Origin of the sequence: Streptococcus sp. Marseille-Q5855, assembly GCF_946901985.1 — a bacterium.
Taxonomy (GTDB): domain Bacteria; phylum Bacillota; class Bacilli; order Lactobacillales; family Streptococcaceae; genus Streptococcus.
In genome coordinates, this window is the sequence record NZ_CAMPPR010000001.1 from 1 (window position 1) to 57,671 (window position 57,671).

At 40.4% G+C, this 57,671-nt stretch carries 59 protein-coding genes and 5 pseudogenes (1 of these 64 running past the window's edge); 36 read left to right on the forward strand and 28 right to left on the reverse strand.

The window, feature by feature from the left end:
* Positions 1 to 289: 289 nt before the first annotated feature.
* Positions 290 to 1,864, reverse strand: coding sequence for a DEAD/DEAH box helicase (locus tag OC529_RS00005; protein WP_173234677.1), 1,575 nt, complete (start codon positions 1,862 to 1,864; stop codon positions 290 to 292).
* Between the two features lie 197 nt (positions 1,865 to 2,061).
* Entirely contained in the window at positions 2,062 to 3,288 is a 1,227-nt protein-coding gene (locus OC529_RS00010; RefSeq protein WP_000841581.1) for an OFA family MFS transporter, read from the reverse strand.
* A gap of 193 nt (positions 3,289 to 3,481) precedes the next feature.
* Here OC529_RS00010 and OC529_RS00015 point away from each other — a divergent pair, with 193 nt between their 5' ends.
* The 5 genes from OC529_RS00015 (at position 3,482) to OC529_RS00035 (ending at position 8,456) form a co-directional block, all read left to right on the forward strand.
* Positions 3,482 to 4,798, forward strand: a complete 1,317-nt coding sequence (locus tag OC529_RS00015) for an FAD-containing oxidoreductase (RefSeq protein WP_000958960.1) — start codon at positions 3,482 to 3,484, stop codon at positions 4,796 to 4,798.
* 98 nt (positions 4,799 to 4,896) lie between these two features.
* Positions 4,897 to 6,240: a lipid II isoglutaminyl synthase subunit MurT gene (murT, locus tag OC529_RS00020; protein WP_262081222.1), complete on the forward strand. Its 1,344-nt coding sequence runs from the start codon at positions 4,897 to 4,899 to the stop codon at positions 6,238 to 6,240.
* Positions 6,240 to 7,022, forward strand: coding sequence for a lipid II isoglutaminyl synthase subunit GatD (gene gatD / locus OC529_RS00025; protein WP_262081223.1), 783 nt, complete (start codon positions 6,240 to 6,242; stop codon positions 7,020 to 7,022). Before murT ends, gatD begins: the two co-directional genes overlap by 1 nt.
* A gap of 127 nt (positions 7,023 to 7,149) precedes the next feature.
* Positions 7,150 to 8,232 (forward strand): M24 family metallopeptidase, encoded by a 1,083-nt coding sequence (locus OC529_RS00030; RefSeq protein WP_262081224.1) that lies wholly within the window; start codon positions 7,150 to 7,152, stop codon positions 8,230 to 8,232.
* Between the two features lie 17 nt (positions 8,233 to 8,249).
* Entirely contained in the window at positions 8,250 to 8,456 is a 207-nt protein-coding gene (locus OC529_RS00035; RefSeq protein ID WP_112443985.1) for a hypothetical protein, read from the forward strand.
* 75 nt (positions 8,457 to 8,531) lie between these two features.
* Here the strand turns inward: OC529_RS00035 and OC529_RS00040 are convergent, their stop codons facing one another.
* The 8 genes from OC529_RS00040 to OC529_RS00075 form a co-directional block, all read right to left on the reverse strand.
* Positions 8,532 to 8,993, reverse strand: coding sequence for an ECF transporter S component (locus OC529_RS00040; protein ID WP_173270201.1), 462 nt, complete (start codon positions 8,991 to 8,993; stop codon positions 8,532 to 8,534).
* Positions 8,971 to 9,744, reverse strand: coding sequence for a bifunctional hydroxymethylpyrimidine kinase/phosphomethylpyrimidine kinase (locus OC529_RS00045; protein ID WP_173270203.1), 774 nt, complete (start codon positions 9,742 to 9,744; stop codon positions 8,971 to 8,973). Before OC529_RS00045 ends, OC529_RS00040 begins: the two co-directional genes overlap by 23 nt.
* Entirely contained in the window at positions 9,734 to 10,483 is a 750-nt protein-coding gene (truA, locus tag OC529_RS00050) for a tRNA pseudouridine(38-40) synthase TruA (RefSeq protein ID WP_173270206.1), read from the reverse strand. Before truA ends, OC529_RS00045 begins: the two co-directional genes overlap by 11 nt.
* A 99-nt stretch (positions 10,484 to 10,582) precedes the next feature.
* Complete coding sequence (locus tag OC529_RS00055) at positions 10,583 to 11,734, reverse strand: MFS transporter (protein WP_261061101.1); 1,152 nt, start codon at positions 11,732 to 11,734, stop codon at positions 10,583 to 10,585.
* 125 nt (positions 11,735 to 11,859) lie between these two features.
* Complete coding sequence (locus tag OC529_RS00060; RefSeq protein WP_262081225.1) at positions 11,860 to 12,489, reverse strand: Pr6Pr family membrane protein; 630 nt, start codon at positions 12,487 to 12,489, stop codon at positions 11,860 to 11,862.
* A 2-nt stretch (positions 12,490 to 12,491) separates the two neighbouring features.
* On the reverse strand, positions 12,492 to 12,830 hold the full coding sequence (locus OC529_RS00065) for a zinc ribbon domain-containing protein YjdM (RefSeq protein ID WP_262081226.1): 339 nt from the start codon (positions 12,828 to 12,830) through the stop codon (positions 12,492 to 12,494).
* A 130-nt stretch (positions 12,831 to 12,960) separates the two neighbouring features.
* Complete coding sequence (cmk, locus tag OC529_RS00070; RefSeq protein ID WP_262081227.1) at positions 12,961 to 13,632, reverse strand: (d)CMP kinase; 672 nt, start codon at positions 13,630 to 13,632, stop codon at positions 12,961 to 12,963.
* Between the two features lie 8 nt (positions 13,633 to 13,640).
* Positions 13,641 to 14,117: an SAG1386/EF1546 family surface-associated protein gene (locus OC529_RS00075; RefSeq protein WP_262081228.1), complete on the reverse strand. Its 477-nt coding sequence runs from the start codon at positions 14,115 to 14,117 to the stop codon at positions 13,641 to 13,643.
* 51 nt (positions 14,118 to 14,168) lie between these two features.
* Here OC529_RS00075 and OC529_RS00080 point away from each other — a divergent pair, with 51 nt between their 5' ends.
* Complete coding sequence (locus OC529_RS00080) at positions 14,169 to 14,375, forward strand: ferredoxin (RefSeq protein WP_000705155.1); 207 nt, start codon at positions 14,169 to 14,171, stop codon at positions 14,373 to 14,375.
* A 50-nt stretch (positions 14,376 to 14,425) separates the two neighbouring features.
* Here the strand turns inward: OC529_RS00080 and OC529_RS00085 are convergent, their stop codons facing one another.
* The 6 genes from OC529_RS00085 to OC529_RS00110 all read right to left on the reverse strand — a co-directional run bounded on the left by OC529_RS00085 (position 14,426) and on the right by OC529_RS00110 (position 21,532).
* Positions 14,426 to 15,391: a glycosyltransferase family 2 protein gene (locus tag OC529_RS00085; protein WP_262081229.1), complete on the reverse strand. Its 966-nt coding sequence runs from the start codon at positions 15,389 to 15,391 to the stop codon at positions 14,426 to 14,428.
* Between the two features lies 1 nt (position 15,392).
* Complete coding sequence (gene galE, locus OC529_RS00090) at positions 15,393 to 16,412, reverse strand: UDP-glucose 4-epimerase GalE (RefSeq protein WP_112443967.1); 1,020 nt, start codon at positions 16,410 to 16,412, stop codon at positions 15,393 to 15,395.
* 101 nt (positions 16,413 to 16,513) lie between these two features.
* Positions 16,514 to 17,617 (reverse strand): NAD(P)/FAD-dependent oxidoreductase, encoded by a 1,104-nt coding sequence (locus OC529_RS00095; protein WP_173234660.1) that lies wholly within the window; start codon positions 17,615 to 17,617, stop codon positions 16,514 to 16,516.
* 16 nt (positions 17,618 to 17,633) lie between these two features.
* The gene (locus OC529_RS00100; RefSeq protein WP_173270224.1) at positions 17,634 to 18,431 is read right to left on the reverse strand and encodes a Nif3-like dinuclear metal center hexameric protein; all 798 of its coding nucleotides are present in this window, start codon (positions 18,429 to 18,431) and stop codon (positions 17,634 to 17,636) included.
* On the reverse strand, positions 18,418 to 19,095 hold the full coding sequence (locus OC529_RS00105) for a tRNA (adenine(22)-N(1))-methyltransferase (protein ID WP_262081230.1): 678 nt from the start codon (positions 19,093 to 19,095) through the stop codon (positions 18,418 to 18,420). Before OC529_RS00105 ends, OC529_RS00100 begins: the two co-directional genes overlap by 14 nt.
* Positions 19,096 to 19,195: 100 nt before the next feature.
* Positions 19,196 to 21,532 carry a cation-translocating P-type ATPase gene (locus OC529_RS00110; RefSeq protein WP_262081374.1) on the reverse strand — a complete coding sequence of 779 codons (2,337 nt, stop codon included), beginning with the start codon at positions 21,530 to 21,532 and terminating at the stop codon, positions 19,196 to 19,198.
* A gap of 132 nt (positions 21,533 to 21,664) precedes the next feature.
* On the opposite strand from OC529_RS00110, the gene OC529_RS00115 reads away from it, so the two are divergent.
* Entirely contained in the window at positions 21,665 to 22,414 is a 750-nt protein-coding gene (locus OC529_RS00115; protein WP_262081231.1) for a lysophospholipid acyltransferase family protein, read from the forward strand.
* A gap of 184 nt (positions 22,415 to 22,598) precedes the next feature.
* Here OC529_RS00115 and OC529_RS00120 read toward each other — a convergent pair whose 3' ends face one another.
* The 3 genes and pseudogenes from OC529_RS00120 to OC529_RS00130 form a co-directional block, all read right to left on the reverse strand.
* The gene (locus OC529_RS00120) at positions 22,599 to 23,219 is read right to left on the reverse strand and encodes a CadD family cadmium resistance transporter (RefSeq protein WP_000531713.1); all 621 of its coding nucleotides are present in this window, start codon (positions 23,217 to 23,219) and stop codon (positions 22,599 to 22,601) included.
* Positions 23,220 to 24,034: 815 nt separating this feature from the next.
* Positions 24,035 to 24,304 (reverse strand): 30S ribosomal protein S15, encoded by a 270-nt coding sequence (gene rpsO, locus OC529_RS00125; protein ID WP_001018251.1) that lies wholly within the window; start codon positions 24,302 to 24,304, stop codon positions 24,035 to 24,037.
* A gap of 140 nt (positions 24,305 to 24,444) precedes the next feature.
* Positions 24,445 to 24,585, reverse strand: a pseudogene (locus tag OC529_RS00130) (NAD(P)-dependent oxidoreductase); the annotation flags it as partial.
* Positions 24,586 to 25,079: 494 nt separating this feature from the next.
* Between OC529_RS00130 and OC529_RS00135 the strand changes: the two are divergent.
* On the forward strand, positions 25,080 to 25,403 hold the full coding sequence (locus OC529_RS00135) for a MazG-like protein (protein ID WP_262081232.1): 324 nt from the start codon (positions 25,080 to 25,082) through the stop codon (positions 25,401 to 25,403).
* Positions 25,404 to 25,457: 54 nt separating this feature from the next.
* Positions 25,458 to 27,401, forward strand: coding sequence for a threonine--tRNA ligase (gene thrS / locus OC529_RS00140; RefSeq protein ID WP_262081233.1), 1,944 nt, complete (start codon positions 25,458 to 25,460; stop codon positions 27,399 to 27,401).
* Positions 27,402 to 27,446: 45 nt separating this feature from the next.
* Here the strand turns inward: thrS and OC529_RS00145 are convergent, their stop codons facing one another.
* Positions 27,447 to 28,421, reverse strand: a complete 975-nt coding sequence (locus tag OC529_RS00145; protein ID WP_262081234.1) for a sensor histidine kinase — start codon at positions 28,419 to 28,421, stop codon at positions 27,447 to 27,449.
* On the reverse strand, positions 28,414 to 29,091 hold the full coding sequence (locus tag OC529_RS00150; RefSeq protein ID WP_000548991.1) for a response regulator transcription factor: 678 nt from the start codon (positions 29,089 to 29,091) through the stop codon (positions 28,414 to 28,416). Before OC529_RS00150 ends, OC529_RS00145 begins: the two co-directional genes overlap by 8 nt.
* A 154-nt stretch (positions 29,092 to 29,245) precedes the next feature.
* On the opposite strand from OC529_RS00150, the gene OC529_RS00155 reads away from it, so the two are divergent.
* Complete coding sequence (locus tag OC529_RS00155; RefSeq protein WP_262081235.1) at positions 29,246 to 30,319, forward strand: DUF2974 domain-containing protein; 1,074 nt, start codon at positions 29,246 to 29,248, stop codon at positions 30,317 to 30,319.
* 170 nt (positions 30,320 to 30,489) lie between these two features.
* Here OC529_RS00155 and OC529_RS00160 read toward each other — a convergent pair whose 3' ends face one another.
* Positions 30,490 to 30,927 (reverse strand): Rrf2 family transcriptional regulator, encoded by a 438-nt coding sequence (locus tag OC529_RS00160; protein WP_001166796.1) that lies wholly within the window; start codon positions 30,925 to 30,927, stop codon positions 30,490 to 30,492.
* Between the two features lie 75 nt (positions 30,928 to 31,002).
* On the reverse strand, positions 31,003 to 31,845 hold the full coding sequence (locus OC529_RS00165; protein ID WP_262081236.1) for a metallophosphoesterase family protein: 843 nt from the start codon (positions 31,843 to 31,845) through the stop codon (positions 31,003 to 31,005).
* A 111-nt stretch (positions 31,846 to 31,956) separates the two neighbouring features.
* Between OC529_RS00165 and OC529_RS00170 the strand changes: the two genes are divergently transcribed.
* The 16 genes and pseudogenes from OC529_RS00170 to OC529_RS00245 all read left to right on the forward strand — a co-directional run bounded on the left by OC529_RS00170 (position 31,957) and on the right by OC529_RS00245 (position 47,002).
* Positions 31,957 to 32,607: a metal-dependent transcriptional regulator gene (locus OC529_RS00170; RefSeq protein ID WP_173212451.1), complete on the forward strand. Its 651-nt coding sequence runs from the start codon at positions 31,957 to 31,959 to the stop codon at positions 32,605 to 32,607.
* A 402-nt stretch (positions 32,608 to 33,009) separates the two neighbouring features.
* Complete coding sequence (locus OC529_RS00175) at positions 33,010 to 33,324, forward strand: YdcP family protein (protein ID WP_000420682.1); 315 nt, start codon at positions 33,010 to 33,012, stop codon at positions 33,322 to 33,324.
* 15 nt (positions 33,325 to 33,339) lie between these two features.
* A complete protein-coding gene (locus OC529_RS00180; protein WP_000985015.1) occupies positions 33,340 to 33,726 on the forward strand; it encodes a YdcP family protein in 387 nt (128 codons plus the stop codon).
* A 28-nt stretch (positions 33,727 to 33,754) separates the two neighbouring features.
* Positions 33,755 to 35,140: an FtsK/SpoIIIE domain-containing protein gene (locus tag OC529_RS00185; RefSeq protein ID WP_000813488.1), complete on the forward strand. Its 1,386-nt coding sequence runs from the start codon at positions 33,755 to 33,757 to the stop codon at positions 35,138 to 35,140.
* 2 nt (positions 35,141 to 35,142) lie between these two features.
* Entirely contained in the window at positions 35,143 to 35,295 is a 153-nt protein-coding gene (locus OC529_RS00190; protein ID WP_000879507.1) for a hypothetical protein, read from the forward strand.
* Between the two features lie 22 nt (positions 35,296 to 35,317).
* Positions 35,318 to 36,523: a MobT family relaxase gene (gene mobT / locus OC529_RS00195; protein WP_000398284.1), complete on the forward strand. Its 1,206-nt coding sequence runs from the start codon at positions 35,318 to 35,320 to the stop codon at positions 36,521 to 36,523.
* Between the two features lie 42 nt (positions 36,524 to 36,565).
* Positions 36,566 to 36,787: a hypothetical protein gene (locus tag OC529_RS00200; RefSeq protein ID WP_001009056.1), complete on the forward strand. Its 222-nt coding sequence runs from the start codon at positions 36,566 to 36,568 to the stop codon at positions 36,785 to 36,787.
* Between the two features lie 116 nt (positions 36,788 to 36,903).
* Positions 36,904 to 37,401, forward strand: a complete 498-nt coding sequence (locus OC529_RS00205) for an antirestriction protein ArdA (protein ID WP_000342539.1) — start codon at positions 36,904 to 36,906, stop codon at positions 37,399 to 37,401.
* 88 nt (positions 37,402 to 37,489) lie between these two features.
* A complete protein-coding gene (locus OC529_RS00210; RefSeq protein ID WP_000723888.1) occupies positions 37,490 to 37,882 on the forward strand; it encodes a conjugal transfer protein in 393 nt (130 codons plus the stop codon).
* Entirely contained in the window at positions 37,866 to 40,313 is a 2,448-nt protein-coding gene (locus OC529_RS00215) for an ATP-binding protein (protein ID WP_000331160.1), read from the forward strand. Before OC529_RS00210 ends, OC529_RS00215 begins: the two co-directional genes overlap by 17 nt.
* Positions 40,314 to 40,315: 2 nt before the next feature.
* Entirely contained in the window at positions 40,316 to 42,493 is a 2,178-nt protein-coding gene (locus OC529_RS00220; RefSeq protein WP_262081237.1) for a CD3337/EF1877 family mobilome membrane protein, read from the forward strand.
* Positions 42,490 to 43,491 carry a lysozyme family protein gene (locus OC529_RS00225; RefSeq protein ID WP_000769868.1) on the forward strand — a complete coding sequence of 334 codons (1,002 nt, stop codon included), beginning with the start codon at positions 42,490 to 42,492 and terminating at the stop codon, positions 43,489 to 43,491. Before OC529_RS00220 ends, OC529_RS00225 begins: the two co-directional genes overlap by 4 nt.
* Entirely contained in the window at positions 43,488 to 44,420 is a 933-nt protein-coding gene (locus OC529_RS00230; protein WP_001224318.1) for a conjugal transfer protein, read from the forward strand. The genes OC529_RS00225 and OC529_RS00230 overlap by 4 nt, the downstream gene beginning before the upstream one ends.
* 313 nt (positions 44,421 to 44,733) lie before the next feature.
* A pseudogene (locus OC529_RS11815) lies at positions 44,734 to 44,781 on the forward strand (hypothetical protein); the annotation flags it as partial.
* A 15-nt stretch (positions 44,782 to 44,796) separates the two neighbouring features.
* A complete protein-coding gene (tet(M), locus tag OC529_RS00240) occupies positions 44,797 to 46,716 on the forward strand; it encodes a tetracycline resistance ribosomal protection protein Tet(M) (RefSeq protein ID WP_000691741.1) in 1,920 nt (639 codons plus the stop codon).
* 118 nt (positions 46,717 to 46,834) lie between these two features.
* Complete coding sequence (locus OC529_RS00245) at positions 46,835 to 47,002, forward strand: cysteine-rich KTR domain-containing protein (protein ID WP_000336323.1); 168 nt, start codon at positions 46,835 to 46,837, stop codon at positions 47,000 to 47,002.
* Between the two features lie 59 nt (positions 47,003 to 47,061).
* Here the strand turns inward: OC529_RS00245 and OC529_RS00250 are convergent.
* A pseudogene (locus tag OC529_RS00250) lies at positions 47,062 to 47,199 on the reverse strand (XRE family transcriptional regulator); the annotation flags it as partial.
* 283 nt (positions 47,200 to 47,482) lie between these two features.
* On the opposite strand from OC529_RS00250, the pseudogene OC529_RS11730 reads away from it, so the two are divergent.
* The 5 genes and pseudogenes from OC529_RS11730 to OC529_RS00270 all read left to right on the forward strand — a co-directional run.
* Positions 47,483 to 47,568: pseudogene (locus tag OC529_RS11730) on the forward strand (MLS leader peptide); the annotation flags it as partial.
* Between the two features lie 48 nt (positions 47,569 to 47,616).
* A complete protein-coding gene (locus OC529_RS00255) occupies positions 47,617 to 47,700 on the forward strand; it encodes a 23S rRNA methyltransferase attenuation leader peptide (RefSeq protein ID WP_001865637.1) in 84 nt (27 codons plus the stop codon).
* Positions 47,701 to 47,824: 124 nt separating this feature from the next.
* Positions 47,825 to 48,562 carry a 23S rRNA (adenine(2058)-N(6))-methyltransferase Erm(B) gene (gene erm(B) / locus OC529_RS00260; protein ID WP_001038790.1) on the forward strand — a complete coding sequence of 246 codons (738 nt, stop codon included), beginning with the start codon at positions 47,825 to 47,827 and terminating at the stop codon, positions 48,560 to 48,562.
* A gap of 354 nt (positions 48,563 to 48,916) precedes the next feature.
* Positions 48,917 to 49,471 carry a recombinase family protein gene (locus OC529_RS00265; protein WP_000576156.1) on the forward strand — a complete coding sequence of 185 codons (555 nt, stop codon included), beginning with the start codon at positions 48,917 to 48,919 and terminating at the stop codon, positions 49,469 to 49,471.
* Positions 49,472 to 49,474: 3 nt separating this feature from the next.
* Positions 49,475 to 52,393 (forward strand): Tn3 family transposase, encoded by a 2,919-nt coding sequence (locus OC529_RS00270; protein ID WP_218764190.1) that lies wholly within the window; start codon positions 49,475 to 49,477, stop codon positions 52,391 to 52,393.
* Between the two features lie 73 nt (positions 52,394 to 52,466).
* Here OC529_RS00270 and OC529_RS00275 read toward each other — a convergent pair.
* Positions 52,467 to 52,688: pseudogene (locus tag OC529_RS00275) on the reverse strand (helix-turn-helix domain-containing protein); the annotation flags it as partial.
* Between the two features lie 504 nt (positions 52,689 to 53,192).
* Here OC529_RS00275 and OC529_RS00280 point away from each other — a divergent pair.
* The gene (locus OC529_RS00280; RefSeq protein WP_000804885.1) at positions 53,193 to 53,615 is read left to right on the forward strand and encodes a sigma-70 family RNA polymerase sigma factor; all 423 of its coding nucleotides are present in this window, start codon (positions 53,193 to 53,195) and stop codon (positions 53,613 to 53,615) included.
* Positions 53,612 to 53,842, forward strand: coding sequence for a helix-turn-helix domain-containing protein (locus tag OC529_RS00285; protein WP_000857133.1), 231 nt, complete (start codon positions 53,612 to 53,614; stop codon positions 53,840 to 53,842). The genes OC529_RS00280 and OC529_RS00285 overlap by 4 nt, the downstream gene beginning before the upstream one ends.
* Positions 53,843 to 54,067: 225 nt before the next feature.
* Here OC529_RS00285 and OC529_RS00290 read toward each other — a convergent pair whose 3' ends face one another.
* Positions 54,068 to 54,319, reverse strand: a complete 252-nt coding sequence (locus OC529_RS00290; protein ID WP_001845478.1) for a hypothetical protein — start codon at positions 54,317 to 54,319, stop codon at positions 54,068 to 54,070.
* On the opposite strand from OC529_RS00290, the gene OC529_RS00295 reads away from it, so the two are divergent.
* The 3 genes from OC529_RS00295 to OC529_RS00305 all read left to right on the forward strand — a co-directional run bounded on the left by OC529_RS00295 (position 54,303) and on the right by OC529_RS00305 (position 56,495).
* Positions 54,303 to 54,506, forward strand: a complete 204-nt coding sequence (locus OC529_RS00295; protein ID WP_000814511.1) for an excisionase — start codon at positions 54,303 to 54,305, stop codon at positions 54,504 to 54,506. The two genes, OC529_RS00290 and OC529_RS00295, sit on opposite strands and share 17 nt — an antisense overlap.
* Positions 54,507 to 54,587: 81 nt before the next feature.
* Positions 54,588 to 55,805 carry a tyrosine-type recombinase/integrase gene (locus OC529_RS00300; RefSeq protein WP_001291561.1) on the forward strand — a complete coding sequence of 406 codons (1,218 nt, stop codon included), beginning with the start codon at positions 54,588 to 54,590 and terminating at the stop codon, positions 55,803 to 55,805.
* A 276-nt stretch (positions 55,806 to 56,081) separates the two neighbouring features.
* Positions 56,082 to 56,495 carry a hypothetical protein gene (locus OC529_RS00305; RefSeq protein WP_078465556.1) on the forward strand — a complete coding sequence of 138 codons (414 nt, stop codon included), beginning with the start codon at positions 56,082 to 56,084 and terminating at the stop codon, positions 56,493 to 56,495.
* Positions 56,496 to 56,533: 38 nt separating this feature from the next.
* Here OC529_RS00305 and dtd read toward each other — a convergent pair whose 3' ends face one another.
* Both dtd and OC529_RS00315 read right to left on the reverse strand, forming a co-directional pair.
* On the reverse strand, positions 56,534 to 56,977 hold the full coding sequence (gene dtd / locus OC529_RS00310; RefSeq protein WP_000691419.1) for a D-aminoacyl-tRNA deacylase: 444 nt from the start codon (positions 56,975 to 56,977) through the stop codon (positions 56,534 to 56,536).
* 29 nt (positions 56,978 to 57,006) lie between these two features.
* On the reverse strand, positions 57,007 to 57,671 hold the 3' portion of the coding sequence (locus OC529_RS00315; RefSeq protein ID WP_262081238.1) for a RelA/SpoT family protein. The gene runs 1,558 nt beyond the window's last position; the window shows 665 of its 2,223 coding nt (coding positions 1,559–2,223); the start codon falls outside the window, past its right edge — the gene reads right to left on this strand; the stop codon is at positions 57,007 to 57,009.

The window sequence follows — 57,671 nt, forward strand, 5'->3', positions numbered from 1 at the left end:
AAATCAAGCATTAGTAAAACCAGTGGAACTTACCCTGACATGGATTTCCACTGGTTTTTACAATTTTTATCAGATTAACTTCCACTTCTACTAGCGGTGGAACTTAGTTTGGGAATTTACCATTTTTAAAAACCAGAATATTTTTAATTAAATTGTTCCTTTTCTATTGACAAGTTGCCTGTTTTTGTGTATCATAACATTATAAAAAGATAATACAACAATTTTATTTATCTTTTTTCACATTCGGTCTCCTTATATAAAAAAGCGATTCATTTTGAACCGCTTTTTCCTATTTATCGCCCTTGTTACGAATAACAAAGCCTGTTTGCTTTTCGCTTGAAGTAGTGCGTGGTTTTTTATTATCCTTACGGTAACGTTTTTCCTTATCAAAACGATCGTTGCCACGACTTCCTTTTTTGAAATCATCACGGCGGCCACCACGACGGTTGTCTCCACGGCGATTATCACGACGGTCATCTCCACGACGACCTCCCTTAGCTTTACCACCGAAGCCATTACCGGATGGTTTAAATGGCAGTGGTTTTTCACGCGCAATCTCCACTTCTGGAAGGCTATCTGGGTCTTGAACAGTCAGACTCAAAATATACATTGCCAATTCTTCTGGAGTAAATTCGGCAGCTAGTTTACGAGCATCCTTGCCAAATTTCTCAAAGTTGGCACGAATGGTTTCATCTGCAAAATCACGTTCGATTTTCTTAAGAGCTACTTGCTTTTTAGCTTGGAAGGCTTCTTCTGCACTTGCAGGTTTGAGACCTTTCATGCGTTTCTTAGTCAAGTTTTCAATGATTTGGAGGTAACCCATTTCATTTGGTGATACGAAAGTAATAGACTGACCTGACTTACCAGCACGACCTGTACGACCAATACGGTGAACATAACTTTCAGGATCTTGTGGAATATCGTAGTTATAGACATGAGTCACACCTGAAATATCCAAACCACGCGCAGCAACGTCTGTCGCAACCAAAACATCAAGATTGCCATTTTTAAAGTCACGAAGGACACGCAGACGTTTGTTTTGGTCCAGGTCACCATGAATTCCTTCGGCACGGAAACCACGGATTTTAAGACCACGAGTCAATTCATCTACACGGCGTTTAGTACGACCAAATACGATAGCAAGTTCTGGTTGTTCCACATCCATAAGACGAGTCATGGTATCAAATTTTTCTTGTTCCTTAACTCGGATATAGTACTGGTCAACCAATTCTGTTGTCAATTCCTTAGCCGCAATCTTCACATGCTCAGGTTCTTTCATAAACTGAACACCGATACGTTTGATAGCATCTGGCATAGTTGCTGAGAAAAGTAAGGTTTGACGGTTTTCAGGAACACGAGAAATGATGGCTTCGATATCTTCAAGGAAGCCCATGTTGAGCATTTCATCTGCTTCGTCAAGGATGAGAGTTTCAATATCTTGTAATTTCAAGGCCTTGCGTTTAATCAAGTCCAAGAGACGACCAGGTGTTCCCACCACGATATGGGCACCAGATTTAAGAGCCTTAATTTGTTTTTCAATGCTTGATCCGCCATATACTGAGCGAACTTTGACTCCCTTACTACGACCAAAGCGGAATAGTTCTTCTTGACTTTGGACAGCGAGTTCACGAGTTGGAGCGATGACCAAGGCTTGGATGGTCGCTTCTTCTGTACGGATTTTTTCAAGAGTAGGCAAGCCAAAAGCTGCAGTTTTTCCTGTACCAGTCTGAGCTTGACCGATAACGTCCTTGCCTTCAAGGGCCAAAGGAATGGTTTGTTCTTGGATCGGACTGGCTTCTACAAAACCAGCTTTTTCAATCTCTGCTAGCAAATCAGCAGACAAGTTTAATTCATTAAATTTCACGTTATTCTTCTTTCTAAAGGTGGTGCGAAGCCACCCTATAGGGCTTAGTGTATACTTTTCTTTTTATGACGTATTTTCATATACTGGATACAAAATCGTGTTGCTTCTTTTCCACAAAAGAAAAGTACTGTTTTCTTTGCAACCCATCTAGTATAACACAAGACCAGAGCAAAAGATAGCCTAATTTCTCTAGAAAATCATGTAAGCGGTTTTTGGCTTTCCTTTTTGATGGAACGACCTAGATAATAAGACAAAGCCAAGGCGATACTATATAAAATGATAAAAACGAACAAGGTTTGTGTGTAAGAATGAGCCATTTTATAAGTCTCTGCTAATAAAATAGGTCCTGCTAAACCAGCCATTGCCCAAGCTGTTAAAATATAACCATGCAGAGCGGCCAATTCCTTGGTTCCAAAAATATCACTGAGATAAGCTGGAATCAATGAAAAACCAGCTCCATAGCAAGTCATCAAAATAGACATAGCGACTACAAATAAAACGGAATCTGTAAAGAGCCAAAGTGAGAGAGAAAAGAAAAGATTGACAAGCAGTAATATACTAAAGGTTAGGGGGCGACCGATATAGTCAGATAAGCTCGCCCAGAGCAAGCGACCAAATCCATTGAAAATCCCTAAAACGCCCACCATTACTGCTGCATGACTTGTAGACAAGCCAGCCATCTCCTGTGCCATTGGCGATGCCGCTGAAATTAAGCCTAAACCACAAGCTATGTTGATAAAGAAAATAATCCAAAGTATATAAAACCGATTGCTTTTCAGAGCCTGATTTGCAGCCATTCCTTGCGTCAAAGAGGCTGTTTTTTCTTTCCCTGAAGCAGATAAAATTGCAAGCTCTTGCTCATTTGGACGCTTAATGAATTGTGAAGCTAGGAGCATGATAATAAAGTAACTTGCACCTAAAATATAAAAAGTTTCTACAAGCCCTATCCCTGCGATGAGATGTTGCGCTATGGGACTAGTCAATAAAGAAGCAAAACCAAACCCCATAATCGCTAAACCTGTTGCGAGACCACGTTTATCAGGAAACCATTTTATAATCGTTGACACAGGGGTAATATAGCCTGCTCCCAAACCAAGCCCACCTAAAATGCCGTAAGCCAGATACAACAACCACAGTTCCTGACGGTCTATTGCAAATCCTGTTAAGATATTTCCACCTGCGTATAGAAAAGCAGATAGACTCCCCATGACTCTCGGACCAAATTTTTCTACCAAACGCCCCATAAATGCAGCCGATAAGCCTAAACAAAAGATTGCTAGACTAAAGGCAAAGGCAACAGAAGCCTGATCCCATCCCGTTTTTTCAATAATAGGGTTACGATAAACACTCCAAGCATAAGTCGAACCCAGCATTAAGTGTAAAATGACCCCAGCAAAGGCAATAATATAACGATTCGATTTCATAAAACCTCCTATTTTCGAACATTTATTCTATCTTATATAAAAATAGATAGGATTTTAGTTTATCAAGCTTGTCAAAAAATTACTAGCTTTTTGTCTGGAAAGCGTTTTTATTTTTTTCTGTCTTTTTCGTAGCAGAATTGTGCAAAAGTTTTTTTCTTGTGCTAGAATGTAATTCGAATAGGAGGAACTCTAAATGTTAACTTATGATTTAATCGTTATCGGATTTGGTAAGGCTGGTAAAACACTAGCTGGTAAATTGGCTTCAGCTGGCAAAAAAGTTGCCCTCGTTGAACGTAGCAAAGCTATGTACGGTGGAACTTGTATCAACATCGGTTGTATCCCAACTAAGACTTTGCTAGTTGCTGCTGAGAAGGGCTTGTCTTTTGAAGAAGTCATTGCTACCAAAAATACTATCACTGGTCGCCTCAACGGTAAAAACTATGCGACTGTTGCTGGTACAGGCGTGGATATCTTTGATGCGGAAGCTCACTTCCTTTCAAATAAAGTCATCGAAATCCAAGCTGGTGATGAAAAGAAAGAACTGACTGCTGAAACAATCGTCATCAACACTGGTGCTGTTTCAAACGTCTTGCCAATCCCTGGACTTGCTACAAGCAAAAACGTCTTTGACTCAACAGGGATCCAAAACTTGGACAAGTTGCCTGAAAAACTTGGAGTCCTTGGTGGCGGAAATATCGGTCTTGAATTTGCTGGCCTTTACAACAAACTTGGAAGCAAGGTCACAGTCCTAGATGCCTTGGATACTTTCCTACCTCGTGCAGAACCTTCCATCGCAGCTCTTGCTAAACAATATATGGAAGAAGACGGTATTGAATTGCTTCAAAATATCCATACTACTGAAATCAAAAACGACGGTGACCAAGTCCTTGTCGTGACTGAAAACGAAACTTACCGTTTCGATGCCCTTCTCTACGCAACTGGACGCAAACCAAATGTAGAACCACTTCAACTTGAAAATACAGATATTGAACTAACTGAACGTGGCGCTATTAAAGTAGACAAACACTGTCAAACAAACGTTCCTGGTGTCTTTGCAGTTGGAGATGTCAACGGTGGCCTTCAATTTACTTACATTTCACTTGATGACTTCCGTGTTGTCTACAGCTACCTTGCTGGAGATGGCAGCTACACTCTTGAAGACCGTCTCAATGTACCAAACACCATGTTTATCACACCTGCCCTTTCACAAGTTGGTTTAACTGAAAGCCAAGCAGCTGATTTGAAACTTCCATACGCAGTGAAAGAAATCCCTGTTGCAGCCATGCCTCGTGGTCACGTAAATGGAGACCTTCGCGGAGCTTTCAAAGCTGTTGTGAATACTGAAACAAAAGAAATTCTTGGAGCAAGCATCTTCTCAGAAGGTTCTCAAGAAATCATCAACATCATTACTGTTGCTATGGACAACAAGATTCCTTATACTTACTTCACAAAACAAATCTTCACTCACCCAACCTTGGCTGAGAACTTGAATGACTTGTTTGCGATTTAAGTTGAGATTTGATCGTATCGAACAGCCCTCTTTGGGCTGTTTTTGCTTCTGCGAAACACCAAATCTGTCTTTTCACTCTTTTGTGATATAATAGAAACATGAACTTAAAAACTACTTTGGGCCTTATTGCTGGGCGCTCTTCCCACTTCGTTTTAAGCCGTCTTGGCCGTGGAAGTACGCTCCCAGGAAAACTTGCCCTTCAATTTGATAAAGATATTTTACAAAACCTAGCTAAGAACTACGAGATTGTCGTGGTCACTGGAACAAATGGAAAAACCCTGACAACTGCCCTCACTGTTGGCATTTTAAAAGAAGTTTATGGTCAAGTTCTGACCAACCCAAGCGGTGCCAATATGATTACAGGGATTGCAACAACTTTCCTGACTGCCAAATCGTCTAAAACTGGAAAAAATATTGCCGTCTTAGAAATTGATGAAGCCAGCCTATCTCGTATCTGTGACTACATCCAGCCAAGTCTCTTCGTCATCACTAATATCTTCCGTGACCAGATGGATCGCTATGGTGAGATTTACACAACTTACAAGATGATTTTGGACGCTATTCGTAAGGTGCCTACGGCTACTGTTCTCCTTAATGGAGACAGTCCACTTTTCTACAAACCAGCTATTCCAAATCCTGTAGAGTATTTTGGTTTTGACTTGGAGAAAGGTCCAGCCCAGCTGGCTCACTACAATACCGAAGGGATTCTCTGTCCTGACTGCCAAGGAATCCTCAAATATGAGCATAATACCTATGCAAATTTGGGTGCCTATATCTGTGAAGGCTGTGGATGTAAACGTCCTGATCTGGACTATCGCTTGACAGACTTGGTTGAGTTGACCAACAATCGCTCACGCTTTGTCATTGACGGTCAAGAATACGGTATTCAAATCGGTGGTCTTTACAATATCTACAACGCCCTAGCTGCGGTTGCTATCGCCCGTTTCCTTGGTGCAGATTCACAACTCATCAAGCAGGGATTTGATAAGAGCCGTGCAGTCTTTGGACGCCAAGAAACCTTCCATATCGGTGACAAGGAATGTACCCTCGTCTTGATTAAAAATCCAGTCGGTGCAACCCAAGCTATCGAGATGATTAAACTAGCACCTTATCCATTTAGCCTATCTGTCTTCCTAAATGCCAACTATGCAGATGGAATTGATACTAGCTGGATCTGGGATGCTGATTTTGAACAAATCACTGAGATGGACATTCCCGAAATCAACGCTGGTGGTGTTCGCCATTCTGAAATCGCACGTCGACTCCGAGTGACAGGCTATCCAGCTGATAAAATCACTGAAACAAGTAGTCTGGAGCAAGTTCTTAAAACAATTGAAAACCAAGACTGCAAGCATGCCTATATCCTAGCTACCTATACTGCTATGCTGGAATTTCGCGAACTGCTGGCTAGTCGTCAGATTGTTAGAAAGGAGATGAACTAATGGTTTATACTTCACTTTCCTCAAAAGCTGGCAATTACCCCTATCAGCTCAACATTGCCCACCTCTACGGTAACCTCATGAATACCTACGGGGACAATGGAAACATCCTCATGCTCAAGTATGTGGCTGAAAAGCTGGGAGCCCATGTGACGGTTGACATCGTTTCTCTCCATGATGACTTTGATGAAAATCACTACGACATTGCCTTTTTCGGTGGCGGTCAAGACTTTGAACAAAGTATTATTGCAGACGACCTACCTGCCAAAAAAGAAAGCATTGACAACTACATCCAAAACGACGGTGTAGTTCTGGCTATCTGTGGTGGTTTCCAACTATTGGGGCAATATTATGTTGAAGCTTCAGGCAAACGCATCGAAGGGCTAGGGGTCATGGGCCACTACACGCTCAACCAGACCAATAACCGTTTTATCGGTGACATCAAGATTCACAATGAAGATTTCAATGAAACCTACTATGGCTTTGAAAATCACCAGGGTCGTACCTTCCTCTCAAATGACCAAAAACCACTGGGACAGGTTGTCTATGGAAATGGAAATAACGAAGAAAAAGTCGGCGAAGGGGTTCATTATAAGAATGTCTTTGGTTCCTACTTCCACGGGCCTATCCTCTCTCGTAATGCCAATCTAGCTTATCGCCTAGTCACTACTGCCCTCAAGAAGAAATATGGTCAGGACATCCAACTCCCTGCCTATGAGGACATTCTCAGCCAAGAAATCGCTGAAGAATACAGCGACGTCAAAAGCAAAGCTGACTTTTCTTAAACAAAGGAAAATGATATCAAAGAACTCCGTTATCTTGTCGGAGTTCTTTTTGTCTTTTCTTTTACCCTTCTCCCTTGCATTTTCTCTCTTTTTTTGCCAAAATAGAGGGGTAGAAAGAAGGTAGCATATGTCTAAATTACAACAAATCGTAACATATCTTGAATCAGAAAAACTAGACGTCGCTGTCGTATCTGACCCCGTCACAATCAATTACCTCACTGGCTTTTACAGTGATCCCCATGAACGTCAAATGTTCCTTTTTGTCCTAGCGGATCAGGAACCCCTCCTCTTTGTCCCAGCCCTTGAGGTTGAGCGTGCAAGTAGCACTGTCTCTTTCCCAGTTGTAGGCTATGTGGATTCTGAAAATCCATGGCAAAAAATGAAACATGCTCTTCCACAGCTTGGTTTCAAACGTGTAGCTGTTGAGTTTGACAATCTCATCTTGACCAAATACCATGGCTTGAAAACAGTTTTTGAAACTGCTGAGTTTGACAATCTCACTCCTCGTATCCAACGCATGCGCCTCATCAAATCAGCTGACGAAGTGCAAAAAATGATGGTTGCAGGTCTCTATGCGGACAAGGCTGTTAAGGTTGGTTTTGATAATATTTCTCTTGATAAAACTGAGACAGATATTATTGCCCAAATTGACTTTGCCATGAAACGTGAAGGCTATGAAATGAGCTTTGACACCATGGTCTTGACAGGTGATAATGCTGCAAATCCACACGGTATTCCAGCAGCAAACAAGGTTGAAAATGATGCTCTTCTCCTCTTTGACCTGGGTGTTCTGGTCAACGGCTATGCGTCAGATATGACTCGTACAGTCGCAGTCGGCAAACCTGACCAATTCAAGAAAGACATTTACAACTTGACTCTTGAAGCCCAACAAGCTGCTCTTAACTTTATCAAGCCAGGGGTGACTGCCCATGAAGTGGATCGCGCTGCCCGTGAGGTCATCGAAAAAGCTGGTTACGGCGAGTACTTCAACCACCGTCTCGGTCACGGTATCGGTATGGATGTCCACGAATTCCCTTCTATCATGGAAGGAAATGACTTGGTTATCGAAGAAGGCATGTGCTTCTCTGTTGAACCAGGTATCTATATCCCTGGTAAAGTCGGTGTCCGTATCGAAGACTGCGGTGTTGTTACCAAGGATGGCTTTGACCTCTTTACAAGCACCAGCAAAGACTTGCTTTATTTTGATTAATATTCATCTAATACTCAATGAAAATCAAAGAGCAAACTAGGAAACTAGCCGCAGGTTGCTCAAAACACTGTTTTGAGGTTGTAGATAAGACTGATGAAGTCAGCTCAAAACACTGTTTTGAGGTTGTGGATAGAACTGACGAAGTCAGTAACCATATCTACGACAAGGCGACGTTGACGCGGTTTGAAGAGATTTTTGAAGAGTATAAAATCTTCCCACAATAAAACGCATAGTATCAAGGTTTCAACACCTGATACTATGCGTTTTTTCTGATTTTTAGGACTTTCTCCACATCCTCTTTACTTAATCTTCTTAATACTTTGACTAAGGATAAATCCTACAATCATCCCTACCATATTTTGCATGAAATTTGGTAGGATCTCTGGTAGGGCTGCTGCCCAGCCATTCATCAAAGTAGAACCCAAGGCGTAACCCCCAACCATAACAATAGTTGCCAAAACGAGGCCTAACCACTGAGTTTTTCCTTTAAATCCTGCAAAAAATCCCTGCAAGCCATGGTTGACCAAGCTAAAGAACATCCACTGAGGGTAGCCTGATAAGAGGTCAATCAAGAAACCTGCTAGTCCTCCGACTACAGCCCCTTCACGACTACCAAAGTAAAAGGCCGCAAAGAAGACACCCGCATCTAAAAGAGTTAGAATGCCTGTCGGTGTCGGGATTTTTAAGAAATAACCTAGAACCACAGAGAGGGCGGTTAATAGGGATACAAGGGCGATTTTAGTTGTTTTGGTTTGCTTCATATTGTCTTACTCCATACTGATCTGCTTGTGCAATAGCACGATAAACGAAAGCCTTAGAGCTTTCTACTGCTGGCAAAAGTTCATCACCTTTAACCAAGTGACTTGCAATGCTTGAGGCAAAGGTACAACCTGCGCCAGCATTTTGCCCTTGAATAACGGGATTTTCTAGGACTGTAAAGGTTTGTCCATCATAAAAGACATCTACAGCCTTGTCCTGACTAAGGCGACTGCCCCCCTTGATAATGACTGCTGGCGCTCCTAAGTCATGTAATTTCTGCGCTGCAGTTTTCATGTCTTCAAGGGTTTTAATCTCTTGATCTGCTAGTAATTCTGCTTCAGGAAGATTAGGCGTAATCACTCTGACATGAGGGAAAAAGCGAATCAATTCTTGACAGAGTTCACTAACTGCTACGTCGTGCGTTTCCTTGCAGACCAAGACAGGATCCAGAACCACAGGCACTCCTGGGCGTTGCTTGATAAAGTCCAAGGTCTTCTCAGCCACACTGACAGTTGGTAGAAGACCAATCTTAATCCCTGCAAATTCCACATCACGCAAGCTATCTAATTCATGTTGAAAAATGGTATCATCAGTTGGAAAGACTTCAAATCCTTTTTCTGTCAAGGCTGTCAAACAAGTCACTGCTACAAAGCCATGCAAGCCGTTCAAGGTATAGGTAGCCAAATCCGCGGACAAACCACCACCACTAAAAATATCATTTCCAGAAAGTGCTAAAATACGATTATTCTTCATAACGAATCTCCTTTAAATATAAACCATTTGGTGCTGCAGTGGGACCTGCAAGCTGCCTGTCCTTCTTCTCCAAGATGAGATCAATCCGCTCTACTGGCATACGGTTGTTGCCGATTTTGAGCAGTGTCCCCACCATATTGCGAATCTGCTTATACAAGAAACCATTTCCTGAAAAGGTAAAGGTCAAAAACTGGCCTGTCTCATCAACCCTGAGACTAGCTTCTGTGATGGTGCGAACCTTATCCTCTACACTAGTCCCAGAGGCTGTAAAACCGGTAAAATCATGGGTTCCTTCTAGCTTTTTGATTGCAATCTGCATGCGTTCCACATCGAGTGGGTAGGGAAAGTGAGTGGCATAGTGACGGCGCATGGGATTTTTGGGACGGCCCCTATCCACGATAAACTCATAGGTCTTACTGTGCTTGGCATAACGGCAATGAAAATCATCTGCCACAAGCTCAATTGAAATCACATCGATATCTTCAGGAGACTGGGTGTCCAAAGCAAAACGGAGCTTCTCCTCATCCATCTGATAAGGTAGGTCAAAATGAAGCACCTGTCCCAAAGCATGAACCCCACTATCAGTCCTACCAGCACCGTGAACAGTAATGGCTTGCCCTTTATTGAGTCTCGTCAAGGTTTTTTCAATTTCTTCCTGAACGCTCCGAGCATGAGGCTGGCGCTGAAAACCAGCAAAGGCGTAACCATCATAGGAAATAGTTGCTTTATATCTCGTCATAACTTCTATTTTATCAAGAAATTAGTCTAGTAACAAGGTATAAAATCTATAATTGTCTGGGTACAAAATTCACAAAAAGAAAAACTTAGGAAACCAATCCTAAGCTCTCTTTTGAAGTAGGTACATGACAAAGATAGAGGTTACAATCAACCATGAGCCTAAAATGGCAAAGACCAACATACCATTGTGAGTTAGTAACCCAATTGCACCTAGAACAAATGGGGTCGTAAAGGCTCCGAAACTACAGCCTAAAACTGCAAATGAAGTTGCTTGATTGAGGAGTTTAGCTGGAATTCGTTCAGAGACAAGTTGAAAGACCGTCGTCAAGGCTACACTGTAAGCAAAACCAGCCAGAATACTTCCTGCCACTACCACCCACAAGGATGGAGACAAAGCAATTACAATTTGACCTAAGCCGAAGGTAATACCAGACCAGAGGAGCAGTTTCTCTTTAAAGATAGAAATCAAGAAAGAAAAACTCACACCAGCCACAATCCCGATTAACTGCATGACACTAAGAACAAAACTAGATAACTGGGCATCTCCAAGTCCTCTTTCCACCATCAAACTTGGAATACGGATAGTAATAGCCGTGTTGGTACAAACTACAACTGCCGCTTCAATAGCTAGGGTAAAAATCAAGCCTTTCATTTCTCGAGTTAAGCGACTTGCTTCCTTCGCTTTTTTCTTGACTTCTTTCTTTTCTTTTCCATAAGGGACAAAGAGCAGATAAAGGGTCAGCACCAAAAATCCAGCACTATAAGCTAGGAAGGTAGCTGTCCAACCGAAGGCCAACAACTGACCGACTGCCAAGGTAATGAGAGAAGCTCCAACGACCTCTGCAGAACCGCGTAACCCTAGCATCTGAATTCGTGTTTTTCCTTGATAACGTTCACTGATAATGGAAATGGCCTTGGCATTGATCATCCCGAGACCCAAACCAAAAAGAATCCGAGTTCCAAAGACAAAGGGATAGGCTTGATACCAAAAGGGTGCTGTTCCACTCAGTGATAAAATCAACAATCCCAAACTAATCTGTAATCGCTCAGGAAATATTTTTTCTAAGAAACCATTTAGTAGTAACATCATCATGATCCCAAAGGAAGGCAAGCTCGCCAAGAGCTCAATTTGTTCCTTAGGATAACCTTGATAATAGTCAAACATGGCTGGCAGGGCACTCGAGATGGAAAAGGATGTAATCAAAACGAGTGAGAGAGCCAAAATACTGGCCCGTTCTAAAAATTGTTTCATGAAATCTCTTTCTATATTTCTCTTAATCTTCTGTCTCTTTTGATAGTTGTCAAAAAAGCAAGAAAAGAAGAAGCCTCTTTAGTGTATAGACTCCTTCTTAAACTCGAAAATGAATCCCTTGTGTCTTAGGATGACTTTTTCTTGATTTGCTTAATAAAGTAGAAGATAAATCCTGCCACCATATAGGCAACAAAGATAATCAGACACCACTTGAATACGACATCCCAACCCTTGTTCACATTCAAAAAGAAGTAAGGGAAAGGATTATCCTTGGCATTTGGAATATTGAGTTTTAAAACCAAGCCATTAAAAAGAGCAAAAATCATATACAGCAAGGGTAAAATCGTCCACACAACTGGATCCCAAATCTTGTATTGACCCTGTTTATCAAAAAAGAGGGTATCTGCTAAAAACCAAAGGGGAACGATATAGTGGCAAAGGAAATTTTCCAGAGTATAGAAATTAGTCGCAATAGGCGCTAATAGGAAATGGTAAATCACACAGGTAATCATGATACTCATGGTGACCCCACCTTTTAAGCGTAAGAGACTTGGTCTTTGCCAGTTTTCACCTACACGGCTCATAACCTTTAGAAGATAGAGGGTAAAAATAGTTACCAAGAGGTTGGACAAAACCGTGTAATAGAGAAGCATCCCAAAACCACCATGCTTGGTAATTTCAAGGTAAACTCCCGTAAAAGCCGCTAGAAACAAGAAGATACGGCTATAAAATACAAATTTATAGTGTTTTGACATACTTAAATCTTCTTCACAAACTCTGATTTGAGTTTCATGGCACCGAAGCCATCAATCTTACAGTCGATATTGTGGTCGCCTTCTACGATGCGGATATTTTTCACGCGCGTCCCTTGTTTCAAATCTTTTGGCGCACCTTTTACTTTCAAGTCCTTGATGAGGGTAACAGTATCACCGTCAGCCAATTTATTTCCGTTGGCATCGATAGCGACAAGACCTTCTTCTACTTCTGCAACTTCAGCAGGATTCCACTCATGAGCACACTCTGGGCAAACCAGTAGGGTACCGTCTTCGTAGACATACTCTGAGTTACATTGTGGGCAATTTGGTAGGTTGTTCATGGTTTCTCCTTATCATCATTCACTATTCTTTGAAAATCAAAATTTCTCGAACAGCAACTATTATACCCTAAAATCAGCATTTTGACAAATTTAGAAAAAAACCGATATCCATCTATCGGCTTTTCTACATTTACATTCTTTTTTCAGCTTCTGCTTTGATTTTTTCAACTACTTCTTGAATGTTCAAACCTGTTGTATCAAGGTAGACAGCATCCTCTGCTTGTTTGAGAGGTGAAGTCTCACGATGACTATCCTTGTAGTCACGCGCAGCAATTTCCTCTTTTAGGGTTTCAAGGTCTGTTTCAATTCCCTTGGCAATATTTTCCTTGTAACGACGCTCTGCTCTCTCATCAACAGAAGCTACTAGGAAAATTTTTAATTCTGCTTGTGGCAATACAACAGTCCCAATATCGCGACCATCCATGACAATCCCGCCTTGTTGGGCAATTTCTTGTTGGAGGGAAACTAGTTTCTCACGTACTTGAGGAATTGCTGCAATAGCAGAAACATGATTGGTTACTTCATTTTCACGGATAGGATGGGTAATATCCACATCTCCTACAAAAACAAGCTGGTCTCCAGTTTCTGAACGTCCAAAGCTGATTGGATGCTGGTCCAACAAGGATAGAAGTGCTTCAACCTCTTCTACTCCTAACTGGTTTTGGAGAGCCATATAGGTCGCCGCACGATACATGGCACCTGTATCTAGGTAAGTATAACCAAAATCCTTAGCAATAATCTTTGCGACCGTACTCTTACCACTGGAAGCAGGACCGTCAATAGCAATTTGAATTGTTTTCATATCGGCTCCTATTTTATTTTTATAACATCACCTGGATTAGCAAACCAAGACCCTGTAGCCATGTGCCCAGGATTCAAGGCCTCTAACTGAGCAATCGAGATTCCTGCACGAGCGGCAATAGCTGCTTCCCCTTCTCCTGCGAGAACTTTAATCGTTCCTTCAGGATTAGCAGCTTCTTCTGAACTACTAGAAGTAGATTCTGGCTCTGAACTCTGCTCAGGCTGGGAACTGCTTGAAGATGAGACTTGTACTACACTTGCATCTGAATCATGAAAATCTTTCAAGGCTGCCGTGCGATTACTCCCACCCGATGATAGATAGATAAGAACGATGACCATCACCACCACAATTACAAAGAAAATACTAGCTAAGATCGTCAAAATACGATTAGCCATCCTATCAGCCCCTCCGTGGTTTCGATGCCGACGCTCTGCTCTTGATTCTTCTTGATCATAGATATCTTCTTGCCACGGTTCTTTTGCCATACCTTACTCCTTGTTTTTTTTTACTTTTCTTATTACAATATAAATATGAACATGAAAATCACACTTATACCTGAACGATGTATCGCCTGTGGGCTTTGCCAAACTTATTCTGATTTATTTGATTATCACGATAATGGAATCGTGCGTTTTTACGATGACCCTGACCAACTAGAAAAAGAAATTTCTCCTAGTCAGGATGTCTTAGAGGCTGTTAAAAATTGCCCAACTCGCGCCCTGATTGGAAACCAGGAAGCCTAAATCAATGGCGATAATCCACTCCCTCTAGTTTAGCACATTTCCATGTAAAATTATAGTCTTTTCACTTTATTTTTTTCTGTAAAATCAGGAAGGTCACTTTTTTCTTTGATAAGATAAAGTGGTCTTTTTTTAGTCTCTAAATAAATCTTACTGATATACTTGCCGAGAATCCCAATGGTCAAGAGTTGAATGCCTCCAAGAAAGAGAATGACAGCCATCAGAGAGGTCCAACCCGATGTCGGATTGCCCAAAATGAGGGTCCGAACCACAACAAAAAAGGTCATCAGCAGAGAAATGAAACAAGATAGGAGACCAGCCGCAAAGGCGATAATCAAGGGAAAATCTGAAAAGTTAACAATCCCTTCAATAGAGTAGAAAAAGAGTTGCCTAAAACTCCAACTGGTCTTGCCAGCCTTCCTTTCGACATTTGGATAGTCCAGATAGTGGGTTTTAAAGCCGACCCAGGCAAAAAGTCCTTTAGAAAAACGATTGGACTCGGTCAAGCTTAAAATGGCATCGACTACAGACCTTCTCATCATGCGAAAATCACGAACACCTGAGGGCAAGGCTACTGGGCTAATTTTTTGCATAAGGCGGTAAAAGAGATCTGCACAGAAACTGCGAAAGAAGGGTTCTCCCTCTCGACTGGTTCTTCGTGTTCCTACGCAGTCCAAGTCTGCATTCTGGTCTAGTAAATTTTTCATCTCAAGCAACATACTCGGAGGATCCTGGAGGTCTGCATCCATTACCACCACCAGATCTCCTGTCGCATATTGTAAGCCTGCATACAGAGCTGCTTCTTTGCCAAAATTTCGCGAGAAAGAAAGATAATGCACTGCCGGATTTTGTTCCCGATAGGCCTTTAAGAGTTCCAAGGTTCCATCGCTTGAGCCATCATCGACAAAGACATACTCGATTTCTGTTTCCAAATCTGGAAGTAAAGCTTCCAAAGCCTGATAAAAAAGAGGAAGTACTTCCTCTTCGTTTAAACAGGGGACAATGATTGACATCACCATCTTAGTCTTCAAATCCATTTGGATGCTTGCTTTGCCAACGCCATGCGTCTTCACACATTTGGGTGATGCCTAATTCTGCTTCCCAGCCCAGTTCTGCTTTGGCTTTTGCAGGATCTGAATAACAGGCTGCGATATCACCTGGGCGACGGTCTACAATACGGTAAGGAATTGGACGTCCCACTGCTTTTTCCATGTTTTGGATAATTTCAAGAACTGAGTAGCCTTTCCCTGTTCCAAGGTTATAAACGTTTAGACCTGAGCCTTTTTGGATTTTTTTCAGAGCTGCGACGTGACCTTTAGCCAAATCGACAACGTGGATATAGTCACGAACACCAGTTCCGTCTTCCGTATCGTAATCGTCTCCAAATACTTGCACTTGCTCTAATTTTCCAACGGCTACCTGAGTCACATATGGCAAGAGGTTGTTTGGAATACCGTTTGGATTTTCTCCCAAATCACCACTCTCATGGGCTCCGATTGGGTTAAAGTAACGAAGCAAGACCACATTCCATTCTGAATCTGCCTTGTAGATATCTGTCAAAATTTCCTCTAGCATGAGCTTGGTACGACCGTATGGATTGGTCACTGAAAGTGGGAAATCTTCCAAGATGGGCACTGTATGCGGATCTCCGTACACTGTCGCAGAAGAACTGAAAATGATGTTTTTACAGTTGTTTTCTTCCATAGCTTTCAAAAGGCTAACAGTTCCAGCGATATTATTGTCATAGTAGGCAAGAGGGATACGGGTAGATTCACCGACAGCCTTCAAGCCAGCAAAGTGAATGACCCCTGTTGGTTCTTCTTGCATGAAAATATCTCTGAGGGTATCTGTGTCACGGATATCTGCCTCATAGAAAGGCACTTCAACTCCTGTAATTCTCTCAACAACTTCTAAACTTTTTCTGTTACTATTCACAAGGTTATCCACCACAACAACCTGATGACCTGCTTGGATTAACTCAATAACAGTGTGGGTTCCGATAAAACCTGCTCCACCCGTTACCAAAATCTTTTCTTGCATCTTCTTTCCTCGATTCTCGGATTATTTTTTCTTATTTTACCATTTTTGATAGGGAATGTCATTTGCCATCCTAGAGGGTAGGATAAAATTTCAGTAAAATTTTATTCGTTTTTTAGTCGCTTGACATAGTTTTCAATTGGGTAGTTTGCTGGGTCTAAGGTCAACTCCTTGTCTTGGATCAGTTGAGCTAGATGGTAACCGATAATAGGCCCCGTTGTGAGGCCTGATGAACCTAGTCCACTAGCAGCATAGACACCTGCTAAGCCAGGTACTTGCCCAAAGAAAGGTGAGAAATCACTGGTATAGGCACGGATTCCCACACGCTCAGCTCTTGAAGTCGCTCTAGCTAAAACTGGATAGTGAGGTAAGGCTGCCTCCTTCATTTGTTGGAGCAAGGTTTCATCTACCGTCAAATCAAATCCCATATCATTTTCATGGGTAGCGCCTAGAGATAATTTCCCACCTGCAAAAGGAATCAAATCCCACTCCCCTTCTGGCATAACAACAGGGTAAGCTTCCATATCTTGGGCAAGTTGATAATCTCGGAGTTGCCCCTTTTGGGGACGAACATCTACTTCATAACCTAAAGGCTCTAACAGGTGTCCCAACCAAGCTCCCGTCGCCAAAATAACCTGATCAAACACCTCTTCGCCAATCTGGTAACCTGATGCTAAAGGTGTCAGAGTCACTTTTTCTTTGACCAGCTTGACCTGACCGGCTTCCAGCAAACGAGTCACTAAGAGTTGACCATCTACTCTCGCTCCACCAGAAGCATAGAGCAGGTGGTCAAATCCCTGCAAGTCAGGGAATAATTCATTGGCTGATGCTTGGTTCAGAATGGCTAACTGGCCTATCAAGGGAGATTCTTCTCTACGCTGGAGGGCTAGTTGATAGAGTTCTTCCAACTTGGATTCATCCTTTTTCAAGAGAAAGACTCCCGAACGCTGGTAAAAGTCAATTTCCTGCCCTGATTTCTCTAAATCAGCTAATAAATCCACATAAAAATCAGCCCCCAAGCGCGCCATTTTGTACCAGACCTTATTGCGTCGTTTGGAAAACCAGGGGCTGATAATTCCTGCTGCAGCCTTGGTAGCCTGACCTTGTCCATGGTCAAAGACGGTTACTTCTAGGTCACTTTCTTTCGAGAGGTAGTAGGCAGCTGTTGCACCCACAATTCCTGCTCCGATAATGGCAACTTTTTTCATTGTTTTCACTTTCTAACTAGATATGGTGGAAAGGATTGGTTGATGCTTGACTAGGTAAAATCTCTAGTTCCCAACCTTTTTCCTCTTTCCATTGATTAAGAAGCTCTGCGATTTTTTCCACAAACAGCACTTCGATATAGTGTCCTGGATCCAATGCTAGCAAGCCATCAGACAGCATATCCTGGGCAGTGTGGTAGTAGATGTCACCAGTGATATAGACTTCCGCTCCTTTAGCTAAAGCATCCTTATAGAAAGACTGCCCGCTTCCACCACAAATAGCCACTCTTGAAATAGACTTCTGCAAGTCATTCTCTTGATAATGCACCATTCGAAGGCTATCTAGGCCAAAGACTTGCTTGACATGTTGGGCTAATTCTCCAAAGGTCTGAGGCTGAATATTCCCAATACGACCAATTCCACGTTCAGGACCTGTCTCCTGCAGATAGGTCGTTTCCTCGATACCTAGCATCTGACAGAACCAATCATTGAGACCATTTTCAACAATATCAATATTGGTATGGCTGACATAAACTGCAATGTCATGCTTGATAAGATCAATGTAAATCTGATTTTGCGGACGGCTAGCTACCAAATCCTTGATGGGACGGAAAATCGGCGCGTGCTTGGCAATAATCAAGTCCACACCCTTTTCAATGGCTTCAGCCACCGTTTCTTCACGAATATCCAGAGCCACCATGACACTTTGGATATCCTTGTCCAAAGTTCCAATTTGCAGACCACGACTGTCTCCCTCCATGGAAAATTCCTGAGGACAATAAGCTTCATATCGGTTAATGACTTCACTTGCTAGCATGGAGAACCTCCTTGATGGCTTGAATTTTATCTACTAGAACTTGACGTTCTTCCAAATTTTTTTCAGGGATTTGTCCGAGGGCAAACTCTAGCTTAACAGATTCTTTTTGCCATTTTTGGACAAATACTGGACTGACTTCTTTGGACAAAAAAGGACCAAAGCGAACATCGCTGGCTGATAACTTCATTTGTCCTGCTTCCACCACCAAAATCTCATAAAACTTACCAGCTTCTTCTAGAATGCTTTCTGCCACAATCTGAAAGCCATTGTCTTGCAACCAAATACGCAAATCGTCTTCACGATTATTGGGCTGGAGGATCAATCGTTCTACATTAGCTAGCTTGTCCAAGCCTTCTTCTAATATCCTAGCAATCAAACGACCACCCATACCAGCAATGGTAATGACCGATACCTTATCTGCCTCTTCAAAGGCTGCCAAACCATTGGCTAAACGAACCTGGATTTTCTCCTTTAGTCCGTGAGCCTCAACATTTTTGACCGCAGACTGATAGGGGCCTTCCACCACCTCACCTGCAATAGCACTTTTGATTTGTCCTCTTTCGACCAACTCGATAGGCAGATAAGCATGGTCACTTCCCACATCTAGCAAAATGGCTCCCTGTGGCACAAAGGAAGCCACTAATTCCAATCTCTTTGAAATCATTTTCTCTCACTTTCCAAACTCTATTACCTCTTATTATACCACATTTCAGCTGGCAATCTTGTACCTAAAAAGACCGCAATCCACAGATTGCAGCCTTTCTTTATTTTCTGGCTTGATAGCGACTAGTCAGGATGAAAATCACGGTAAAGACCAACATCATGACACCATAAACAGGTAATGTTTGTCCTGTCAAGGTTGAAATTTCAAGCAGTTTTTGAATTCTTGGGAAGAGAGCTGTGGCTAGGAAGCCTCCTACTGACCAAACAATCAAGAGGACCCGCCATAGGGTAAATGGCATGCAGGCTCTAAATACGGATAAGAAACCAATTGACCCCAATAGATAATAGAGTAGAGTTGAGATTTCTAACTCAGACCAACCTTGGCTACTTCCAAATATTTTCACAAAAAGAACGCTGAACACGACCATGAGAGCGCTTGGTAGGGCACGAAGCATGGATCTTCTGAGGAAGTTTGGTTCGACAGGTTTGATATTTCCCTCAAAAGTCAGAACGAATGGTGGGAAACCTTCCACGAATTGGTCAATCATGGTAATCTGGATTGGAATAAAAGGGAAAATCAAGATCCATTCAGACCGTCCCAGAAGAGCACTGGCAATACAGATAACTGCGAGCAAGAATGAGTAGATGGTCTTTATCAAGAAAATCGGTGCGATGTGGGCAATGTTATTGACCACACGACGACCTTCAAAGAGAATCTCAGGAACATCATTAAAGTCAGAGTTCAAGAGAACCAGATTGGCAATCTGACGAGTCGCTGGATCTCCCTCAGCCATTACGATGGAACAATCCGCCTCACGAAGAGCCAGGATATCATTAACTCCATCCCCAGTCATAGCTGTTGTATGCCCTGCTTTTTTCAGAGTTTGGATGATGAGTTTCTTTTGATGAGGGGAAACACGTCCGAAAATAGCAGTCTCCTCCGCCATAGCAACCAATTCCTCATCCGTAATTTTCGAGCAATCTACATAGCTGTCATAGTCCGCAAAACCAGCCTTCTGGGCAATGCTGGATACCGTAACTGGATTGTCACCAGAGATAATCTTGAGGCCCACTTCCTGAGAACGGAGATAGTCCAGCGTCTCTGCTGCTCCCTCTCGAATCGGGTCCAAGATTTCCAGCAAGGCTAGAGCCTGAATATCAGATGGTTTTTGTGGTTTGTGATGGTCTAATTTCTCCTGACTGAGAGCTAAGACCAAGACACGTGAACCTCTCTCCAAGGCCTCTCTGGCTTCTGGGACCTCAGAATCTAGCAACATCTCAGGTGTACCTAAGAAAACTGTTCCCAAACCTTCCAATTCCATTGCTCCCCACTTGCGGTCGCTAGAGAAGGGGAGATTGGAAAGCATAGGATAGGCTACTTGGCCTTGGAAACGCTTTCGAATAGCTTGGGCAGTTGGATTTTTATCCTCACTATGGGCCATATAGCTGGCCAAAATGCTGGCAATAGCCTCTTCACCGTAAGTTTCCGTCAGTGGAAGAACAGCCTCCACCTGCATCTTTCCTTGGGTGATGGTACCCGTCTTGTCCAGACAGAGCATATCCACACGCGCCAAGGTCTCAACAGAGTACATTTCCTGAACCAAGACCTTTTTCAAGCCCAACTTAATCACCGCTGTCAAGAGCAAAGTGATGGTCAAAAGGGCAATTCCCTTGGGCAACATTCCCAGTAGGGCTGTCGACGAATTTACAACGGACGACTTAAGAGGCAAGCCTTTTAAAAGCAAGGCTTCTAGCAAGAGAGCCAGACCAAAAGGAATGATAATTTTTCCAGTAAAACCTGCTAGCTTGTCCAGTGATTTCATGATACGAGAGTTGATTGGTTTAACGGTCTTGGCTTCCAGCATGAGTTTGGCAGCATAGTTGTCTGCACCGACATGGTGAACTTGAGCTAAAACCGACCCACTAGCTAGGAAACTTCCTGACAACAGCAAGGCATCAACTTCCTTTTGCACCAAATCACTTTCCCCCGTCAACATGGCTTCATTGACTTCCGCAAAGCCTTCCAAAACCAAGGCATCACTGGGAATCTGCTCTCCAGCAGACAAACGAATGACATCTCCTAACACCAATTCTTCAGGATTCAGAGCCACTTCTTGACCATCACGAATGGTTTTGACCTTTTCCTTGGTCATAAGATTGAGCTTGTCCACCATGTGTTTGGCTCGTAGCTCAGTCACAATTCCAGAAAAAGCGTTAAAGCAGATAACAGCAAAGAAGACCAAATTGCTCCAAGCCTGCACAAAGACTAGTGCCAAAGCAATGGCAAAGTTCAAAGCGTTAAAAAGAGTAAAGACATTTCGTTTGATGATTTGCCAAGTGCTGGTACTGGCCGAAGCAGTAAAATCATTGACCAAGCCCTTAGCCTGTCTTTCCTTGACTTCTCTTTGGGTTAATCCCATAATCTTATTTTTATCCATAAATTCTATCATATCATTTTTTCTAAAAGAATTCTAATCTCATCCCAAATCTGCACCTAGTTAAGGGAAAAGTTTGCCAGCCCTCCTTTGATAAGGTATAATAATAACAAGAAAATAATCGAAGGAGATCGCATGTTTTATACTTATTTACGTGGATTGGTTGTCTTGCTCCTATGGTCCATCAATGGCAATGCCCACTATCATAATACAAATAAAATTCCTAATCAAGATGAAAATTATATTCTGGTTGCACCTCACCGCACTTGGTGGGATCCAGTTTACATGGCCTTTGCGACCAAGCCAAAACAGTTCATCTTTATGGCAAAAAAAGAACTCTTTACCAACCGTATTTTTGGTTGGTGGATTCGTATGTGTGGCGCCTTTCCTATCGACCGTGAAAATCCTAGCGCCTCAGCCATCAAATACCCTATCAATGTTCTCAAAAAAAGTGACCGCTCCCTTATCATGTTTCCAAGTGGGAGCCGTCACTCAAACGATGTCAAGGGTGGAGTTGCCCTGATTGCCAAAATGGCCAAGGTCCGTATCATGCCGGTTACCTACACAGGTCCCATGACTTTGAAGGGCTTGGTTAGCCGTGAGCGTGTTGATATGAACTTTGGAAATCCAATCGATATCTCAGATATCAAGAAAATGAATGATGAAGGCATTGAAACAGTCGCCAATCGTATTCAAACAGAATTCCAACGTCTGGACCAAGAAACCAAACAATGGCACAATGATAAAAAACCAAATCCACTCTGGTGGTTTATCCGCATACCTGCTCTCATCCTTGCCATTATCCTCGCTATCCTAACCATCATCTTTAGCTTTATCGCAAGCTTCATCTGGAATCCAGATAAGAAAAAAGAAAAACTTGGTTAAATAAATACAACAATCCCTTGGAAAAAGCCAAGGTTTTTCATTTATATTTATAAGAATCTCCTAATCAAAAGCCACTCTACAATAGAGTAACGTTAAGATTGTCCATTTATACTCAATGAAAAAGCCCTCTGAAGTCAGAGAGCTGATTTGAGCCCGGGCTAAAATCCTAGTGAAACAAAAAAATCTACACGGTCAGAAAAGTCTCTATCGTGCCATTTTCATACATGATGTATAGTCCAAGTAGAATGAATACTAAGGGCACAATGATTCGCTCGTATTTTTCAATTGTCTCGAATATTAACGGAATAGAGGATAACACCCGACTAATCTCGCATAAGATAATTATGCCGATTACAAACACAAGCAAGGCCACGAGGGTCTGTGACCAATCTAACGAAGCAAAATAAGGTATATAGATACCTAAATTATCTCCGCCAGACGCAATTGTCAGCAATGTAACTGTCCAAAACAGTTGATTTGCCTTGCTTTGTTCTAATCTTTCAATAATTTCTTCCTCTTCTTCCTCTTCTTCCTCACCTTCTCCAACAATTGCAAAGCGAATCCCTAAATAGATAGGGATTAAACCAAGCAATCCAACCATCCATTCTTCAGGCACGAAATTAACGACATAAGCAGCAACTAAACTCGCCCCTACAAGTAAGCCTGTGCCTAGATATTGCCCCGCATAAATATGCCATTTTTGTTTATTCTGTGATAGCTGTGCAAATAAAATAAATAAAATAATTAAATAATCGATACTGGTGGAAATATAAACACCAATAGCAGATATGATTGTCTGTCCCATAAAAAACCTCCTGTATTGGTCAGTAATAAATCAGCAGATTTTAGGAGAGCACAGACACATTAATTTAGCTATCGCTAGTGGGTAATTTCGAACATAGGAAAGCATTTTACTCCTCCTCAAAACGTAGTTACAAAGTAATTTCTAACTGGAATTCGGTGACTACTTCCATGTAAAGTATAACATACTATACTTTACTTCGTAAAGTGTGGGCTCTCCGAAGGGGCTTGCAGACAGCTACTCGGCTTTTCAAGCCGAGTAGCTACGCACCTTTATGGTGTAATTAGCTGATACCATTTGAGGTTTTTGTAGTCTCCAAAATTGTGACCGATAAAACCTCAATAAAAAAGCCCTCTGAAAATTAGAGAGCTGATTTGAGCTCGGGCTGAAATCCTAGTGAAAAATATGAAACTCCTTGTGTTCATCGAACACTGTGTCCTTTCCCTATTTTCATACGGATTTTTGACGCCCTTAGCATCATAATTCTTGCTGGATAAATCGTTTATAGACTAGGCTACGAGGCGAAGATCGTACGAAACTTTCAGTGAAACAAAAAAAATCTCCCCTAAGGGAGAAGATCTGGTTTATTTTACCTTACAGTGCTAGGAACTGTAACCGAAGATTATACTTGAGTATATCGAGGTAAAGTGACAAAAGTAAAAAAGCTACCCAATTTAGAGTAGCTTCATTATCAAGATATGCTCAATTGAACACGACCTAAGCACAAAGCAAAAAAGATAAAATCTCCTAGAAACTGAAGTTTCTTCGTCAATTTTCCCATTTTTGCTTTGTGCTTTTGACGGTCTTTGTATCTTGAATTAGCGACGAAGTCCTAGAGAGTTGATCAACTCACGGTAACGGTTAACGTCGTTTTTACGCAAGTATGCAAGCAAGTTACGACGGCGACCGATTTTCTTCATCAATCCACGGTAAGTAGCGTGGTCTTTTTTGTGTTGTTTGATGTGTTCGTTAAGGTGGTTGATTTCCCAAGTAAGGACAGCAACTTGAACCTCTACTGAACCTGTATCACCTTCGTGACGTGCATATTGTGCGATGATTTCATTTTTTTTCTCTTTTGAGATTGCCATGATGTTTCTCCTTTTTATTTGGCTTCATCCGAGTGACAGGTTGGCATGCCTGTAACCAAGAAGAAGTTATTTGTCTTTACGACAATCCCTATTTTACCAAGATTTAAATTTTCTGTCAAACATTAATACTCTCATAGTTATTATTTTTCAAGTAAAGAGATACGTTCTTTTATATGATGACCTTTTTCAAGTTCATCTACCAATCCAATAGCATAATCTGCATAACTAATCTGGCTCATTCCTTTTCCATTAGTAGTAAAAATTTCTCCTGCTAGAAGGAAGAGACTTCTTTGTCAACTAATTTACTATCCTTCCTATAGCTACCATTTCCGTTTCTCACTTTGGTGGTTAATTGGTAACGGACTGCTCTTTTGCTTTACTATCATAACCTTTGGTGAATTTATCTGGTTTTACTTTTTAGCCTATGAAACCTTGGCTCTGATGGGTCTGGCTTCTGGTATTGGCATCAAGCATATTCTACAAAAATGAAAAACAAAAAACTTTCACAAAATCCTTGAAAAATCTCACAATCATGCTATAATAATCCATAGAGACAAATCACTTAGTCCCTTTCTACTAGAGAGTGCGTGGTTGCTGGAAACGCATAGGAGGCCTAAACTGATACTACTCTTGAGTTTTTTATGAAAACATAAAACGGTGGCCACGTTAGAGCCAATCAGAGGTGTCCCTCTCTTTTTGAGGTACATAAATGAAGGTGGAACCACGTTGCGACGTCCTTTCGAGGATGTCGCAATTTTTTATGAGGAGACTAACTATGGAGTTGCAAGAATTAGTGGAGCACTGTTGGGCAATCCGACAAGCTTATCACGAGCTGGAAGTTAAGCATCATGATTCCAAGTGGACGGTAGAAGAAGATCTCTTAGCTTTATCTAATGATATTGGAAATTTCCAACGACTGGTAATGACAAAGCAAGGGCGCTACTATGATGAAACACCCTACACACTGGAACAAAAACTTTCAGAAAATATCTGGTGGCTAGTAGAACTTTCTCAACGTCTGGATATAGACATTCTGACAGAAATGGAAAACTTCCTCTCTGATAAAGAAAAGCAATTGAACATTAAGACTAGGAAGTAGTCTGCAAAAAAAGTCAATGCTTAGAAACTATGAAATAATAAAAAGGAGAAAATCATGATTAACATTACTTTCCCAGATGGCGCTGTTCGTGAATTCGAATCTGGCGTTACTACTTTTGAAATTGCCCAATCTATCAGCAATTCTCTAGCTAAAAAGGCCTTGGCTGGTAAATTCAACGGCAAACTCATCGACACTACTCGTGCTATCATTGAAGATGGAAGCATTGAAATCGTGACACCTGATCACGAAGATGCCCTTCCAATCTTGCGTCACTCAGCAGCTCACTTGTTCGCCCAAGCAGCTCGTCGTCTGTTCCCAGACATTCACTTGGGAGTTGGTCCAGCCATCGAAGATGGTTTCTACTATGATACTGACAACACAGCTGGTCAAATCTCTAACGAAGACCTTCCTCGTATCGAAGAAGAAATGCAAAAAATTGTCAAAGAAAACTTCCCATCAATCCGTGAAGAAGTTACTAAAGACGAGGCACGTGAAATCTTCAAAAATGACCCTTACAAATTAGAATTGATTGAAGAACACTCAGAAGACGAAGGTGGTTTGACCATCTACCGTCAGGGTGAATATGTAGACCTTTGCCGTGGCCCACACGTCCCTTCAACAGGCCGTATCCAAATCTTCCACCTTCTCCATGTAGCAGGTGCCTACTGGCGTGGAAATAGCGACAACGCTATGATGCAACGTATCTACGGTACAGCTTGGTTTGACAAGAAAGACTTGAAAAACTACCTTCAAATGCGTGAAGAAGCTAAGGAACGTGACCACCGTAAACTTGGTAAAGAGCTTGACCTCTTCATGATTTCTCAAGAGGTTGGTCAAGGGCTTCCATTCTGGTTGCCAAATGGTGCGACTATTCGTCGTGAATTGGAACGCTACATCGTAGACAAAGAGTTGGCTTCTGGCTACCAACATGTTTACACTCCACCACTTGCTTCTGTTGAACTTTACAAGACTTCTGGTCACTGGGATCATTACCAAGAAGACATGTTCCCAACTATGGACATGGGTGACGGGGAAGAATTTGTCCTTCGTCCAATGAACTGCCCGCACCACATCCAAGTCTTCAAACACCATGTTCACTCTTACCGTGAGTTGCCAATCCGTATCGCTGAAATCGGTATGATGCACCGTTATGAAAAATCTGGTGCCCTCACTGGTCTTCAACGTGTACGTGAAATGTCACTCAACGACGGTCACCTCTTTGTCACCCCAGAACAAATCCAAGAAGAATTCCAACGTGCCCTTCAGTTGATTATTGATGTTTATGAAGATTTCAACTTGACTGAATACCGCTTCCGCCTATCTCTTCGTGACCCTCAAGATACTCATAAGTACTTTGATAATGATGAGATGTGGGAAAATGCTCAAACTATGCTTCGTGCAGCCCTTGACGAAATGGGTGTTGACTACTTTGAAGCCGAAGGTGAAGCAGCCTTCTACGGTCCAAAATTGGATATCCAGGTTAAGACAGCTCTTGGAAAAGAAGAAACTCTTTCTACTATCCAACTTGACTTCTTGCTTCCAGAACGCTTCGACCTTAAATACATCGGAGCTGATGGCGAAGAGCACCGTCCAGTTATGATCCACCGTGGAGTTATCTCAACTATGGAACGCTTCACAGCTATCTTGATTGAGAACTACAAGGGTGCCTTCCCAACATGGCTTGCACCACACCAAGTAACCCTCATCCCAGTATCTAACGAAAAACACGTGGACTACGCTTGGGAAGTGGCTAAGAAACTCCGTGACCGCGGTGTCCGTGCAGATGTAGATGAGCGCAATGAAAAAATGCAGTTCAAGATCCGTGCTTCACAAACAAGCAAGATTCCTTACCAATTGATCGTTGGGGACAAGGAAATGGAAGACGGAACAGTCAACGTTCGTCGCTACGGCCAAAAAGAAACACAAACTGTCTCAGTAGATGATTTTGTTCAAGCTATTCTAGCTGATATCGCCAACAAATCACGCGTTGAGAAATAAGAGCCTAGCATAAAAGCCTCCGATTGGAGGCTTTTTCGTCTATTTTTACTCAATAACGAGCTTCACTTCAGCGAATTTGATCCGCACTATCGTTCCTTCTCCGACCTCAGACTCGATGCGAATCTGGTGACCTAGTTCTTCAGAAATTTTCTTAGATAGGTAGAGGCCAAGTCCAGATGACTGCTGGGTTAGGCGTCCATTGTAGCCTGAAAAGCCACGTTCAAAGACTCGGAGGACATCACTGTTTTTTATCCCGATTCCCGTATCCTTGATACAAAGCTCTTGCCCATCCATATAAATCTCCAGACCACCTTCCTTGGTGTACTTGAGACTATTTGAGATGATTTGTTCAATAACGACTAGCAACCACTTTTTATCCGTCACGATTTCTTTATCAAGATCATGTAGATTGACATTTAAGCCTTTTTGAATAAAGAAAAGAGCATATTTACGAAGTGTTTCCTTGACCAAGTCCTCGATTTGAACCTGCTTTAAGACCAAATCATCATGGAAACTTTCTAAACGCAGGTACTGTAAAACTAGATTGGTATAGGAATCAATCTTGAAAATTTCCTGTTCTAATTGCTGCTTCAGTTGGCGATCGACCACTTCTGCAACTAAGAGTTGACTGGCTGCAATGGGGGTCTTAATCTGATGGACCCACAAGGTATAGTAATCCAGCAAATCAGTCAGTTTTCTTTCTGAATCTGACCTCTGCTGATAGAGTTCCATCTCACGCGCTTCTAATTTTTCAGCCAAGGCTCTTTCCAAAGGAGACTGAGCTTCCCTCTCCCCATAGAGAATTTCCTGACGATAGACCTGCGTTTCCACCAATATGTCCCAAGTGAAAAATAAGATGGTTACAAAGCAACACAAGAGGAAAAAGTAGAGAAAGTAAGTTCCCAAACTGGCAAATAAAAACTGAAAGAGCAAAATCAGAAATGCTAAAGCAAGCAGATAGACAAACAGACGACTACGGGAGCGCAGATAGGCTAGAAAAAATTGTTTCCAATCAAGCATGCTTCAGTCCGTACCCTATCCCTTTCTTGGTCTCGATAAATCCTACCAAGCCCTGCTCTTCCAATTTTTTACGCAAACGAGCCACATTGACAGAGAGGGTATTATCATCAATGAAAAAGTCACTGTTCCAAAGTTCCCGCATGAGGTCGTCACGCGCTACAATATTGCCTGCATGCTCAAACAACACGCGTAAAATCTGGAATTCGTTCTTGGTCAAATTCAAGACTTGCCCTTGATAATGTAAATCCATGGATTTGGTATTGAGGATAACACCAGCATATTCCAGTAAACTCTCGTCACGCCCGAACTCATAGGAACGACGCAGCAAGCCCTGAACCTTGGCTAAAAGAACCTGCTGGTCAAAAGGTTTGGTCACAAAGTCATCCGCCCCCATATTGATTGCCATGACAATATCCATAGCCTGGTCTCTCGAAGACAGAAACATGATAGGCACCTTGGAAATCTTGCGAATTTCCTGACACCAGTGATAACCATTAAACAAGGGCAGCCCAATATCCATGAGGACCAGATGAGGTTCCGATTGGACAAAAAGACTCAAAACTTCCATAAAGTCTTCTACCAAGACCACTTCAAATCCCCATTCAGAGAGCATTTTCCCGACCTGTTGACGAATAACCTGATCATCTTCTACTAGTAAAATCTTGTGCATGCGCTCCTCCTTTTCTATTATTATAACAGATTTTTCCATGCTCGAATGTCTGAAATTGAATTTGACATAGCTTGTTTTTAGCCAACAAAGTGCAACAATCCTACTAGCTAATTTGAGGGAAATTTGATAAGATAAAGAAAAGAAAGGAGTTCTTATGGCCAATATTTTTGATTACCTGAAAGATGTCGCATACGATTCTTATTACGACCTTCCCTTGAATGAGTTAGACATTCTAGCCTTAACAGAAGCTACCTACCTCTCCTTTGATAATCTGGTCTCCACAAGTCCTCAGCGACTTTTAGACCTGGCTCCTCAGGTTCCAAGGAATCCTAACATGTTGACCAGCAAAAATCGCCTCCAGCTATTAGATGAGCTAGCTCAACACAAACGCTTCAAAAATTGTAAACTCTCTCATTTTATCAACGACATTGACCCTGAACTGCAAAAGCAGTTTGCGGCTATGACCTACCGCCTCACTCTCGATACCTATCTGATTGTCTTTCGTGGGACTGATGACAGTATCATTGGCTGGAAGGAAGATTTCCACCTGACCTATATGAAGGAAATTCCTGCTCAAAAGCACGCCCTTCGCTATTTAAAGAACTTTTTTGCCCACCATCCTAATCAAAATGTCATTCTGGCTGGACATTCCAAGGGAGGAAATCTAGCCATCTATGCTGCTAGTCAAATTGAACAAAGTTTACAGGATCAAATCACAGCAGTTTATACCTTTGATGCGCCTGGTCTCCATAAAGAACTGACACAAACCGAGGGCTATCAAAGGCTAATGGATAGAACCAAGGTCTTCATCCCACAAGGTTCCATCATCGGTATGATGCTGGAAATCCCTAACCAGCAAATCATCGTGCACAGTACTACCTTGGGTGGTATCGCCCAGCACGATACCTTTAGTTGGCAGATTGAGGACAAGCACTTCGTCCAGCTGGATAAGACCAACAGTGATAGCCGACAAGTCGACACAACCTTCAAGGAGTGGGTGGCCACAGTCCCTGACGAGGAACTCCAGCTCTATTTCGACCTCTTCTTTGGCACCATTCTTGATTCTGGTATTACTTCTATCAATGACCTATCTTCCTTAAAGGCGATTGAACACATTCGTCATCTCTTCGTCCAAGCTCAATCCCTCACTCCAAAAAAAAGAGAAACCATGGGACGCCTCACCCAGTTATTGATTGATACCCGTTACCAAGCCTGGAAAAATAGATAAAAAGCTTATGAAAAGGTAATACTCTTCGAAAATCTCTTCAAACCACGTCAGCTTTATCTGCAACCTCAAAGCTGTGCTTTGAGCAACCTGCGGCTAGCTTCCTAGTTTGCTTTTTGATTTTCATTGAGTATAAAAACCTTTTCATAAGCTTTTTTGTTTTAAAGAAAAAATCACTCCTTCATCTGACTCTCTGCATCAGCCACGACTTGCTCTAAACTGGTCTGACCAAGTTCAGCCTCCATAGCCAGCTGAATTCTCTCCAATTTTTGATCCAAAACATCATGAATATGAGCTCCAACTGGGCAATTTGGATTTGGATTGTCATGGAAACTAAAGAGTTGACCGGTCTTACCAAGACACTCAACCGCTTGATAAACATCTAATAGACTAATGTCTTTGAGGTCCTTGACAATCTCTGTTCCGCCCGTTCCACGCGCTACTGAAATCAGCTCTGCCTTCTTCAACTGGGACAAGGTTTTTCTGATAATGACAGGATTGACCCCGACACTAGCAGCCAGAAAATCACTGGTCACCTTGCTTTCCTTCCCCTTGAGGGCAATGATTATCAGCATATGAGTCGCAATGGTAAATCTACTTGGAATTTGCATCCTCTTCTCCTTTTTACGAGGCTCCCCTGCCTCTACTCTTCTTTTTCTTTTATTATACCCTTTTTAGTTGTAATGTCAATCGTTACCACTTTTCAACCAAGCATCTAATTCCCTATCATAACCCTCTTTCTGGGCTAATTCTCTCAGAAATTCCTGATTATGAGTATGGTGGATCCCATTGACCAGACTTTCATAGTAAACCTCAAAATAAGGAAGTTTGAGGTCTTTAGCCAGCTGCAATTCAGCTGCCACATCGTAGTCTACCCGTCGGAAGTCCATATCTACCAAGCCCTTGCCATCAAACTCCAAAATCATGTACTGGGCTCGCAAGTCCTTCCGCAGCTGAGCGTCCAAAAAGAAAGGTTGCCCAATCGAACCCGGATTGACAATCAATTGCCCACCAGTCCCGTAACGAAGCAACTGCTGGTGAATATGACCATAAACAGCAATATCACAAGGGGGATTGGTCACCAAGCGGTCAAAGTCCTCTTGTGCTCCAGTATGAATCAACTCACGCCCCCAGTTCTTATCAGGCAGATGATGGCTAATTCCTACCGTCAAATCACCAAACTGACGATGAAGCTGGAGAGGTTGATTGTGGAGCATTTCGATTTCTTCTAGGGAAATTTCCTCTAAAACATACTGGCACTGGCGCAAGAGATAGCGTTGACTGGGACGAGTACTATCCAATTCCTTGCGGACACCATGCCACAGACTATCTTCCCAGTTTCCCAAAACTCTAGCTGTAATCGGTAGTTGATCCAACAAGTCCAAAATCCTTCTACGCCCTGTCCCTGGCATGAGAATATCTCCCAAAAGCCAGTATTCATCCACTCCTAGCTGCCGAGCATCTGCCAAAACAGCCTCCAAGGCGGTGGTATTTCCATGAATATCTGAAAGAAGAGCTATTTTCGTCATATCCATCTCCTCGTTTTTTCTCTTGCAATAAGTATAACATAAAAAGTCACAGCTAGAGAAATCTAGCTTTTTTTGATATACTAGATAAAGATATTAGACAAGAGGAAGCGAATGACCCCGAATAAAGAAGACTATCTAAAATGTATTTATGAAATTGGCATAGACCTGCATAAAATCACCAATAAGGAAATTGCGGCCCGCATGCAAGTCTCTCCCCCTGCTGTAACTGAAATGATTAAACGGATGAAAAGTGAAAATCTCATCCTAAAGGACAAGGAATGTGGCTATCTACTGACTGACCTTGGACTTAAACTGGTCTCTGAACTCTACCGTAAACACCGCTTGATTGAAGTTTTTCTAGTTCATCATTTAGACTATACGAGTGACCAGATTCATGAGGAAGCTGAGGTCTTGGAGCATACTGTCTCTGACCTTTTCGTGGAAAGACTGGATAAATTGCTAGGTTTCCCTAAAACCTGCCCCCACGGAGGAACCATTCCTGCCAAGGGAGAACTCCTAGTTGAAATCAATAACCTGCCACTAGCTGACATCAAGGAAGCTGGCTCCTATCGCCTAACTCGGGTGCACGATAGTTTTGACATTCTCAGTTATCTGGACAAGCACTCACTTCACATCGGTGATCCGCTCCAAGTCAAGCAGTTTGATGGCTTCAGCAACACCTTCACTATCCTTAGTAAAGATGAGGATTTACAAGTAGGTATGGACATTGCCAAACAACTCTACGTCGAGAAAATCGACTAATTTCTCAAGTCCCCTACTAACCCTGAAAGTTTTATTTTCAGGGTTTTCTTATCTATTTTTTATATCAAAAATAGCATAAAAATCTAGTTATCCGCATAAAAACTGGACTTATCACACTTTATCAAGGTCAAAACCACTCAATTTACTACTAATTTACTACTTATGAATGAGCTTTGATACGACGATTTATCCTTGAAAAGTGAAGATATAAAGATACTTCCAATAAAATTTGAATATTTAATAGGTAGACACTTCAAAAAATGAGGTGTCTATTTTTTTACCCGATTTTGAAAGGAAGTGAACTTATGAAAACAAAAAATCAAGAATCAAAAGGTCGTTCCCCACTCTTTAAGACCATCAAACATTCATTCAGCCAATAAAAAAGAAAGGATAGGTAAAAATATGGAACTTAAATTTGTGATTCCCAACATGGAAAAAACATTCGGCAATTTAGAATTTGCTGGCGAGGATAAAGTCGTTCAGCGAAGAATCAACGGACGGCTAACTGTCTTATCAAGAAGCTATAATCTCTATTCTGATGTTCAAAGAGCAGATGATATTGTGGTGGTGCTTCCTGCTGAAGCTGGCGAAAAACATTTCGGCTTTGAGGAACGTGTGAAGTTAGTCAATCCACGTATTACCGCAGAGGGCTACAAAATCGGCACTCGTGGTTTTACAAATTACCTTTTACATGCTGACGACATGATAAAAGAATAAAGAAAGAGAGGAAAAATGATGAGATTAGCAAATGGCATTGTATTAGATAAAGACACGACTTTTGGAGAATTGAAATTCTCTGCTCTACGTCGTGAAGTGAGAATCCAAAATGAAGACGGGTCGGTTTCAGATGAAATCAAGGAACGTACCTATGACTTAAAATCCAAAGGACAAGGACGCATGATTCAAGTAAGTATTCCTGCCAGCGTGCCTTTGAAAGAGTTTGATTATAACGCACGGGTGGAACTTATCAATCCCATTGCGGACACCGTTGCTACTGCCACCTATCAAGGAGCAGATGTTGACTGGTATATCAAGGCAGACGATATTGTGCTGACAAAGGATTCTAGTTCATTCAAAGCTCAACCACAAGCAAAGAAAGAACCGACACAAGACAAATAGTCGCTAGGTAGAAAGGAGACTTTTTCGCATGAAACAGCGTGGTAAAAGGATTCGCCCATCTGGTAAAGATTTAGTCTTTCATTTTACGATAGCGTCACTCCTGCCTGTTTTCCTGCTGGTTGTCGGACTGTTTCATGTGAAGACAATCCAGCAGATCAACTGGCAGGATTTTAACCTATCACAAGCAGATAAGATTGACATTCCCTATTTAATTATCAGTTTCAGTGTCGCAATTCTTATCTGCTTGCTGGTAGCGTTTGTATTCAAACGGGTTCGCTATGATACGGTTAAACAACTTTACCACCGTCAAAAACTGGCAAAGATGATACTTGAAAACAAGTGGTATGAATCTGAACAGGTCAAAACAGAGGGTTTCTTTAAAGATAGTGCTGGTCGTACAAAGGAAAAGATAACCTACTTCCCTAAAATGTATTATCGACTTAAAAATGGCTTGATACAGATACGGGTGGAAATCACGCTGGGAAAATATCAAGACCAACTCTTACACTTGGAAAAGAAATTAGAGAGTGGCTTGTACTGTGAGCTGACGGATAAAGAGTTAAAGGATTCCTATGTGGAATATACTTTGCTCTATGACACCATAGCCAGTCGTATTTCTATTGATGAAGTAGAAGCTAAAGATGGTAAACTTCGCTTAATGAAAAACGTATGGTGGGAATATGATAAGCTCCCTCATATGTTGATTGCTGGTGGTACAGGTGGCGGTAAAACTTACTTTATACTGACACTGATTGAAGCCTTGCTTCATACAGATTCAAAACTGTATATTCTTGACCCGAAAAATGCTGACCTTGCGGACTTAGGTTCTGTGATGGCAAATGTCTACTATAGAAAAGAAGACTTGCTTTCTTGCATTGAAACATTCTATGAAGAAATGATGAAACGTAGTGAGGAAATGAAGCAGATGAAGAACTATAAGACTGGCAAAAATTATGCTTACTTAGGTCTCCCGGCACACTTCTTAATCTTTGATGAATACGTCGCTTTCATGGAAATGCTGGGAACAAAAGAAAACACCGCAGTTATGAATAAGCTGAAACAGATTGTCATGTTAGGTCGTCAAGCTGGCTTCTTTCTAATACTGGCTTGTCAACGTCCAGACGCAAAATATTTAGGCGACGGAATCCGTGATCAGTTTAATTTCAGAGTGGCTTTAGGTCGTATGTCTGAAATGGGCTATGGCATGATGTTTGGCAGTGACGTACAAAAGGATTTCTTCTTAAAGCGAATCAAAGGTCGTGGCTATGTTGATGTAGGAACAAGTGTCATATCAGAGTTTTATACTCCCCTTGTACCAAAAGGATATGATTTCTTGGAGGAAATTAAAAAGTTATCCAACAGCAGACAGTCCACGCAGGCGACGTGCGAAGCGGAAGTCGCAGGTGTGGACTGATCTTGCTGGCTGGTGTGGCAATAGCCACGCCAGCACTTAACCCCCCGTATCTAACAGGGGGGTACAAATCGACAGGAAACAGTCAAAAAAACATTAGAAAATCCTTTGGTTACAAGGGATTTACAAAATTTCAGCGTATGTCAAATGGGCTTTAAAAGTTGACATACGCCTTTTTGATTGGAGGGATTTTTACTGAATGAACAAACTTGGTTACAGCATTTAAAAGAAAAACGCTTGGCTTATGGACTATCTCAAAACCGTTTAGCTGTTGCGACTGGTATTACAAGGCAGTATCTAAGCGATATTGAAACAGGAAAAGTCAAGCCATCAGAGGATTTACAGCAGTCCCTTTGGGAAGCTCTGGAACGCTTCAATCCCGACGCTCCCCTTGAAATGCTGTTTGATTATGTAAGGATTCGCTTTCCGACAACAGACGTACAGCAGGTGGTCGAAAACATCTTACAACTGAAACTGTCCTATTTTCTTCATGAGGACTATGGTTTCTATTCTTATTCAGAGCATTATGCTTTAGGCGACATATTCGTCCTTTGCTCCCATGAACTGGACAAAGGAGTTCTGGTGGAATTGAAAGGTCGTGGGTGCAGACAATTTGAAAGCTATCTTCTGGCACAACAAAGAAGCTGGTATGAGTTCTTTATGGACGTTTTGGTGGCTGGCGGTGTGATGAAACGCCTTGACCTTGCCATTAACGATAAGACAGGGATTTTGAATATCCCTGTACTCACTGAAAAGTGCCAACAGGAAGAATGTATCTCCGTCTTCCGCAGTTTTAAAAGCTATCGCAGTGGCGAACTGGTACGCAAAGAGGAAAAGGAATGTATGGGAAACACCCTCTATATCGGTTCATTACAAAGTGAAGTTTATTTCTGTATCTATGAAAAGGACTACGAGCAGTACAAGAAAAATGATATTCCCATTGAAGACGCAGAAGTAAAAAACCGTTTTGAGATTCGATTGAAAAATGAGCGTGCCTATTATGCAGTCCGTGATTTACTCGTCTATGACAATCCAGAGCATACCGCCTTTAAAATTATCAATCGGTATATCCGTTTTGTAGATAAAGACGATTCCAAACCTCGTTCTGATTGGAAACTGAATGAAGAATGGGCTTGGTTTATTGGGAACAATCGTGAACGATTAAAACTAACCACAAAACCAGAGCCTTACTCCTTCCAAAGGACGCTGAACTGGCTATCTCATCAAGTTGCCCCGACCTTAAAGGTTGCGATTAAACTTGATGAAATCAACCAGACGCAGGTTGTAAAAGACATTCTCGACCATGCGAAACTGACAGACCGACACAAGCAGATTTTGAAGCAACAGTCAGTAAAAGAACAGGACGTGATAACAACAAAAAAATAACTCAAATACAAATTCATTGAATATAGAGAGGAGAACATTTTTATGAATTTTGGACAAAACCTTTATAACTGGTTTCTATCAAACGCTCAATCACTGGTGCTTTTAGCAATCGTTGTGATTGGCTTGTATCTTGGCTTCAAGCGTGAGTTTAGCAAACTGATTGGCTTTTTAATTATTGCGATTATTGCGGTTGGCTTAGTCTTCAACGCTGCTGGAGTAAAAGACATTTTACTAGAGCTATTCAATCGCATTATTGGTGCTTAAATAAAACCGTTCTTTTGTGGAATATAAGTGGTTTTCTTATGTTCCGCAAAGGAATGGTACACCAAACGAAGTGCGGTAGGGATTTTTGAATCTCTACAAAGAAAGGACGTGAATATATGGACGATATGCAAGTCTATATTGCGAATTTAGGCAAATACAATGAGGGCGAATTGGTCGGTGCGTGGTTTACCTTTCCCATTGACTTTGAGGAAGTCAAAGAGAAAATCGGCTTGAATGATGAATATGAGGAATACGCCATTCATGACTACGAGTTACCCTTTACGGTTGACGAATACACTTCCATTGGCGAACTCAATCGACTATGGGAAATGGTATCGGAATTACCCGAAGAATTACAATCGGAGCTATCTGCTCTGCTCACTCATTTTTCAAGCATTGAAGAACTAAGCGAACATCAAGAGGATATTATCATTCATTCCGATTGTGATGATATGTATGACGTGGCACGCTACTACATTGAAGAAACGGGTGCTTTAGGCGAAGTACCAGCTAGTCTTCAAAACTATATTGATTATCAAGCCTATGGTCGGGATTTAGACCTTTCAGGAACGTTTATCTCAACCAATCATGGGATTTTTGAAATCGTCTATTAAATCTGTCGGTACATTACTACTGGCAGATTTTCTATTTTACGGGGTGGCTCAATCAGCTACCCCTATTTTTTATGAAAGGATTGATTACATGAAGAAAATACGAAGCTATACCAGTATCTGGTCTGTGGAAAAGGTACTGTATTCTATCAATGATTTTAGACTTCCGTTTCCCATAACCTTTACGCAAATGACATGGTTTGTCGTGTCACTCTTTGCAGTGATGATACTTGGCAACTTGCCCCCTCTTTCCATGATAGAGGGAGCATTTCTCAAATACTTTGGGATTCCTGTGGCTTTCACATGGTTTATGTCTACAAAAACTTTTGATGGTAAAAAGCCTTATGGATTTTTGAAGTCTGTCATTGCTTATGCACTGCGACCAAAGCTGACCTATGCAGGAAAAAAAGTAACGCTTGGCAGAAACCAGCCACAAGAAGCCATTACAGCAGTTAGGAGTGAATTTTATGGCATATCCAATTAAATACATTGAAAACAATCTCGTCTGGAATAAAGACGGGGAATGTTATGCTTACTATGAGCTTGTTCCTTACAATTACTCATTTCTAAGTCCAGAACAGAAAATACAAGTGCATGATTCTTTCAGACAGCTTATCGCACAAAATCGTGATGGCAAAATTCATGCTTTACAAATCAGTACAGAATCCAGCATACGTTCTGCACAAGAGCGTTCCAAAAATGAAGTCACTGGCAAGCTCAAAGCGGTTGCCTATGACAAAATCGACCAACAGACAGACGCTTTAATATCCATGATTGGCGAAAATCAAGTGAACTACCGTTTCTTTATCGGCTTTAAGTTGCTTCTCAACGATCAGGAGTTTTCTATGAAAAGTCTTACCGTTGAAGCAAAAAATGCTTTGTCTGATTTTGTCTATGATGTGAACCATAAGCTGATGGGCGATTTTGTTAGTATGAGTAATGATGAAATCCTGCGTTTTCAGAAGATGGAAAAGCTCTTAGAAAATAAAATCTCTCGTCGTTTCAAAATCCGCAGGTTAGATAAGGACGACTTCGGCTATCTGATTGAACACCTTTACGGACAGACAGGCACTGCCTATGAAGAGTATGAGTACCATCTATCAAAGAAAAAGCTGGATAATGAAACGCTGATTAAATACTATGACTTGATTAAGCCTACTCGCTGTTTGGTGGAAGAAAAACAGCGATATTTGAAAATCCAGCAGGAAGATGAAACCGTCTATGTAGCTTACTTTACCATTAACAGCATTGTCGGAGAACTGGACTTCCCGTCCTCTGAAATCTTCTACTACCAGCAACAGCAATTTACATTCCCGATTGATACGTCAATGAATGTGGAAATTGTAGCGAATCGTAAAGCCCTATCTACTGTCCGCAATAAAAAGAAAGAACTGAAAGACTTGGATAACCACGCTTGGCAAAGTGATAATGAAACCAGCTCCAATGTGGCGGAAGCTCTGGAAAGTGTGAATGAGCTGGAAACCAATTTAGACCAAAGCAAGGAATCTATGTACAAGCTGTCTTATGTGGTAAGGGTATCAGCAAATGATCTTGACGAACTCAAACGTCGTTGTAATGAAGTGAAAGATTTTTATGACGATTTAAGCGTAAAACTGGTACGACCATTTGGGGATATGCTCGGCTTACATGAAGAATTTTTACCTGCCAGCAAGCGTTATATGAATGATTATATTCAATACGTGACCTCTGATTTCCTCGCTGGTTTAGGTTTTGGTGCTACTCAAATGCTGGGGGAAAATGAGGGGATTTATGTTGGCTACAGCTTAGATACTGGACGCAATGTCTATCTGAAACCTGCTCTTGCCAGTCAAGGGGTTAAGGGTTCAGTAACCAATGCGTTAGCGTCGGCTTTTGTTGGTTCGCTGGGTGGTGGTAAATCCTTTGCGAATAACCTTATCGTCTATTATGCGGTGCTTTATGGGGCACAAGCAGTGATTGTAGACCCAAAAGCAGAACGTGGCAGATGGAAAGAAACCTTGCCAGAGATTTCCCATGAAATCAATATCGTCACTCTGACTTCTGATGAGAAAAACAAAGGCTTACTTGACCCTTATGTGATTATGAAAAATCCCAAAGATTCTGAATCACTGGCTATTGATATTCTGACATTCCTTACGGGGATTTCCTCTCGTGATGGGGAACGCTTCCCAATCCTTAGAAAAGCCATTCGTGCAGTAACCAATAGTGAAGTACGAGGGTTGATGAAAGTGATTGAGGAATTACGGGTTGAGAATACGCCACTAAGTACCAGTATAGCCGACCATATCGAAAGTTTTACAGACTATGACTTTGCACATTTATTATTCAGTAATGGTTATGTGGAGCAGTCTATCAGCTTAGAAAAACAACTGAACATTATACAGGTTGCGGACTTGGTACTTCCCGACAAGGAAACTTCCTTTGAGGAATATACCACTATGGAGCTTTTATCCGTTGCTATGCTGATTGTCATTAGTACCTTTGCTTTAGACTTTATCCATACAGACCGAAGCATTTTCAAGATTGTAGATTTAGACGAAGCATGGAGCTTTTTACAGGTAGCACAAGGAAAAACACTATCTATGAAGCTGGTTCGGGCTGGTCGTGCTATGAACGCTGGGGTATATTTCGTGACCCAAAATACAGACGACCTCTTAGATGAAAAACTGAAAAATAACCTCGGCTTAAAATTTGCATTTCGTTCCACTGACCTTAACGAGATTAAAAAGACCTTAGCCTTTTTTGGTGTAGACCCAGAGGACGAAAACAATCAGAAGCGATTGCGTGATTTGGAAAACGGGCAATGCCTTATCAGTGATTTATATGGTCGTGTCGGTGTGATACAGTTCCACCCTGTATTTGAAGAACTGCTCCATGCCTTTGATACCAGACCACCTGTGCGAAAAGAGGTGTAAATGTGAAACCATCAATAGTAAACAGAATAAAATCAAACTGGACGCTGAAACGTCTAGGTAAAGTGGCAATGACAGTGGCTTTCACACTTGTGATTGCCATTTTTCTTTTAGCCATGCTGGGAACGGTGGTTCAAGCTGCGGGCTTGGTAGATGATACGGTCAATGTGGCAAATGAATACAGCCGATACCCACTTGAAAACTATCAACTGGATTTTTATGTGGATAATAGCTGGGGCTGGCTTCCGTGGAACTGGTCGGACGGGATTGGAAAACAGGTCATGTATGGACTATATGCCATTACCAATTTTATTTGGACAATCAGTTTGTATGTTTCCAATGCGACAGGTTACTTAGTACAGGAAGCCTATTCCTTAGACTTCATTTCCGCTACAGCAGATTCCATTGGTAAGAATATGCAGACCTTAGCTGGTGTGAGTGCAAACGGATTTTCAACAGAGGGTTTCTATGTTGGATTCCTCTTACTCTTGATTTTGGTTCTTGGGGTTTATGTTGCCTATACGGGACTGATAAAGAGAGAAACCACAAAGGCAATTCATGCCATTATGAATTTTGTGCTGGTGTTTATCCTATCGGCTTCCTTTATTGCCTACGCTCCCGACTACATTAAAAAAATCAATGACTTTTCATCAGACATCAGTAATGCCAGTTTATCACTTGGCACGAAGATTGTCATGCCCCATTCCGATAGTCAAGGCAAGGACAGCGTGGACTTAATCAGAGATAGCCTGTTTTCCATACAGGTTCAGCAACCGTGGCTACTGCTTCAATACAACAGTTCAGACATTGAAAGTATCGGTATTGACCGTGTGGAAAGCCTGCTCTCCACCAGCCCAGATTCCAACAATGGCGAAGACAGAGAAAAAATTGTTGCGGAAGAAATTGAAGACAGAAGCAATACCAATCTAACCATTACAAAGACCATTAACCGTTTAGGTACAGTCTTCTTCCTATTTGTCTTCAATATTGGGATTTCCATATTTGTATTCCTATTAACAGGAATCATGATTTTCTCGCAGGTACTTTTTATCATCTATGCTATGTTTCTGCCTGTGAGCTTTATTTTAAGCATGATTCCATCATTTGATGGTATGTCAAAACGAGCCATAACAAAGCTCTTTAATACCATTTTGACACGAGCTGGAATCACATTGATTATTACGACAGCATTTAGTATTTCAACCATGCTCTATACCTTATCGGCTGGTTATCCGTTCTTTTTGATTGCTTTTCTACAGATTGTGACCTTTGCAGGAATCTACTTCAAGCTGGGCGATTTAATGAGTATGTTTTTTCTACAGAGTAACGATTCTCAAAGTGTGGGAAGTCGTGTGATGAGAAAACCTCGTATGCTTATGCACGCTCACATGCACCGTCTACAGCGGAAACTTGGACGTTCCATGACTACTCTAGGGGCTGGGTCTGCCATTGTTACAGGTAAAAAAGGACAGTCGGGTTCGGGGAGTTCTGCAAGGACACAAGCAGATCACTCCCGACCAGACGGAAAGGAAAAATCAACACTTGGAAAACGTATCGGTCAAACCATCGGTACAGTAGCTGATACCAAAGACAGAATGGTAGACACTGCTAGTGGTTTGAAAGAACAGGTTAAAGATTTGCCGACCAATGCAAGATATGCAGTATATCAAGGAAAATCCAAAGTAAAAGAGAATGTCCGTGATTTAACCAGTAGTATTTCTCAAACCAAAGCGGACAGAGCCAGTGGACGCAAGGAACAGCAGGAACAAAGGCGAAAAACCATTGCGAAGCGTCGCTCTGAAATGGAACAGGTCAAACAGAAAAAACAGCCTGCTTCTTCTGTTCATGAAAGACCGACTACAAGACAAGAACAATATCATGATGAACAGACCTCAAAACAGTCTAATATTCAGACTTCATATAAGGAATCTCAACAAGCCAAACAAGAGCGTCCAGCAGTTAAGTCCGATTTTTCAAGTCCAAAAGTGGAACGCCAAGGCAATACCGTTCAAGAAAAAACCGTTCAAAAGCCAGCAACTTCAACCACTACAGCAGATAGAACTTCACAACGTCCAATCACAAAAGAACGTCCGTCTACTGTTCAAAGAGTACCACTACAAAATACAAGAAGTAGACCACCAATCAAAACCGCCACCATTAAGAAAGTCGGTAAGAAACCATGAAGTTGAAAACTTTAGTGATTGGTGGTTCTGGATTATTCTTGATGGTCTTCTCACTGCTTCTGTTTGTTGCCATTTTATTTTCAGATGAACAGGACAGCGGAATTTCCAATATTCATTATGGAGGTGTGAATGTTTCCGCAGAAGTGCTGGCTCATAAGCCTATGGTAGAAAAATATGCCAAAGAATATGGCGTTGAAGAATATGTCAACATACTTCTTGCGATTATACAGGTGGAATCGGGCGGTACTGCGGAAGATGTTATGCAGTCCTCGGAATCCCTCGGTCTTCCACCTAATTCATTGAGTACAGAAGAATCCATTAAGCAAGGTGTGAAGTATTTCAGTGAATTATTAGCCAGTAGCGAAAGGCTCAGTGTAGATTTAGAATCGGTTATCCAGTCCTACAATTATGGTGGTGGTTTCTTAGGGTATGTGGCTAATCGTGGAAATAAATATACCTTTGAACTGGCTCAAAGTTTCTCAAAAGAGTATTCAGGTGGCGAAAAAGTGTCTTACCCCAATCCCATAGCCATACCTATCAATGGGGGCTGGCGATACAACTATGGCAATATGTTTTATGTGCAACTGGTAACGCAGTATCTTGTCACAACAGAGTTTGATGATGATACGGTACAAGCCATCATGGACGAAGCACTGAAATATGAGGGCTGGCGATACGTTTACGGTGGAGCTTCCCCGACTACTTCTTTTGATTGTAGCGGACTGACACAATGGACGTATGGAAAAGCTGGAATTAACTTACCACGAACCGCACAACAGCAATATGATGTGACCCAGCATATCCCACTATCGGAAGCACAAGCTGGCGATTTGGTTTTCTTTCATTCTACCTATAACGCTGGCTCTTATATTACTCATGTTGGGATATACCTTGGCAATAACCGTATGTTTCATGCAGGCGACCCAATCGGTTATGCCGACTTAACAAGCCCCTACTGGCAACAGCATTTAGTGGGAGCAGGACGAATCAAACAATGAGAAAGGAAGATTTAATGATGAAATTTAGAAAAAATCAGAATAAAGAAAAACAGATACCAAAGGAAAAGAAACCTCGTGTCTATAAGGTCAATCCTCATAAAAAGGTTGTGATTGCCTTGTGGGTACTTTTAGGGCTTAGTTTCAGCTTTGCGATATTCAAGCACTTTACAGCTATAGATACTCATACTATTCACGAAACAACTATCATAGAAAAGGAATACGTTGATACTCATCATGTAGAAAATTTTGTAGAGAACTTTGCGAAAGTCTACTATTCATGGGAGCAATCCGATAAGTCCATTGATAATCGAATGGAAAGTCTAAAAGGCTATCTGACAGATGAACTTCAAGCTCTCAATGTTGATACAGTACGCAAAGATATTCCTGTATCGTCTTCTGTAAGAGGATTTCAGATATGGACGGTAGAGCCAACTGGCGACAATGAGTTTAATGTAACCTACAGTGTAGACCAGCTCATTACAGAGGGAGAAAATACAAAGACCGTCCACTCTGCTTATATAGTGAGTGTCTATGTAGATGGTTCTGGAAATATGGTACTGGTTAAGAATCCGACCATTACCAACATACCTAAGAAATCAAGTTATAAACCAAAAGCCATTGAAAGTGAGGGGACGGTTGATTCCATTACAACCAATGAAATCAATGAGTTTTTAACGACGTTCTTCAAGCTCTATCCTACAGCGACAGCCAGTGAACTTTCCTACTATGTGAATGACGGGATATTAAAACCAATCGGAAAAGAGTACATCTTTCAAGAACTGGTAAATCCTATTCACAATCGTAAGGATAATCAAGTCACGGTATCGCTGACAGTGGAGTATATCGACCAGCAGACCAAAGCAACGCAGGTATCTCAATTTGATTTGGTACTTGAAAAGAACGGGAGTAATTGGAAGATTATAGAATAACAAATATTGGTACATTATTACAGCTATTTTGTAATCACGTACTCTCTTTGATAAAAAATTGGAGATTCCTTTACAAATATGCTCTTACGTGCTATAATTTAAGTATCTATTTAAAAGGAGTTAATAAATATGCGGCAAGGTATTCTTAAATAAACTGTCAATTTGATAGTGGGAACAAATAATTGGATGTCCTTTTTTAGGAGGGCTTAGTTTTTTGTACCCAGTTTAAGAATACCTTTATCATGTGATTCTAAAGTATCCGGAGAATATCTGTATGCTTTGTATGCCTATGGTTATGCATAAAAATCCCAGTGATAAGAGTATTTATCACTGGGATTTTTATGCCCTTTTGGGCTTTTGAATGGAGGAAAATCACATGAAAATTATTAATATTGGAGTTTTAGCTCATGTTGATGCGGGAAAAACTACCTTAACAGAAAGCTTATTATATAACAGTGGAGCGATTACAGAATTAGGAAGCGTGGACAAAGGTACAACGAGGACGGATAATACGCTTTTAGAACGTCAGAGAGGAATTACAATTCAGACAGGAATAACCTCTTTTCAGTGGGAAAATACGAAGGTGAACATCATAGACACGCCAGGACATATGGATTTCTTAGCAGAAGTATATCGTTCATTATCAGTTTTAGATGGGGCAATTCTACTGATTTCTGCAAAAGATGGCGTACAAGCACAAACTCGTATATTATTTCATGCACTTAGGAAAATGGGGATTCCCACAATCTTTTTTATCAATAAGATTGACCAAAATGGAATTGATTTATCAACGGTTTATCAGGATATTAAAGAGAAACTTTCTGCCGAAATTGTAATCAAACAGAAGGTAGAACTGTATCCTAATATGTGTGTGACGAACTTTACCGAATCTGAACAATGGGATACGGTAATAGAGGGAAACGATGACCTTTTAGAGAAATATATGTCCGGTAAATCATTAGAAGCATTGGAACTCGAACAAGAGGAAAGCATAAGATTTCAGAATTGTTCTCTGTTCCCTCTTTATCATGGAAGTGCAAAAAGTAATATAGGGATTGATAACCTTATAGAAGTTATTACTAATAAATTTTATTCATCAACACATCGAGGTCAGTCTGAACTTTGCGGAAAAGTTTTCAAAATTGAGTATTCGGAAAAAAGACAGCGTCTTGCATATATACGTCTTTATAGTGGCGTACTGCATTTGCGAGATTCGGTTAGAATATCGGAAAAGGAAAAAATAAAAATTACAGAAATGTATACTTCAATAAATGGTGAATTATGTAAAATCGATAAGGCTTATTCCGGGGAAATTGTTATTTTGCAGAATGAGTTTTTGAAGTTAAATAGTGTTCTTGGAGATACAAAGCTATTGCCACAGAGAGAGAGAATTGAAAATCCCCTCCCTCTGCTGCAAACGACTGTTGAACCGAGCAAACCTCAACAAAGGGAAATGTTACTTGATGCACTTTTAGAAATCTCCGACAGTGACCCGCTTCTGCGATATTATGTGGATTCTGCGACACATGAAATCATACTTTCTTTCTTAGGGAAAGTACAAATGGAAGTGACTTGTGCTCTGCTGCAAGAAAAGTATCATGTGGAGATAGAAATAAAAGAGCCTACAGTCATTTATATGGAAAGACCGTTAAAAAAAGCAGAGTATACCATTCACATCGAAGTTCCACCGAATCCTTTCTGGGCTTCCATTGGTCTATCTGTAGCACAGCTTCCATTAGGGAGCGGAGTACAGTATGAGAGCTCGGTTTCTCTTGGATACTTAAATCAATCGTTTCAAAATGCAGTTATGGAGGGGATACGCTATGGTTGTGAACAAGGATTGTATGGTTGGAATGTGACGGACTGTAAAATCTGTTTTAAGTATGGCTTATACTATAGCCCTGTTAGTACCCCAGCAGATTTTCGGATGCTTGCTCCTATTGTATTGGAACAAGTCTTAAAAAAAGCTGGAACAGAATTGTTAGAGCCATATCTTAGTTTTAAAATTTATGCGCCACAGGAATATCTTTCACGAGCATACAACGATGCTCCTAAATATTGTGCGAACATCGTAGACACTCAATTGAAAAATAATGAGGTCATTCTTAGTGGAGAAATCCCTGCTCGGTGTATTCAAGAATATCGTAGTGATTTAACTTTCTTTACAAATGGACGTAGTGTTTGTTTAACAGAGTTAAAAGGGTACCATGTTACTACCGGTGAACCTGTTTGCCAGCCCCGTCGTCCAAATAGTCGGATAGATAAAGTACGATATATGTTCAATAAAATAACTTAGTGTATTTTATGTTGTTATATAAATATGGTTTCTTGTTAAATAAGATGAAATATTTTTTAATAAAGATTTGAATTAAAGTGTAAAGGAGGAGATAGTTATTATAAACTACAAGTGGATATTGTGTCCTGTATGTGGAAATAAAACACGATTAAAGATAAGGGAAGATACTGAATTAAAAAAATTCCCCCTCTATTGTCCGAAATGCAGACAAGAAAATTTAATTGAAATAAAGCAGTTCAAAGTAACTGTGATTACAGAGCCAGACGCAAAGACGCAGAGCCGATAAAATGAGATTAATACAATCTCATTTTATCGGCTCTTTCCGTTATGTATGGATTCTTTTAATTAGTCTTCGATGTTTCTTGCTTCGTTGATACCGCTGGCTAAAGATTCCATTAAGGATAGTTCTTTGTCTGTAAAGCTATCCATGTATTTCTCTATCTGTAATCGTCGGGTGCTTTTTACCAAGTTATTAGCAGGTAGGGGTCCCGAGCGCCTACGAGGAATTTGTATCGATAAGAAATAGATTTAAAAATTTCGCTGTTATTTTGTACATTTAACTTGACGGTGACATCTCTCTATTGTGAGTTATTAGTGGTACAGTTTTCAACCGTTTTAATTATAAAAAAGTGGTGCATTTTTAAATTAGCACAAACAGGTAACGGTTATTGCAGGTGTATTTCTTATCTATGGGTTTAACATGGATTTTATCATTAAAATCATGAGTATTGTCCGAGAGTGATTGGTCTTGCGTATGGTTAACCCTAAAGTTATGGAAATAAGACTTAGAAGCAAACTTAAGAGTGTGTTGATAGTGCATTATCTTAAAATTTTGTGTATAATAGGAATTGAAGTTAAATTAGATGCTAAAAATTTGTAATTAAGAAGGAGGGATTCGTCATGTTGGTATTCCAAATGCGTAATGTAGATAAAACATCTACTGTTTTGAAACAGACTAAAAACAGTGATTACACAGATAAATAAATACGTTAGATTAATTCCTACCAGTGACTAATCTTATGACTTTTTAAACAGATAACTAAAATTACAAACAAATCGTTTAACTTCTGTATTTATTTACAGATGTAATCACTTCAGGAGTGATTACATGAACAAAAATATAAAATATTCTCAAAACTTTTTAACGAGTGAAAAAGTACTCAACCAAATAATAAAACAATTGAATTTAAAAGAAACCGATACCGTTTACGAAATTGGAACAGGTAAAGGGCATTTAACGACGAAACTGGCTAAAATAAGTAAACAGGTAACGTCTATTGAATTAGACAGTCATCTATTCAACTTATCGTCAGAAAAATTAAAACTGAACATTCGTGTCACTTTAATTCACCAAGATATTCTACAGTTTCAATTCCCTAACAAACAGAGGTATAAAATTGTTGGGAATATTCCTTACCATTTAAGCACACAAATTATTAAAAAAGTGGTTTTTGAAAGCCATGCGTCTGACATCTATCTGATTGTTGAAGAAGGATTCTACAAGCGTACCTTGGATATTCACCGAACACTAGGGTTGCTCTTGCACACTCAAGTCTCGATTCAGCAATTGCTTAAGCTGCCAGCGGAATGCTTTCATCCTAAACCAAAAGTAAACAGTGTCTTAATAAAACTTACCCGCCATACCACAGATGTTCCAGATAAATATTGGAAGCTATATACGTACTTTGTTTCAAAATGGGTCAATCGAGAATATCGTCAACTGTTTACTAAAAATCAGTTTCATCAAGCAATGAAACACGCCAAAGTAAACAATTTAAGTACCGTTACTTATGAGCAAGTATTGTCTATTTTTAATAGTTATCTATTATTTAACGGGAGGAAATAATTCTATGAGTCGCTTTTGTAAATTTGGAAAGTTACACGTTACTAAAGGGAATGTAGATAAATTATTAGGTATACTACTGACAGCTTCCAAGGAGCTAAAGAGGTCCCTAGCGCCTACGGGGAATTTGTATCGATAAGGAATAGATTTAAAAATTTCGCTGTTATTTTGTACAATAAGGATAAATTTGAATGGTACCATAAACGACCGTTTATGGTACCTTTTCATTTTCCTGCTTTTTCTAAATGTTTTTTAAGTAAATCAAGTACCAAAATCCGTTCCTTTTTCATAGTTCCTATATAGTTATACTTAATGAGTTATGGTACATTTAAATTATAAAATTAAGGAGGTTTTTTTATGATTTTTGGCTATGCTCGAGTGAGTACGGATGATCAAAATCTTAGTTTACAAATTGATGCACTTACTCATTATGGAATTGATAAATTATTTCAAGAAAAAGTAACTGGTGCGAAAAAAGACCGACCGCAATTAGAAGAAATGATCAACCTACTACGTGAAGGAGATTCTGTTGTCATTTACAAGTTAGATCGAATTTCACGATCAACTAAACATTTGATTGAACTTTCTGAATTATTTGAAGAACTTAGTGTCAATTTTATATCTATTCAAGATAACGTAGATACTTCAACGTCTATGGGAAGATTCTTTTTCCGAGTTATGGCTAGTTTAGCAGAACTGGAACGGGATATTATTATTGAACGAACTAACTCTGGTCTTAAGGCAGCCAGAGTCCGAGGAAAAAAAGGGGGCCGTCCAAGTAAAGGTAAGCTATCAATTGATTTAGCTTTAAAAATGTATGACAGCAAAGAGTATTCTATTCGTCAAATTCTTGATGCCTCTAAATTAAGCAAAACAACCTTTTACCGTTACCTCAATAAAAGGAATGCTTAAGATATGGCTATGAAAAGAATTTTAACTACTTCACAGCGTGAACAACTTCTTTCTGTAGACCACTTATCAGAAGAGGATTTTAAAGCGTATTTTAGTTTTTCTGATTATGATCTGGAGGTTATTAATCAACACCGTGGAAAGGTCAATAAACTAGGATTTGCGATACAACTTTGTTTGGCCCGGTATCCTGGGTGTTCTTTAAGTAATTGGCCGATTAAATCAACCAGACTAACTTCTTATGTGAGTCGACAGCTCCATCTTGATGCAATTGATTTAAATTCATATGAACATAGAAATACACGTGCAAATCACTTCAACGAGATCTTAGAAGTATTCAACTATCATCGATTCGGTAGTGCTAATACACAAAAACAGTTAATAGAATATTTAATTGAACTAGCTTTAGAAAATGATGACTCTATCTATCTAATGAAAAAAACAATTGATTTCTTAACTCGAAAAAGAATTATTTTTCCATCTATAGCTACACTTGAAGACATTATAAGCCGCTGTCGAGATAAAGCAGAAAACAACTTATTTTCAATATTACTCTGTTCATTAACAGATATACAAATTGAAAAACTAGAGAGTTTGTTTCAAATTTATGAAGAGACGAAAATAACTAAACTCGCTTGGCTAAAAGACATTCCAGGTAAGGCAAATCCAGAAAGCTTTATGAGTATTTGTAAAAAAGTGGAAGTGATTGCTTCCATGGGACTCGGGACAATTAATGTCTCCCATATTAATCGGAACAGGTTTCTTCAGCTAGCTAGACTAGGGGAAAATTATGATGCATATGACTTCTCCCGTTTTGAGCTTGAAAAAAGATACTCTTTACTTATTGCTTTTTTAGTCAATCATCATCAATATCTGATCGATCAACTGATTGAGATTAATGACCGCATTTTAGCAAGTATTAAACGCAAAGGGACACGTGATTCACAAGAACAGTTAAAAGAAAAAGGAAAATTGGCTACTAAAAAATTGGAACATTATGCTTCTTTAATTGATGCTCTTCACTTTGCAAAAGATAATGATAGTAATCCTTTTGACGAAATTGAACGAATCATGCCTTGGGAAGATTTAGTACAAGATGGAGAAGAAGCTAAAAAAATTACAGGTAATAAAAATCATGGCTATTTAGAAATGGTTCGAAATAAAGCTAATTACCTCCGAAGATACACGCCAATGTTATTGAGGACCCTTTCGTTCAAAGCAACTCCGGCAGCAAATCCAGTCCTCATGGCCCTAACTCAACTAACTGATTTACACAATAGTGGTAAAAGAAAAATACCGGCAGATACTTCTACTGATTTTGTGAGTAAAAAATGGAAAAGCCTTGTTCGGCCAGAAGAGGGGAAAATAGATCGGTCTTACTATGAGTTAGTAGCTTTCACCGAGCTAAAGAACAATATTCGATCAGGAGATATTTCAGTTGAAGGAAGTATGATCCATCGAAATATTGATGATTACTTAGTTGATTTATCTGCTTGTATTGATTCAGAAACTATTCCAGACACGTTTGAGGACTATTTAAAGGATCGGGAAATAATTTTAGATTTACAGCTTCAATTTTATTCGACAGTTGATAAGAGAATTTCAAGAGCAAACCTTAAAAAGTTGGAAAAAGTTACACCTAGCGAAGCAGAAATATATAGAAAAAAACTTTATTCAATAATTCCTAAGATAAGGCTTAGTGATCTTTTAATTGAGGTGGACAGTTGGACCAACTTTTCACAAGAATTTAGTCATGATTCTACAGGGAAACCGCCGAGTGAACAAGAAAGAAAAATTATTTTTGCTGCTTTGCTGGGTTTAGGGATGAATATTGGTCTTGAAAAAATGGCCCAATCAACTCCTGGAATTTCTTATTCTCAGTTAGCCAATGCCAAACAATGGCGCTTTTATAAAGAAGCTCTGACTCGTGCTCAATCTGTTTTGGTTAATTATCAGTTAAAGCTTCCTGTTGCAGACTTTTGGGGTGAAGGAAAAACCACTGCTTCAGACGGAATGCGCGTCCCAGTGGGCGTCTCAGCTCTAAAATCCGATGTTAATCCACATTACAAAAGTATGGAAAAAGGAGCTACAATGATTCGATCAATAAATGATAGGCATACGACTCATCATATCGAGGTTGCTTCAACTAATACAAGGGAAGCTACTCATACCCTTGATGGCCTACTTTATCATGAAACAGATCTAGATATTGAGGAACATTTTACTGATACAAATGGGTATTCTGATCAGGTGTTTGGAATGACCGCATTACTAGGCTTTGATTTTGAACCTCGCATCAGAAATATAAAAAAATCACAATTATTTTCTATCAAATCACCTTCCTACTACCCTAACTTATCAGAAGATATAAGCGGAAAAATCAATGTAAAAATTATTGAAGAAAACTATGATGAAATTAAACGAATCGCCTATTCGATTCAAACAGGAAAAGTATCTAGTTCTTTACTATTAGGAAAGCTAGGCTCATACGCACGTAAGAATAGAGTAGCTCTTGCACTGAGAGAACTAGGTCGCATTGAAAAGAGCATTTTTATGATAGATTATATTACAGATAGTGAGCTACGGCGAAGGATCACTCATGGACTAAATAAGACAGAAGCGATTAATGCTTTAGCTAGAGAACTATTTTTTGGGCGACGCGGAAAATTTATGGAGCGCGATATTCGCCGACAACTTCAAAGTGCTAGTGCGCTTAATGTGTTAATAAATGCAATAAGTATATGGAACGCCGTCTACTTACAAGCAGCTTATAATTATCTCGTCAAAATAGATCCCGAAGTAACTAAGTATATGAAGCATGTATCTCCTATTAATTGGGAGCATATCACTTTTCTTGGAGAGTATAAATTTGACTTGTTATCTATTCCTAAACACTTAAGAGAATTGAATATAAAAAATAAATAGGCCTTGAAACATTGGTTTAGTGGGAATTTGTACCCCTTATCGATACAAATTCCCACTAAGCGCTCGGGACCCCAGGTAAGAAAAATTCATCAACGGAAACATGAAGTAACGATACAAGGTCATAAAGAACTTGTATGCTGGGGTGTTGCCCTTTATTTTCAATATTAGTTAAGTACCGTGGGTCAATTTCAATCAATGCTCCCACTTGTTCACGAGTTAAACCTCGTTTCAATCGAGCTTCTTTAATGGCTAAACCAAAGGCTCTAAAATCATATTTATCTTCTTTTTTACGCATAGTAGACCACCTCTATACATTTTATTGTTCCTACTGAATTAAAAACAGGTATAGAAAAACGTGTTATATGGTTTATAGGTTTATATTTAATAAAAAGCACTACTAAACGCCAATAAAAAAAACCGTTATATGGTAGTGCTATTTACGCTGTTAAAATATTGTATATTACTTCCAAATGGCGGTTTGTTGGAGGTCAACGTCGCCATGAAGTACATCATATACAATAAATTTCCTTACATTGGGTTCTTGTCAAAAAAAGTCGTCTATCTGCAATAGATAAGTACGTCCACCAATGTGGTTTTATAAATCATATAGATAGAATAACAGAAGCATGTAAACAGAGAAATAAATCTGTTTATATGCTTTTTTGGCTATTCAGAACTTTTTTACAAAGTTTATTTATCAGTAATGCAACAAATCCCCCTTTCACATTGGGACTAAGAGTGAAAGGAGATAAACGAGCAAGGCTCACTTCCTTTCCTAGACAGAAAGGGGGTGAGAAACATGAAACCATCTTCTTTTCAGACCACAATAGAAAATCAGTTTGACTATATCTGTAAACGTGCTATGGAAGACGAGCGAAAGAATTATATGCTTTATCTTTCAAGGATTGCAAAGCGTGAGGTGTCCTTTTCGGATGTTGGCGATTATCTTGTTAGCCAGTTTGCGACAACAGATAACTATTCAACTGACTTTCAGATTTTTACACTCAATGGGTTATCAGTAGGCGTTGAAAATGATTTGTTGAGTGAAGCATTACGTGAGTTGCCAGACAAGAAACGTGAAATTCTACTGCTGTTTTACTTTATGGACATGAGCGATTCAGAAATTGCAGACCTGTTGAAATTGAACCGTTCTACTGTCTATCGGCATAGAACCAGTGGACTAGCCTTAATTAAAAAGTTTATGGAGGAATTTGAAGAATGAAAACACAATATCCTATGATTCCCTTTCCTCTCATTGTAAAGGCAACAGATGGCGATACCGAAGCGATTAACCAGATTCTACATCATTACAGAGGGTACATAACGAAGCGTTCCCTACGACTTATGAAAGATGAATATGGCAATCAAAGTATGGTCGTTGATGAAGTCTTACGTGGAAGAATGGAAACCAGACTGATTACAAAGATTTTGTCATTTGAAATTAAGTAATATCCTCTCTCCTTTCGTGGAAGCGTGCTAAACCATTCCACGCTTCCCGAACAGGGAGGTTTGTTATTCCACCAAAGCATATTGAGCTTTCAATGTGTTTTGATAGGCTAACGAGCCATTGTTCTTTGAAAACTGAATAAAAGTAATCGAATACGTTTCGATAAGAAAAGAGCCAACGGAACTAACCGCCATGACCTATCTTATAAAGATAGCGAGCGATTCATGTTAGTGATCCGAGAAGCAATCTTTAGCAGGATTGCCTGCAACGACATTCTTATCGTGATAATGATACTCCCATACAGTCAATAGTCCGAGCGTGATAAAACCGTCGCAGGCAATGAGTATGGCTACATGAGAACCATGCAGGGGTGGAACTCCCGTGAGCTTTGCTAAAGCTGTTCGATTGCTGGTAAAACAACTTTTATGAAATCCAAATAAGTGATTTGGAAAGGAGGATTTTATGAAGCAGACTGACATTCCTATTTGGGAACGTTATACCCTAACCATTGAAGAAGCGTCAAAATATTTTCGTATTGGCGAAAACAAGCTACGACGCTTGGCAGAGGAAAATAAAAATGCAAATTGGCTGATTATGAATGGCAATCGTATTCAGATTAAACGAAAACAATTTGAAAAAATTATAGATACATTGGACGCAATCTAGCGTCGCCAAAGGGTCTTGTATATGATAAAATAGTATTAAGTCGTATCAAGGCTCTTTCCATAAAGGAAAGGAGCAAATGCCATGTCAGAAAAAAGACGTGACAATAAAGGTCGAATCTTAAAGACTGGAGAGAGCCAACGAAAAGACGGAAGATACTTATACAAATATATAGATTCATTTGGAGAACCGCAATTTGTTTACTCGTGGAAACTTGTGGCTACAGACCGAGTACCAGCAGGAAAGCGTGATTGTATCTCACTTAGAGAGAAAATCGCAGAGTTACAGAAAGACATTCATGATGGTATTGATGTTGTAGGAAAGAAAATGACACTCTGCCAGCTTTACGCAAAACAGAACGCTCAAAGACCAAAGGTTAGAAAAAACACTGAAACTGGACGCAAATATCTTATGGATATTTTGAAGAAAGACAAGTTAGGTGTAAGAAGTATTGACAGTATTAAGCCATCAGACGCTAAAGAATGGGCTATTAGAATGAGTGAAAATGGTTATGCTTATCAAACCATCAATAACTACAAACGTTCTTTAAAGGCTTCATTCTATATTGCTATACAAGATGATTGTGTTCGGAAGAATCCATTTGACTTTCAACTGAAAGCAGTTCTTGATGATGATACTGTCCCTAAGACCGTACTAACAGAAGAACAGGAAGAAAAACTGTTAGCCTTTGCAAAAGCTGATAAAACCTACAGCAAAAATTATGATGAAATTCTGATACTCTTAAAAACAGGTCTTCGTATTTCAGAGTTTGGTGGTTTGACACTTCCAGATTTAGATTTTGAGAATCGTCTTGTCAATATAGACCATCAGCTATTGAGAGATACTGAAATTGGGTACTACATTGAAACACCAAAGACCAAAAGTGGCGAACGTCAAGTTCCTATGGTTGAAGAAGCCTATCAAGCATTTAAGCGAGTGTTAGCGAATCGAAAGAATGATAAGCGTGTTGAGATTGATGGATATAGTGATTTCCTCTTTCTTAATAGAAAGAACTATCCAAAAGTGGCAAGTGATTACAACGGCATGATGAAAGGTCTTGTTAAGAAATACAATAAGTATAACGAGGATAAATTGCCACACATCACTCCACATAGTTTGCGACATACATTCTGTACCAACTATGCAAATGCAGGAATGAATCCAAAGGCATTACAGTACATTATGGGACATGCTAATATAGCCATGACGCTGAACTATTACGCACATGCAACATTCGATTCTGCAATGGCAGAAATGAAACGCTTGAATAAAGAGAAGCAACAGGAGCGTCTTGTTGCTTAGTAGTACAAATGAATTTACTACTTATTTACCACTTCTGACAGCTAAGACATGAGGAAATATGCAAAGAAACGTGAAGTATCTTCCTACAGTAAAAATACTCGAAAGCACATAGAATAAGGCTTTACGAGCATTTAAGAAAATATAAAAAGATAATTAGAAATTTATACTTTGTTTCAAAGAAAAAAGATAGTAAACGCTTTCACGCTCCAACTAAATATTGTATAATAATTATATTCAATATTACGTCACTAACAGATGAAAAAAGGAGGTTTTAGCATGAAAAAAATCATCTTCATCAAAACCATTGAGCTCCTTGCCATCGATGGAATTATGCTGGCATTTTTGACATTTAAAGAGGGGCTCACTTGGGATTGGATTTTAATTTATAGTGGTTGGCTCATTTTCTTTCACCCTGTGCTATTGGCCTATCTTTCAAACCAGCTTTGTGACCACTTTAGTCACCTCTATTCCCAGATTAGACCAAAATTCTGGCATTTTGCCTTACAAATCCTTCTATGGGATAGCCTGATGATTCTCTCCTTGATATGTTTGAGTGGTGTGCCACTTCTCCTTCAGGGAACTCTCCTAATCCTAGGACATCTCATCTCTTCCTATCGCATAAGCCAAAGACTGAAAAGAGACTTCCCAAAAGCCTATCAAGAAACGATTTCATTTTGGAGTATTTTATGATAGATGAGAAAAACCAAGCCGACTGGGCTTGGTCTTTCTTATCTATTTTTAGTATCTAGGATAATGGTAACTGGTCCGTCATTGACCAGCTCAACTTGCATATCCGCTCCAAAGATACCTGTCTGAACGGGTACTTCTTGCGCTAATTTTTGATTGAAAGCGTCATAGAAGTCTGATGCCATATCAGGCTTGGCTGCTCCTGTGAAGGCTGGACGATTGCCTTTCTTGGTATCCGCAAAGAGGGTAAACTGAGAAATAGAAAGGATTTCTCCTTCAATATCTTTGACAGACAGGTTCATCTTACCTTCTGCGTCTGAAAAAATCCGCATATTGACAAGCTTTCTCACAGCATAGTCCAAATCTTCCTCTTGGTCCTCTGGTCCAACACCAACCAGCAATAAGAGTCCCTGATTGATTTTGCCCTGAACCTGACCTTCGATACTCACTTGGGCTTTTTTAACCCGTTGGATAATGATTTTCATAATAGCCTTTCTAGTAAGAGCTAGGGCAATTAACCGTTAGTTCGTTTGACAGAGTAAACTTCTGGCACACTCTTAATCTTGTCCACGACCGTGGTCAATGTAGAGAGGTTGGCAATACCGAAGGACACATGGATATTAGCAAACTTCATATCCTTGGTTGGTTGGGCGTTGACTGTTGAGATATTCTTAGTTGTGTTTGAAAGAACTTGCAGTACATCGTTCAACAGTCCTGTACGGTTGAGACCGTAGATATCGATATGGGCCATATACTCCTTATTTGAGCTAGAGTACTGGTCTTCCCACTCCACATCAAGGAGACGTTGCTCGTAGTTTTCTTGGGCACGCAGGTTCATACAGTCCACACGGTGAATAGCTACACCACGCCCCTTGGTGATATAGCCGACAATATCGTCACCAGGCACTGGATTACAACACTTGGCAATCCGCACCAGGAGACCTGAGGCACCTTCAATGACCACTCCACCCTCATGCTTAACCTTGAGGGTTTCTTTGTTCTCAACCTTGATCTCGCCACCTTTGACAAGTTCTTCTGCTTCCGCCTTAGCCTTGGCACGTTCTTCTTCACGGCGTTCCTTTTCAGTCAGACGGTTAAAGACGGTAATAGCACCGATTTCTCCAAAACCGATGGCCGCAAAGAGGGATTCTTCTGTCTTGTAGCTAGTCTTTTGTAGAA

Bases quoted from the DNA above. Each gene is read 5' to 3' on its own strand.
- OC529_RS00010 (WP_000841581.1), bottom strand. From the start codon at position 3,288: ATGAAATCGAATCGTTATATTATTGCCTTTGCTGGGGTCATTTTACAC.
- OC529_RS00015 (WP_000958960.1), top strand. From the start codon at position 3,482: ATGTTAACTTATGATTTAATCGTTATCGGATTTGGTAAGGCTGGTAAA.
- murT (WP_262081222.1), top strand. From the start codon at position 4,897: ATGAACTTAAAAACTACTTTGGGCCTTATTGCTGGGCGCTCTTCCCAC.
- gatD (WP_262081223.1), top strand. From the start codon at position 6,240: ATGGTTTATACTTCACTTTCCTCAAAAGCTGGCAATTACCCCTATCAG.
- OC529_RS00030 (WP_262081224.1), top strand. From the start codon at position 7,150: ATGTCTAAATTACAACAAATCGTAACATATCTTGAATCAGAAAAACTA.
- OC529_RS00035 (WP_112443985.1), top strand. From the start codon at position 8,250: ATGAAAATCAAAGAGCAAACTAGGAAACTAGCCGCAGGTTGCTCAAAA.
- OC529_RS00040 (WP_173270201.1), bottom strand. From the start codon at position 8,993: ATGAAGCAAACCAAAACAACTAAAATCGCCCTTGTATCCCTATTAACC.
- OC529_RS00045 (WP_173270203.1), bottom strand. From the start codon at position 9,744: ATGAAGAATAATCGTATTTTAGCACTTTCTGGAAATGATATTTTTAGT.
- truA (WP_173270206.1), bottom strand. From the start codon at position 10,483: ATGACGAGATATAAAGCAACTATTTCCTATGATGGTTACGCCTTTGCT.
- OC529_RS00055 (WP_261061101.1), bottom strand. From the start codon at position 11,734: ATGAAACAATTTTTAGAACGGGCCAGTATTTTGGCTCTCTCACTCGTT.
- OC529_RS00060 (WP_262081225.1), bottom strand. From the start codon at position 12,489: ATGTCAAAACACTATAAATTTGTATTTTATAGCCGTATCTTCTTGTTT.
- OC529_RS00065 (WP_262081226.1), bottom strand. From the start codon at position 12,830: ATGAACAACCTACCAAATTGCCCACAATGTAACTCAGAGTATGTCTAC.
- cmk (WP_262081227.1), bottom strand. From the start codon at position 13,632: ATGAAAACAATTCAAATTGCTATTGACGGTCCTGCTTCCAGTGGTAAG.
- OC529_RS00075 (WP_262081228.1), bottom strand. From the start codon at position 14,117: ATGGCAAAAGAACCGTGGCAAGAAGATATCTATGATCAAGAAGAATCA.
- OC529_RS00080 (WP_000705155.1), top strand. From the start codon at position 14,169: ATGAAAATCACACTTATACCTGAACGATGTATCGCCTGTGGGCTTTGC.
- OC529_RS00085 (WP_262081229.1), bottom strand. From the start codon at position 15,391: ATGGTGATGTCAATCATTGTCCCCTGTTTAAACGAAGAGGAAGTACTT.
- galE (WP_112443967.1), bottom strand. From the start codon at position 16,412: ATGCAAGAAAAGATTTTGGTAACGGGTGGAGCAGGTTTTATCGGAACC.
- OC529_RS00095 (WP_173234660.1), bottom strand. From the start codon at position 17,617: ATGAAAAAAGTTGCCATTATCGGAGCAGGAATTGTGGGTGCAACAGCT.
- OC529_RS00100 (WP_173270224.1), bottom strand. From the start codon at position 18,431: ATGCTAGCAAGTGAAGTCATTAACCGATATGAAGCTTATTGTCCTCAG.
- OC529_RS00105 (WP_262081230.1), bottom strand. From the start codon at position 19,095: ATGATTTCAAAGAGATTGGAATTAGTGGCTTCCTTTGTGCCACAGGGA.
- OC529_RS00110 (WP_262081374.1), bottom strand. From the start codon at position 21,532: ATGGATAAAAATAAGATTATGGGATTAACCCAAAGAGAAGTCAAGGAA.
- OC529_RS00115 (WP_262081231.1), top strand. From the start codon at position 21,665: ATGTTTTATACTTATTTACGTGGATTGGTTGTCTTGCTCCTATGGTCC.
- OC529_RS00120 (WP_000531713.1), bottom strand. From the start codon at position 23,219: ATGGGACAGACAATCATATCTGCTATTGGTGTTTATATTTCCACCAGT.
- rpsO (WP_001018251.1), bottom strand. From the start codon at position 24,304: ATGGCAATCTCAAAAGAGAAAAAAAATGAAATCATCGCACAATATGCA.
- OC529_RS00135 (WP_262081232.1), top strand. From the start codon at position 25,080: ATGGAGTTGCAAGAATTAGTGGAGCACTGTTGGGCAATCCGACAAGCT.
- thrS (WP_262081233.1), top strand. From the start codon at position 25,458: ATGATTAACATTACTTTCCCAGATGGCGCTGTTCGTGAATTCGAATCT.
- OC529_RS00145 (WP_262081234.1), bottom strand. From the start codon at position 28,421: ATGCTTGATTGGAAACAATTTTTTCTAGCCTATCTGCGCTCCCGTAGT.
- OC529_RS00150 (WP_000548991.1), bottom strand. From the start codon at position 29,091: ATGCACAAGATTTTACTAGTAGAAGATGATCAGGTTATTCGTCAACAG.
- OC529_RS00155 (WP_262081235.1), top strand. From the start codon at position 29,246: ATGGCCAATATTTTTGATTACCTGAAAGATGTCGCATACGATTCTTAT.
- OC529_RS00160 (WP_001166796.1), bottom strand. From the start codon at position 30,927: ATGCAAATTCCAAGTAGATTTACCATTGCGACTCATATGCTGATAATC.
- OC529_RS00165 (WP_262081236.1), bottom strand. From the start codon at position 31,845: ATGACGAAAATAGCTCTTCTTTCAGATATTCATGGAAATACCACCGCC.
- OC529_RS00170 (WP_173212451.1), top strand. From the start codon at position 31,957: ATGACCCCGAATAAAGAAGACTATCTAAAATGTATTTATGAAATTGGC.
- OC529_RS00175 (WP_000420682.1), top strand. From the start codon at position 33,010: ATGGAACTTAAATTTGTGATTCCCAACATGGAAAAAACATTCGGCAAT.
- OC529_RS00180 (WP_000985015.1), top strand. From the start codon at position 33,340: ATGATGAGATTAGCAAATGGCATTGTATTAGATAAAGACACGACTTTT.
- OC529_RS00185 (WP_000813488.1), top strand. From the start codon at position 33,755: ATGAAACAGCGTGGTAAAAGGATTCGCCCATCTGGTAAAGATTTAGTC.
- OC529_RS00200 (WP_001009056.1), top strand. From the start codon at position 36,566: ATGAATTTTGGACAAAACCTTTATAACTGGTTTCTATCAAACGCTCAA.
- OC529_RS00205 (WP_000342539.1), top strand. From the start codon at position 36,904: ATGGACGATATGCAAGTCTATATTGCGAATTTAGGCAAATACAATGAG.
- OC529_RS00210 (WP_000723888.1), top strand. From the start codon at position 37,490: ATGAAGAAAATACGAAGCTATACCAGTATCTGGTCTGTGGAAAAGGTA.
- OC529_RS00215 (WP_000331160.1), top strand. From the start codon at position 37,866: ATGGCATATCCAATTAAATACATTGAAAACAATCTCGTCTGGAATAAA.
- OC529_RS00225 (WP_000769868.1), top strand. From the start codon at position 42,490: ATGAAGTTGAAAACTTTAGTGATTGGTGGTTCTGGATTATTCTTGATG.
- OC529_RS00230 (WP_001224318.1), top strand. From the start codon at position 43,488: ATGAGAAAGGAAGATTTAATGATGAAATTTAGAAAAAATCAGAATAAA.
- OC529_RS00255 (WP_001865637.1), top strand. From the start codon at position 47,617: ATGTTGGTATTCCAAATGCGTAATGTAGATAAAACATCTACTGTTTTG.
- OC529_RS00265 (WP_000576156.1), top strand. From the start codon at position 48,917: ATGATTTTTGGCTATGCTCGAGTGAGTACGGATGATCAAAATCTTAGT.
- OC529_RS00270 (WP_218764190.1), top strand. From the start codon at position 49,475: ATGGCTATGAAAAGAATTTTAACTACTTCACAGCGTGAACAACTTCTT.
- OC529_RS00280 (WP_000804885.1), top strand. From the start codon at position 53,193: ATGAAACCATCTTCTTTTCAGACCACAATAGAAAATCAGTTTGACTAT.
- OC529_RS00285 (WP_000857133.1), top strand. From the start codon at position 53,612: ATGAAAACACAATATCCTATGATTCCCTTTCCTCTCATTGTAAAGGCA.
- OC529_RS00295 (WP_000814511.1), top strand. From the start codon at position 54,303: ATGAAGCAGACTGACATTCCTATTTGGGAACGTTATACCCTAACCATT.
- OC529_RS00290 (WP_001845478.1), bottom strand. From the start codon at position 54,319: ATGTCAGTCTGCTTCATAAAATCCTCCTTTCCAAATCACTTATTTGGA.
- OC529_RS00300 (WP_001291561.1), top strand. From the start codon at position 54,588: ATGTCAGAAAAAAGACGTGACAATAAAGGTCGAATCTTAAAGACTGGA.
- OC529_RS00305 (WP_078465556.1), top strand. From the start codon at position 56,082: ATGAAAAAAATCATCTTCATCAAAACCATTGAGCTCCTTGCCATCGAT.
- dtd (WP_000691419.1), bottom strand. From the start codon at position 56,977: ATGAAAATCATTATCCAACGGGTTAAAAAAGCCCAAGTGAGTATCGAA.